Genomic DNA, 54063 nt, shown 5'->3' on the forward strand with positions numbered 1-54063 from the left:
AAATCTTGGAAAAATCATAATAATAGCCGAACACAGACTTTACTACTTAAAAGATATCTTAGATAAGCTTTATATAATAAAAAATAAAAAAGTTATTGGCTTTGATGCCTTAAAAATTAATGATGATATAATAAAAGAAAACAAACTTAGATCTATTAATCTTATAGAAAAAAATAATTTAAGACATAAAAGTTATGAAGTTAAAAATCTTTTTGATAAGACTTATGACAAAAATAAAAGTCTTAAATTTTTAAACTTTAAATGTAGGTATAAGAAAAGAACTATATTTAACTTTAACCTCTCCCTAGATCAAGGCATATATTTTATTATAGGAGAAAATGGTGTAGGTAAAAGCTCATTTATTAGAAATGTTTGCAATCTTAACAAAAAACAAAAAGGAGATTTCTTTATAAATGATGATAAGATATCTTTTCCTCCAGCTTATATAAGTCTTATTATGCAAGATGTAAATTACCAACTTTTTACAGAATCAGTTCTAAGTGAAATGCAAATTGTAGAAGTCGATGAGAGAAAAATTGATAGAATATTAAAAATGGTTGAACTTTTTGATAAAAAGAATTCCCATCCACAAAGTTTATCAGGGGGAGAAAAGCAAAGACTTGCCTTAGGCTTAGCTTTTGTAAGTTCTAAAAAAATAGTAATAATGGATGAGCCAACAAGTGGACTTTGCTATCCTTCTATGGAAAAACTTGTAAAAATCATAAAAAAAATGAAAAAAGATGGCAAAACTGTAATAATAGTAAGCCACGACTACGAATTTATCTCTATGGCAAATGAAAATATATTGGAGTTTGTAAATGACATATAATAGGCTAAAATCTTGGGGATTTAGGGAAGTTAAAACTGATAATCCTAAGATAATTAATTATGAAGGGCTAGAAAATAAAGAAAATAAAATGACAAGCTATGAAATCTTTCCTGGTGTCTTTATAATGTATATCAATCTTAATAAAAAATATCAGGCAAAAGCATCGAACTCTCCAGGAAATACTGGTTTTAGGATAGGATTTTGTGCTGAAGGAAACTACTTTACTTATATTAATTATGCCAAAATCCTAATTACCACAAACGAAATTTTTTTAGGAAAGGCAATTCCAAAATCTAAGATGTCCTATACATCAAGTCACAATACTAGGGCCTTTAATATAATCATAGTAGATAAAAAAATAGAAAAGAAAGATTTTTCCTATCCATTTATAAAATCATTCTTAGATAGCATTAAAAATATTAAGGATATAGGAAGGGTAATTGATGATAAGACATTAGTATCCTTAGCAAAAGAGCTTGTACAAGTATTAGAGTCTTGTGATTTTAATCTTATTAGTTTAAAGAGCCTAGAGTTAATTTATAGGATATCACTCCTTAATTCAAATTCTTTTAAGGATACATATTACCAATCTGATTCCTTTTTCTATATAGAAAAAATTGAAGCCTATATGAGAGAAAATTTAGAAAAAAATATAAGTCTTGACTATATTTGTGAGAAATTCAAAATATCAAAATCAAGCCTAACCCATAAGTTTATGGGAAAATATCAATATACACCTATGAAATACCTATCTAAGCTTAGGCTAATAAGAGCAGAGGATTTGCTTATAAATACAGATAAGTCAATCACAGAGATTTCTCTTGAAGTATCTTTTACTAATGCTTCAAATTTTACTAGAGCTTTTAAAGCTTTCACAGGACGGAGTCCTAGTGAATATAGGAAAAAGAATAAAATATAATAAATAAAAATAAGCTGTTGCAATAACACTTTATTTCAACAGCTATTTTGCATTACAAATGTCTTAAATTATTATAGACCAAAAATCTCCTTACCAAGTTTGGTTTCTTTTGGGTCTAGCTTGTCAAAGACGATTTTTTTGACATCCATCTGATATTTGGTGTCTTTCCACAAAATTGCACCCACAAAGTCACCATCTTTTTTAAATAACTTGTAGATATTTTCTCCATTTTCTTTTTTAACCTCTTCTATTCCTTCACCCTTATTAAAGCCTGCTGAAAATACTTTAATATTTCCTATCATAAGTTGAGAAAATGGCTTTGGAGTTTCATATGTTTTGCTATCGCCTGCCATATTAGCTCCTGCTATTTGTCCCATCTCCATAGAAGCAGTCCAAAGACCAATTGTTGTATCCGCTAATTGAACACAATCTCCTGCTGCATATACATTCTCATTACTTGTTTTAAGAGTTGCATCTACCTTTATCCCACGTTCAACTTCAAGGCCGCTTTCTTTTGCAAGATCAAGATTATTTCTAACGCCTGCTTGTATTATTACAGTATTTGCTTTTATTTCTTCTCCATCATCAAGTTTAATTCCACAAAGTTTTCCATTATCTTCTAAGATTTCAATAGTATTTTTACCGGTTTTTGTAGCGATTCCAGCCTTATTAAGTTCTACTTCGAGTTTTTCGGATAATTCATTATCAAGCTGCTTTGCAAGTATATGGTCAAAGCTTTCTACTACAAGAACTTCACATTCTGCCTTTTTGATAGAGTAAGCTGCTTCAAGACCTAAAAGTCCACCACCTATAACTACGACTCTTTTATTTTTCTCTATATGGTTTCTAAATTTATTAAGATCTTCTATACTTCTTATTGCAAACACTCCATTTATGTCGACATTTTTAATGGCTGGAATAAAGGGATGGCTTCCAGTAGCAATAAGAGCCTTGCCATATCCTAGTTCTTTTCCATCTTCAAGTATGGCCTTCTTATTTTCAAGATCAAGTTTTTCTACCCTTGTATTAAATATTTCTTTTATATGATTTTTATCATACCAATCACATTTTTTAACATATATATCTTCTTCATTAAAATCTTTACAGATAAGTTCAGATAATCTGGTTCTCCAATAAGTATGTTGACTTGCCTCAGAGATTATTACAATTGAGGCTTCATTATCTTTTTTTCTAATTGCCTCAGCTGCTTTTAGTCCCGCTATACCATTTCCTACAATCAAATAATCGTACATAAAATCTCCTTTATAATTACAATAAAATCTTTTGTTATTATTTTACCCAAAATCTTTCTATATATAATTTTATCAGAAGTTGGGTAAATAATAAAACAAGGATATTTTAAGGTTCTCTAAGAATTTCAAAAATATACAATTAATTATAAAGATTTAAAATAGGAGGATTTATGATTTACGACATAACAGTTAAAGACAACAAGGGAAAAGACGTAAAACTTGAAAAATACAAGGGAAAGGTTCTTTTAATAGTAAATACTGCTACAAAATGTGGCTTCACTCCACAATATCAAGGGCTTGAAGATCTTTATGAAGAATATAAGGAACAAGGCTTTGAAATTCTAGATTTCCCATGTAACCAATTTGGCCACCAAGCACCAGAAGATGATGAGGGAATTGATAATTTTTGTAGCTTAAACTTCGGTACAAGCTTTGATAGATTTCAAAAAATTGATGTAAATGGAGAAAATGAATCTCCACTTTATACTTTTCTTAAAAAAGAAGAAGGTGGAATTTTATCTGATAAGATTAAGTGGAATTTTACTAAATTCTTGGTAGACAGGAATGGAAATGTTGTAGATAGGTTTTCTCCAAATACTAAGCCCGAAAAATTAAAAAAAGATATAGAAAGTTTATTGTAATGGATGATTATGTAAAACTTAGTCTTAATGCAATTAAAAATTATCTAGAAAATAAGACCTATTTAAGAGAATTTAATGATTATTTTAAAAATATGTCTAATGGAATTGTAGTTAAAATTGAAAATGGGGGAAGGTTAAAGGGGATATCTGGCTCTATTTTTCCTAGCAAAGAAAATATGGGACTTGATATAGTATACGAATCTATAAATGCAGGTTTTTTTGACCTAAGTTTTAATCCAATAACAAAAAACAATATTAAAAATCTTGATATTACTATATATGAGTTCTATGATGTTGAAAGATTACCCTTTATAGAAGACTTTGATGATTATGATGGGGTAATGATAAATTTCATGGATAAAAATCATTATGTTTTTAGAAAAGATTTTGATTCTGACTTAGATATGCTAAAGGAAGCTATTAAGAAGGCCAATGTAGATAGCTGGGACAATTTTTCTATAGATAAGTTTAAGGTAAATATCCACAAGTAAATATTAAATATTAAGGAACTATTGTAAAATTATGAATTTCTAACGTTTTATCATTACAAGTTACCCATAGACAATTTGAGGATATCCTAGACTCATGGAGGCTAATTGTCGTGGAGGAGCTTTTAATAATCTTGAAATTATTAATTCATTCTACAATAGTTCTTTTTTATCTAAAGATATTGATTATTATTATCGTTTGATTTATAATTATATTGACTAAATACTTAAAAAATAATTTGAATTTAAAATACTAAAAGGAGTCAATATGAACTTAAATCAATTAGAACCTGGAGAAAGTGCAAGAATTCTAGGCTTTTCAGATAATTTTTCTATGAAAAGAAGGTTACAAGATTTGGGATTTGTTAGGGGAATTGATATAAAATGTCTTTTTAAGTCTCCTATGAAAGACCCAAAGGCCTATCTTATTATGAAAACAATTATAGCTATTAGAAATAAAGATGCTATGGGAGTTTTAATAAAAAAAGAGGATAAGCTATGAAAAAAACAATAGCTCTTGCTGGAAATCCTAATGTTGGAAAGTCGACAGTTTTTAATGCCCTAACAGGACTTAAACAACATACGGGGAATTGGCCTGGCAAAACTGTTGAGTGTGCTAAGGGGAGGGTTAAGTTTAAGGATAAGAATAAGGACATTCAATTGGTTGATTTACCAGGTTGCTACTCTCTTTTGGCTCACTCGGAGGAAGAAGAGATTGCAAGGGATTTTATCTGCTTTGAAAATCCAGATGCAGTTGTAGTTGTATGCGATGGTACTGTTTTGAAAAGAAATTTGAATTTACTTCTTCAAATAATAGAAACTGGAAAAAAGGTTATTTTATGTGTAAATCTTTTAGATGAAGCTAAGAAGAAAAATATAGAAGTAAACTTAGAGGTCCTATCAAAAATGCTATCCATACCTGTAATAGGAACAGCAGCAAGAAGTGGGAAAGGTCTTTCCAATATAGAAAAAGCCTTAGATAGTCTTGAATCTAATCCTTATAATCCAATACAAATTACCTATCCTAGACTTATGGAAGATGAGATAAAAAAGATAGCTAAAGTATTGGATAAGTATTATAAGGATAAGATTAATAGCAGATGGTATGCTATAAGGCTACTTGAAGATAATCCTTCCATACTTTCATCTAGCAAGAAGTATTTTGGAGAAAATCCTTTAGATAAAAAAGAAATTAAAGAACAATTATATGAATCAAGAAAAAAACTAGAAGCAAATGATATCGATAAAAAAAGAATTGAAGATATTATTTCTATAAGTTTTGTAGCTAAAAGTCAGTATATATGTTCGAAGGCTGTACTTTATAAAAATCCTAATTATGAAAAAAGAGATAGGATTTTAGATAGGATATTTACAAGTAAGTATACGGGAATGTTAATAATGTTTTTACTCCTTTTGGGAGTATTTTGGATTACTATTGTAGGATCAAATGTACCAAGTGATATGCTAAATGAGCTATTGTTTGGTTTTGAAGATAAAATTTTAGATTTTGTGAAGGCGATAGGAGTATCTGAAGCTATCTACTCACCTTTAATATTTGGTATATATAGGGTTGTTGCATGGGTTATATCAGTAATGTTACCACCTATGGCAATATTTTTCCCATTATTTACTCTTTTAGAAGACTTTGGCTACCTTCCAAGAGTTGCCTTTAATTTGGATAAGTCTTTTCAAAAATGTAATGCCTGTGGTAAACAAGCTCTTACAATGTGTATGGGCTTTGGATGTAATGCTGCGGGGGTTACCGGATGTAAGATAATAGATTCACCAAGAGAAAGGTTAATAGCTATTATTACAAATAACTTTGTACCATGTAATGGTAGATTCCCTACTATTATATCAACTATATCAATGTTTCTTGTAATTGGAGTAGGAAATAAGTTTACAAGAAGCTTTTTATCGGCTGCGATTCTTGCCTTTGTTATTACTTTGGGAGTGTTTATGACCTTTGTGTCATCTAAACTTTTATCTAAAACTGTCTTAAAGGGAGTTCCCTCATCCTTTACCCTTGAACTTCCACCATATAGGATGCCACAAATAGGAACTGTAATAGTAAGATCAATCTTTGATAGGACGCTTTTTGTCTTGGGAAGAGCTATAATTATTGCAGCACCTGCAGGAATAATAATTTGGGTTTTTGCAAATATTTCCATATTTGGAGATAGTATTTTAAATCATTTTGTAGGATTTTTAAATCCTTTGGGATTTTTGATGGGACTTGATGGAGTTATCCTTGCAGCCTTTATTCTAGGATTTCCTGCAAATGAAATAGTTGTACCAATTATGATAATGACCTATATGGCAAAGGGGGCTCTTCTTGACATATCAGATCCTGAGATACTAAGGGGACTATTAATTGATAATGGATGGACTCTTATTACTGCTATTAATATGATTATTTTTTGTCTTATGCACTGGCCATGTGGCACAACAGTTTTGACAATTTACAAAGAAACAAAATCAATTAAATGGACAGTCCTATCTTTTATTTTGCCAACAGTATTTGGGATTTTAATCTGTATAGGATTTACGAGCTTAGCAAGAATTCTTGTGTTTTTATTTTAGTTTTAGAAGCTCCACTTTTAGTGGGCTTCTTTTTGGACTTTAATCAATATAAACTTTATAATTGATATATAAGTAGAAAGGGGATAATATGTATATAATTTTAGCTATAATGTCGGCAGTTTTTGCAGCTCTTACATCAATTCTTGCAAAAATTGGTATAGATGGAGTAAATTCAAACCTTGCAACTGCCATTAGGACTTTTGTAGTCTTATTAATGAGTTGGGGTATGGTTTTTATAACAAATTCATTTTCAGGAATACACAATATAGGAAGAAAATCTTGGATATTTTTAATACTTTCAGGTCTTGCAACAGGAGCAAGTTGGCTTTGCTATTATGCAGCCCTAAAATATGGGGATGCATCAAAAGTTGTTCCTATAGATAAGATGAGTGTGGTTTTGACCTTAATCCTTGCCTTCGTATTTTTGGGAGAGGACTTTACTATAAAATCTCTTATAGGGTGTATACTTATAGGTGCAGGAACTTTGATTATGGTTATATAGATTTATATTATTATAAGTCATAGAAATATCCAATTAAAAAGTCAAATAAAATTTTTGGTTTAAATACTAATAAATTTTACAATAAATTCTAAATATAGAAAAAATATAAGCTTAAAGATTCGTTTGACAAAATCTCTAAAATCTAGTAAATTAATCAATAGATAATAAGGCTATTAAAAGAAGAGTAGTAGAATAGGATAACTTACAGAGAAGACCAGCAAGGTGAGAGTGGTCAGTTTAGTTTTCTATGAAGATCATCTTTTATGCCTAATAGATGAAAAAAGTAGTTTATTACGTAAGATAGGCGTTAGCTTCATGCTCAATTTTTGGGTGGACCGTCCCTTTTGGGGGCGTTTTTTTATTATTTTATAGAAGGAGTAATATGACAAGTTTTAAATCACTAGATACAAAAAATATAAAACAAAGAGAACTAGATTTATCTAAGTATTGGTCTGATATAGACTTATTAGATAAGACTTTTACAACAAGAGAAGATGCTGATGAATATATAATATATGATGGACCTCCAACAGCCAATGGCAAGCCAGGTATCCATCATGTTATAGCTAGGACCTTGAAGGATATGACTTCAAGATATAAAAACATGCAAGGCTATAAGGTACTTAAAAAAGCAGGATGGGATACACATGGACTTCCTGTAGAAATAGAAGTGGAAAAAGAATTGGGCTTTACAGAAAAAGATCAAATAGAAGAATATGGGGTTGAGAAATTTAATCAAAAATGTAAGGACTCCGTATTTAAATATTCTGATATGTGGAGAGATATGTCAGATAGGATGGCTTTCTTATATGACATGGATAACCCATATATAACTTTAGACAATGACTATATAGAAACTGAATGGTGGCTATTAAATCAAGCTTTCAAAAAAGGACTTATCTATGAGGGGGCTAAGGTTATGCCATACTGTCCAAGATGTGGTACTGGTCTTGCAAGTCACGAAGTTGCCCAAGGCTACCAAATGGATAAGGCAATAACACTTATCTGTAAGTTTAAGAGAAAAGATAGGGAGAATGAATATTTCCTAGCATGGACAACAACACCATGGACACTTCCATCAAATGTTGCCCTCACTGTTCATCCAGAACTTGACTATGTAAAAGTAGATGATAAGACAGATGGTGCTTACTATTATCTTGCAAAATCTCTAGTTGAAAAAGTTATGGGAGATCATGAGTATGAAATAGTAGAACATATGAAAGGAAAGGATTTAGAATATGTAGAATATGAACAATTACTTCCATATGTAAAGGTTGAAGGTAAGGCATTTTACTTAACTTGTGCTAACTATGTATCAGCAGAAGATGGTACAGGAATAGTTCATACAGCACCAGCCTTTGGTGAAGATGACTACCAATTAGGCAGAAAGTATAAGCTACCATTTGTCCAACCAGTAGATCTTGAGGGATGTTTTACTGAAACTCCTTGGAAAGGAAGATTTATCTTCGATACAAATGAAGAAATATTTTTACACCTTAGAGATGAAGGAAAAGTATTCAAAAAACAAATAATTGAACACAACTACCCTCACTGCTGGAGATGTAAAACACCACTTGTTTATTATGCTAAGCCATCTTGGTATATAGAAATGAGTAAACTTTCTGAAAAAATGGTAGAAAATAATAATGGTGTAAATTGGTTTCCACAAACTATAGGTGATAAGAGATTTGGAAACTGGTTAGAAAATGTAAAAGACTGGGCAATTTCAAGGTCAAGATATTGGGGAACTCCACTTAACCTTTGGAGATGCGATGATTGTAGTCACATAGAATCAATAGGTTCAAGAAAAGAATTAGTTGAGAAGGCAAATGAAAATATAAGTGAGGATATAGAACTTCACAGACCATATGTTGATGATGTAACTCTTACTTGTCCTAAATGTGGAAAAACAATGCACAGGGTTCCAGACGTTATAGATGTTTGGTTTGACTCTGGAGCCATGCCATTTGCTCAAGTACACTTTCCATTTGAAAACAAGGATAACTTTGATGAACTTTATCCTGCAGACTTTATTTGTGAAGGAATAGATCAAACAAGGGGTTGGTTCTACTCACTTATGGCTATATCAACAATCATAACAGGAAAGGCACCTTATAAAAATGTACTTGTTAATGACCTTGTAGTTGATAAAAATGGTCAAAAGATGTCAAAATCAAAGGGAAATACCTTAAATCCATTTGAACTTTTCGATAAGTATGGGGCAGATGCAGTAAGATTTTATTCTTTATATGTATCACCTGCTTGGGTACCTACTAAATTTGACGAAAAAGGTCTTATAGAGGTTAAAAACAACTTCTTTAGGACGATAGAAAATGTATATAACTTCTTTGTTTTATATGCCAATACTGACCATATAGATCTTGATGATATAAAGTCATTTGAAAATGTAAAACTTGAAGAGATAGATAAATGGCTATACTCAAGGCTTAATTCCCTTCTTAAAAACTACTATAAGTCAATGGATGAGTTTGACTACAATAAGGTAGTACACTTAGTAAATGACTTTGTTGTAGAAGACTTATCAAATTGGTATATAAGAAGAAACAGAAAGAGATTTTGGAACCAAGATTTAACAGAATCTAAAAAGGCTGTATACAAAACTTGCTATGACGCTCTAATTCTTATAGCTAAAATGACAGCACCTATAGCTCCATTTATAGCTGAAGAAATTTTCAGGAACTTAACAGAAAAGATGTCAGTACACGTTGAAATACTTGATAAGGTCAATGAGTCACTTATAGATGAAAAACTTGAAGAGAAAATGGACCTTGTAAGAAAGATAGTTACTCTAGGTCGTGCCTCAAGAGAAAAAGAGAGCATAAAAGTACGTCAACCACTTGAAAAAATAGTGGTAGATGGATCATATGAAGAAGTAATATCTAATTTAACAGGGCTAATCAAAGAAGAACTTAATATTAAGAAAGTAGAATTTGCCAAAGATTTATCAGAATTTATGGACTTTTACCTAAAGCCAAACTTTAGAAAAGTAGGAAAAATATTTGGTAAAAATGTAGGAGCTTTTGGGAAATACCTTCAAGATGTTGATGCCAAAGATTTTGTAAGGAAAGTTGAAGAAAACCCACAAGAAGTTGAGATAAATGGAGAAAAATATATTGTAGACAAAGAATACCTCGACGTAAGAATCCAAGCAAAGGAGGGATTCGATGTTGAGATGGATGGAAATGTCTTTGTAGTACTTGATACAGAAATTACAGAAAATCTTAAAAAAGAAGGATATGCAAGAGAATTTGTATCTAAAATCCAAAACTTAAGAAAAGATAGTGGCTATGAAGTTACAGATAGGATAGAAATATTCTTTGAGACGGATGAAGACTTAACAAAAGCTCTTAAAGAATATGAAAAAGAAATCAAAAAAGAAACTTTAGCTGATTCAATGCAAGCTAAAGAATTATCAAGCGAAGAATTTGAGTTAAATGATAAAAAGGCAAAGATTGAACTTGAAAGAAAATAATAGATTGGGGGAGCAAGGATTCTTGCTTCCTTTTTATTTTAAGGAGATAATATGAAAATTAGACTCATGAATATGGTGAAAATTTATGATAAAAATACCAAGAAGGTCCTAGTCCTTGATAAAAAGAAAAAGGAAGGCCGGGAAGGTCTTACCTTTCCTGGTGGAAAGGTAGAAAAAAGAGAAAGTTTTGAGGACTCTGTTATAAGAGAGGCCAAAGAGGAGACAAATTTAGATATTAAAAATCCAGAACTTGTTGGAATAATTACTTGGGCTTATACAAATAAAGATGGGGAATTTCAAAAAGATGTGGGACTATTATACGAAACACCTGATTTTTCAGGGAATCTAGTAAAAGAAAATAGGGAGGGACTACTTTCTTGGATAGACTATGAAGACTTTAAGAAGATGGATAATATGAGCGATTCCATGCCTGAGATATTAAAAATTTATGACAGAAAGATAAGAGAGGTCTATTGGGATGTAGACAAAGAAGATATATTGTACTACTAGACTATATTAACAATTATTTTAGAAATATTTTTAAATTTCCAAATATATTTTGTGAAAAAAATTGCAAATATGTTATACTTGTCTTATAAAACAAGGAGGGAATATGAAGATTAAAAATATAGGTAAATCACTTTTACTTGCACTTTCACTTTCTTTACTTGCATCATCATGTTCAAATGATACTGCTGTTAAAGAAAAAGAAGGCTCTGCTACAACTTCAACTAGCGAAGGAGTATTTGAAGCAAGTGAAAAAGGATATGGTGGAGATGTTACAGCAAAGGTTAAAATTACAGATGGAGTAATAGAATCTGTTGATTTTAATGCGGATAAAGAAACAGACACTATTGGTCAAAAAGCAATAGAAAGTTTATCAAAAGAGATAGTAGATCGCCAATCAACTCAAATTGAAACAGTATCTGGTGCTACAATATCATCAACAGCTTTTTTAAAGGCGGTAAACGAAGCCCTTAAAAAGGGAGGGATTAATCCAGAAGATTTAAAGGCAAAAGAAGCCAAAAAAGAAAAAATAGATCTTAACCAAAAGGCGGATATAGTTGTAATAGGTGCTGGTGGAGCAGGGCTTACTTCAGCAATCTCAGCTGCCCAAGAGGGAAAATCTGTCATAGTTGTAGAAAAGGCGGCAAATGCTGGTGGAAATACAAATAGGGCGACAGGCGGAATGAATGCATCTGAGACAAAATTTCAAAAAGAAGCAGGTATCAATGATTCAAACGAAGATTTCTTTGAAGATACAATGAAGGGTGGACATAACATCAATAATCCTGACCTTGTTAGAGTATTAGTTGATAACTCTTCAGATTCAATTAATTGGTTAGATGAGCTTGGAGCAAGATTATCTGATGTAGGAGTTGCAGGCGGAGCCAAAAATCCACGTCAACATAGACCAGTAGATGAAAATGGCAAGATACTTTCAGTTGGACCATACATAGTAGAAAAATTACTAAAAAAATGTGAAGAACTTAATGTACCAGTAATTTATAACGCAAGAGTAGAAAAAATAAAGCAAGAAGATGGTAAAATTGCAGGTGTAACTGCAAGCACTGACCAAGGAGAACTAAATGTAGATTCAAAAGCGGTTATAGTTGCAAGTGGTGGTTTTGGTGGTTCAAACGATATGGTTAAAAAATATAGGCCAGACTTAGATGGTTATGTATCAACAAATGCTCCAACAATTGAAGGAGATGCTATAAAGTTTTTAGAAAAACTAAATGCAGGATTTGTAGACATGGATCAAATCCAAACTCACCCAACAGTAGTTCAAAAAGATGGCTCTTTAATCTCAGAATCCCTAAGAGGAGATGGTGCTATTCTTCTAAACAAAGAAGGGACTAGATTTACTGATGAGATGGGAACAAGAGATGCTGTATCAAGTGCTATAAATGAGCAAACTGACAAAACTGCGTGGCTTGTAGTAGACCAAAAAATGTACGATGAATCAAATGTAATAAAAGGCTATGCTGATAGAAATTTACTTACAAAAGTTGAAGATGTGAAAGCTTTAGCTGACTTTATTGGAACTGATGAAAAAAATGTAAAAGAAAGTCTTGAAAAATGGTCAAATTCTGTGGATAATAAGGAAGATGGAGAATTTAATAGAAAAAACCTAGATAAAATAAAATCAAACCTTAAAGAAGGCCCATACTATGTAGGACCAATAGGACCTGGAATCCACCACACAATGGGAGGAGTAATGATAGACACAAAGGCCCAAGTTCTAGATAAAGACAATCAAGTTATAGAAGGTCTATACGCTGCAGGAGAAGTGACAGGAGGAGTACACGGAGGAAATAGACTCGGTGGAAACGCAGTATCAGATATTATAACATTTGGAAGAATAGCAGGAAAAGAAGCGGCAGGATTTGTTGGAAAGTAAAAAAGAAGGCGGACTATGATTTTATATCATGTCCGTCTTTATTTTTGGCTTGATTTTCGTATTATAAGTTTAGTAGGGACAGAAATTTCAATTGGAAAATCTCTGCCATTGTTTCTTGACTCTATTAATAAGAATATAGATTCTGCCATAGATTTTATATTTAAATCAAGACTTGTTAATGAGATTGAAGAGTATGTAGCAAGATTTGAATTATCAAATGATATAATCTTTACATCATCTGGAACTTTTATATTATAATCAACCAATGCCTTTACTACACCCATAGCTAAAAAGTCGTTAGCAACAATATAAGCCTTTGCTAAATTGCTAGTTTTAATTTGATTTTCCATCATTTCATAACCACTAGCCATAACATATTCACCATTCATAACATATCTCTTATCAAATAAATCAGCCTCTTGAGCCTTTGATTTAAATAATATTAGTCTTTCATTAGGAATAATCTTTCCATAGCTTTCATTATTTGATGATATTTTTACATCTGCCCCTATAAAGCCTAAACTATCGAGATTAAGTGTAAAAATGTGTTCAAATATCTTATTCATACCATCTTGAAAATTAGGTCTTATAGAGTCATATTCAACAGGTGGTGGCGATGAACCTATAAAAATAACCTTATTAGTATAGTCCAATATATCTTTTATTTGCTTGTTATTAATATGCCCCATTACTAAAAAATAGTCGAATGAATTTTTAATTTTACTAATATCTACAAAATTTAAATGACAATATTCTACAAAATATCCTCTCTTAGTACAGGATGATTGAACTTCATTCCATAGTTCAATAAAATATGGATTTGAAAACTGGTTTTTATTTGAGACACCAGTAATGAGAGCAACTTTTTTATTTGAATTCTTAATTATATTACTATCTTTTTTGTTTTTTACCTTGTAGTTATTTTCTTTAGCTATTTTAAAAATTAAATCTCTAGTTTCATTCTTTACCTTAAATTTATCATCATTAGATAAAACTCTTGAAACTGTAGCTATTGAAACATTAGCCAACTTAGCTATATCTTTTAACCTAGCCATAATTACCTACTTTCATACTAATAATAGTATTTTACCATTAATTAAGAAATAATAATAGTAATATATTTTTACTAAAAATCTAACTATTAACTTTTAATAAAGTATTAGATTAAATAATGATATTATAGAGATATTCATATAGGACATATAAAAAGAACTATTTACCGTAATAAGAAAACGATTGACACAGATAAAATAATTTAGTAAAATTAAGACGAAATATAATAAATTTACTAAAAATATACTAGCATTTTACTTGAACTTAATAAAATAGTTCTACACTAGAATAGAAAATTAGTAAAAACAAAAAAAGGAGAAGAAAATGAAACTAAAAAAAATTGTTGGCATGGGAATTTTAGTCCTATCACTTGTATTTGTTGGATGTTCATCAAATAATGATACAGCAAATAAAGCTAGTAATACCAAAAATGAAGATAGTCAAAATTTGAAAAATGTTGGCAAAGATACAATAATTGTATATTCAAATGCAGTAAGTGATGGTCGAGGAGATTATTTTAAAGAAAAAGCAAAAGAAGCAGGATTTGATGTTGAAATGGTAGATTTGGGAGGAACAGATCTAGTCAATCGTTTGTTAGCAGAAAAAAATGCGCCAGTAGCAGATATTGTGTTTGGTCTTAACGAGATGAATTTTAAAAAATTAGCTAAGGAAGATATGTTTGAACCATATAAACCGAATTGGTTAGATCAAGTTATGGACGGCATAAATATTAATGAGGAAGGCCTATATTCACCAATGGATATGGCAAGGGTATTTCCAATTTATAATAAAGAGTTTGTAAAAGAAGAGGATATACCTAATGATTGGTCAGATTTTTACAATAATGAAAAATATAAGGGCCTTTATAAGGTTCAAAATGGACTTGGTGGTGCTACAGATACTGCAGCCATGTATATTCATTTAATAAATTATAAGGATGAGTCTAAAGATATGGGTGTCAAAGAAGAAGCTTGGGATAAGCTATCAAAATGGTTTAAGAATGGATATCAAACACCTGAAGGTGAAGATTGGATTCAAAATTTTGTAGATGGAAAAGTTCCCTATGCTTATACATATATGGCAAAGCCAAGTGAAATAGAAAAAGAATATGGAGTAAAAATAGGAATCATTAACCCTAAGTCTGGTGTTATTCAAACTGTTGAACAAATAGGAATAATAAAAGATGGAGAAGATAATAAAAAAGAGAAGGAATTTGTAGATTGGATAGGTTCAACAGATGTTATGGCTGGATTTGCAGAAGGATATAATCAAATGCCGGTAAATAAGAAAGCTCAAGAAAGTGCTCCAGAAGGACTCAAAAGAGTTATGGAAGAAACTACACCAGCTGAAATAGATTTTGATTTTGTTGGTAAATATATAGACCAATGGGTTGAGTATGTAGAGTTAAATATACTATAGTTATCAATAATATCTAAAATAAGAGCTTATCTACAAGTAGGAGGATTTATGATTAATGTAGAAAATGTCCAAATTAAATATGGAGATTTTATAGCTATGGATGAAATAAACTTTGAAGTAAAAGAAGGTGAATTTTTCACCTTCTTGGGTCCTTCTGGTTCAGGTAAATCTACTATGCTAAGGGCGATAGCGGGATTCTTAAAGCCATCTAAAGGAGATATAAAAATTCATGATAAAGTTATAAATGATTTAGAAATTGAGGATAGAGGAATAGGAATGGTATTTCAATCATATGCACTTTTTCCATCTATGAGTGTATATGATAATATTGCTTTTGGCCTAAAAGTCGAAAAAAAAGATAAAGAATTTATTGATAAAAGGGTTAGAGAACTTGCAAAAGTTGTAGATTTAACAGATGATCAATTAGAAAAAAATATATCTGATTTATCAGGTGGTCAACAACAAAGAGTTGCTATAACTCGTGCTATGGCAAAAAAACCAGAAATTTTGGCTATGGATGAGCCTTTAAGTAATCTTGATGCAAAACTTAGAAAATCGTTAAGGGGAGAGCTAAAAAAGATTCAAAGAGAATTAAATGTAACAACTCTATACGTAACCCATGATCAGGAAGAAGCCTTAACTTTATCAAATAGGATAGCGGTATTTTCAAATGGACATTTAGAACAAGTTGGAACACCAAAAGAAATATATGAGAATCCGCTTACAGAATTTGTATGTACTTTTATAGGAGATAGTAATAAGCTTAGTAAATCATTAGTTTCAAAAATTGCACCTAATAAAAATATAAGTGAATATGATAGCTTTTATATAAGACCAGAACATATAAGTACTAGTGTTAATGATGGTATCCTTAATGAAAATGAAATGATATTTGAATTTGAAAGTGAAGATTATTATGGAACTCATTATATTTATCATTTAATAGATAAAGAGAGCAAGATAAAAATTTCTACAAAAGAATATAGGTCAGAAAATAATCGATTTAAAAAGGGAGAAGAAGTAAAAGTTAGGTTTGATATAGAAAAAATTCATTTGTTTAAGGGGTGTTAGATATGGAGTTAAATAAAAATAAGTCTAATAGAAAAATATTTAATCTAATTGTTCTTATAGGGGTCGTAACAATACTTTATTTCTTGATTTCCTTTGTATTTCTTCCAAATATAGCAGTTTTAAAAACTTCTTTTGTAAAGGATGGAAAATTAACTTTTACAGCAATTAATAAAATATTTAAGTCTACAAGGGCATTAGACGCCTTGAAAAATTCATTTTTAATGGCTGTTACTCTACCTATAACAGTATCTATCGTAGGTATAATACAGGTACTGTTGATAGATTATTTTGATATTAAGGGAAGTAAGTTTTTAACTCTAACTTATCTTATACCATTAGTGTTTGGAGGATTGTTAATAAATAATGGATATATTTTTGCGTATGGACCAAATGGTATATTTACAAATTTAGTAGCAAATATTAATCCGGGTATTGATAGGTATTGGTTTTTAGGTTACCGTGCAGCACTTATTGCTATGACTTTCGGTTGTACAACAAATTATATGTTGTTTTTTAGAAATTCACTCTCAGGTATTGATTATCATACTGTGGAAGCTGCTAAAAATCTTGGAGCAAGTCAATGGACAATATTGAGTAAAGTAGTTTTTCCTCAAGTTAGACCAATGATTATTACTTGTGTAGTTCTTTTATTCCAACAAGGTTTAACAGCTTTTGCAGCACCGCTTATATTGGGTGGAAGAGATTATCAGACAATTATGCCTTTGATACTAACGCTTGCAAACAGGCCGGCTTCAAGAGATATAGCAGCAATACTTGCTTTACTTCAAGGAGTATTTCAGATAGGGGTATTATTTGTAGTTCAAAGAATGGAAAAAGGTAAAAACTACATGTCTATATCAAAGACTAAGGCAAATCTTAAAAAACAAAAGATTAAAAAGCCTATGGTCAATGCTTTATTTCATATAGTAGCTTATTTACTTGCCCTTTTAAACCTAATACCTTTTGTTTGTGTATTAGTTTTTTCATTTACAGATTATCAAACAATTGGTAGTGGAAGAATAAGCCTTTCATCATTTACTTTAGAAAATTATAAAACAGTTTTGACTGACCCATCAGCATATGAACCTTTTGTAACATCAGTAGTATATGCCTTACTTGCAGCCCTAGTAGTAGCTATAATTTGCATAGGAGTAGGCAGACTTTCACAAAAAAGAGATAATATTTTTACAAAAATATTGGAGCTTTTAATTTATACACCTTGGATTCTACCAGGTATATTATTTGCTTTAGGTTTAATCATCTTATATGGAACCCCACAATTTTGGGTTGGAAACAATGTCTTAACAGGAACTTTGGTGATTATGCTTATAGCTTATATAGTAGTATTATTACCAAATACTTATAGGTTTGTAAGAGCATCATATTTTGGAGTTAATGAAGAATTAGAAGAAGCAGCTAAAAATTTAGGTGCAAGTAAATTTTATACATTCTTTAAAATAGTACTTCCAGTTATAATGCCAACAGTTTTAGCGATGTTTGCCTTGAATTTCAATGGAAAACTCAGTGAATATGAAATATCTGCTTTTTTATTTCATCCACTAAGGCCAACTTTGGGAATAGTTATAAGGTCTAATGCAGATGCTACAGCAGCTATTGATGCTAAAGCTATAAACTTAGTTTATTCAACTATATTAATAGCAATATCCATGCTTGTAGTTTGGATAGTATATTATGATGGATTAAACACAATTAAAAGCAAATTTATAAAAAAGAAATCTTAATTTAATAAAATGAGGGAATATGAATATATCAAAAGAAATTTATAAAGAAAACAATGAGGTTTTGATAAAAAAAATAAAAGAAAAGGGATTTTTAATTGCAGCTCACAGGGGAGTGTGGGGTGGAAATATAGCACAAAATACTCTAAATTCTACAAATCTTGCTTACAAATTTGGGACGGATATTGTAGAAATAGATGTAGGAAAAAGTCTCGATAATAAATTCTTTGCCTTTCACACCAATAAAGAAAAGACAATTATAGGTGTTTATAAGGATTTTGAAAAGATGAAAAGCGATGAAATTAATAAATATAAAATATTAAATCAATTATTTGAAGAGTCTAATTCAAATGTAGAAGAATTTATAGAAATAATTAGAAATGCTAATAAGGATATTATATTTCAAGTTGATAGAGCGGAAAGATATTTTCCAGAGATTTTGGACTTATTATGTGATGAGCTTAGTACAGATTATTTAAAGAGAATTATGATAAAATGTTCAATCAATGATAGAAACCTAGATATATTTGAAAAATATCAATATAAATTTATGATAATGCCTATACTTAGAAAAGTAGACGAAATTAAGATTTTAGAGAAATATTCAAATATAAATCTTATAGGTATAGAGGTTATAGCAGAAGATAAAGAAAGTGAAACCTTTGGTAGAGAATTCATTGAAAAGCTAAAGGAAAAATTCAATGTTCTTATTCAAATAAATGCTATCAAACTTGACAAAAATACTGACCTTTATGCTGGAATTGATGATGACATTTCTCTAACAAATCATCCGGATAAGGGATGGGGGAAATTATTAGATTGGGGTTGTGATATAATCCAAACTGATTGGGCATTTGCTTTAGACAAGTATAGGGAAAATAGATAAACAAGAGGTATTTGATGTTTTATTACTCAATTACAACATATTTAGATTTTTTTGCAAGAATCATTATATCTTGTATTTGTGGATTTATAATTGGGTCAGAAAGAGAAACTAAGAGGAAATTTGCTGGAGTGAGAACTCATACAATAGTTGCCTTAGGATCATGTGTGGCCATGATTGTATCGAAATATGGTTTTTATGATTCTCAAAATTTTGATGCTGCAAGAATTGCAGCCCAAATTGTATCAGGTATAGGCTTTTTAGGAGCAGGAGTAATATTTGTAAAAAATAATGGGGTAACAGGACTTACTACAGCGGCAGGCATATGGACCACATCAATTATAGGAATGTCTTTTGGTTCAGGACTATACCCAATAGGGATAACTGCTACATTTTTAATCATTATTTTCCAGCTATTTATATAAAATTAAGAGATTTTAACTCAGGGCTTTTCGCAAATATATAAAGTTGGCTTTAAAAGTCTTATTTCAGAAATTTAGAAAAACTAAAATTTATTTAAAAGATATAGGTGATTCTAATATTAAATAATATTTAATAAAAAGAGAATAATTTAAATTTTAAGGGAAATTAATAAGTATATATCAGTTTATTTTCTGATAAAAGAAAATAACTAATACATAATATATATAGATTAATATTATAAGATTTTTTCTTCCTTAAAAGGTTTGTGTATCAGCCTAAATTCTGACATGATATGTACCCTTATTACTGGACAGACCAGTAAGGATGGCACATATCAATAAAAGGGTAATGGTTGATACATTTTTTATATATCAGTTGTTATCATTTCTATATAAATAGAGCTTGTTTTACTCTCATATGAATTAATAAACTTTCAAAGTTTCATAAAAATTTATAGATATTTTATATATGATTCTAATTTTCCTTTAATAATATTAATAAATGAGATAATATATGCTCCTATCCTTTAATCTTATATCTCCATTGCTTGATGCATCTACCATAGCAAAGTATAGGATTTTTTGGACAATGGGAATTTGGAAAAATTGTTTTGTTTTTTTGTTAAATCATTGTAGGAATTAAGGTATTTAAATTACCTTTTATTTTTACAAATTTATATGGATTCTGTCTTATATTACATTATTAATTAAATATTAAATTAGAATTATTCGAACTATTTTTTGACATAAATAAAAAAGCTTGACAAATGTAAAAATTATAATTATAATTATAAAAAATGAAGCAGAGAAAATGATTAAATTAAAGGAGGTAATTTATGAATTAATTAAGCTCATATAGGAAATTTATTGTTAAAAATTAGGAAAACGTTAATTAGGAGGGGTTATGGATTTTTTAACTAAATTAGCAGAAGGGTTTATTGGTATTTTTAAAGCAGGTGGAGAATCTTTCATGGGTTTTGTTACAGGAATAATACCTTTAATAATATGTTTAATGACATTTGTTACTGCATTAATAAAAATAGCTGGTGAAGAAAAAGTAGATAAATTTATGCAAAAAATAACTAGTAATTTAGTACTTAGATATACAGTATTTCCTGTAATAGCTGTATTCGTATTAGCAAATCCAATGTGTTATACATTTATTAGATTTGTAAAAGAAAAGTATAAGCCAGCAGTTTATGATGCTATGGTGTCTTTTGTTCATCCGATTACGGGACTATTTCCTCATGCAAATGGAGGTGAATTATTTGTATATTTAGGTATAGCGGAAGGATTTAGGCAACTTAATATATCTCAAGCCAGTCTAGCGGTTAGATATTTTATTGCTGGAATAATCGTTATTTTAATTAGAGGTATTGTAACTCAAAAGCTTACAGAAATAATGGCTAATAAACAAAATGTTGATTTAGATGCATTAGATGAGGTGAAATAAATGAGTGAATTTAAAACAATTAAAATTATAAAGGGAAAAGGTGGATTTGGTGGTCCTTTAGAATTAACTCCAACAGAAGAAAAAAAATATGTAATTTCCGTAACAGGTGGAGGAATAGACCCTGTGGCTCAGAAAATTGCGGATTTGTCAGGAGCTATTGCGGTAGATCAATTTAAGAACCCAGTAGATAAATCGGAAACATTTGTGGCTGTAATTGATTGTGGAGGAAATTCAAGAGTTGGAACTTATCCAAGGTTAGGAATACCAACTGTAGATATAAAAATGCAGGGTCCAGCTGGTCCATTGGCTAAATTTATAACAGAAGATATATTTGTTTCTGGAGTAACAGTAGATGATATATATATTTCAGATGGATCAAACTCTGAGAATGATGATAACTTAATTCATAATGAAAAAGATGAAGATTTTGATACAAAATATAAAAAAATAAAAGATGATCAAAAAAATAAGGAAGAATCTAAAGGTTTCATAGATAAGATTGCAAGAGGGGCAAGTAAGTTTACAACTATTTTTTATCAATCAGGTAGAGAAACAATTGAAAATGTAGTGACTAATATATTACCATTTATGGCTTTCATAGCAACAATTATTGGGATAATCAATTATACAGGAATAGGAAATATTATAGCTAAAGCATTGGTACCTTTATCTGGTAATTTAATAGGATTAATTCTTGTAGGAGTTATAGTAGGCTTACCATTTTTATCTCCACTGTTAGCACCAGGTGCAGTTATGGCAGCAATTGTTGGTACTCTTATAGGCCAACAAATCGGAACAGGTGCAATTCCTCCATCATATGCTTTACCAGCATTATTTGCTATAAATGGTCAGGTTGGATGTGATTTTATACCAGTTGGATTAACCTTGGGTGATGCAGATCCTAAGACTATTTCTGTTGCTACACCAGCAGTATTATTTTCAAGAGTTATAACTTCTCCACTAGGGGTATTAATAGGATTTTTATTATCTCTTGGAATGTAATTTGTTACATTTATGATATTTATAAATTAGACAGGAGTATATAAAGATGAAATTTAATTTTTATGCATTAACAAAAAAAAATAAAATAGAATTATTTTCTAGAGATATGAGTGCTATAGAAGATGATGAGATTTTAGTTAAACAGATGGCTTGTAATATCTGTACAACTGATTATCAACAATGGCAAGGAAAAAGAGAACATCAAGGATACCCTATGGCTGGAGGTCATGAGTGTGCAGGTATAGTGGTAGCTAAAGGGAAAAATGTTGGAGATTCTTTTGGAATAGGAGATCATGTAGCAATTGTATATGATTATTGCGGGGTGTGTGAATCTTGTAAAAAAGGTTATATTACAAATTGTGAAAATATAGATCAATTTGGAAAAAATTATTCAAGCGAATTTTATGGTATCTTTGGTTTTGCAGACTATTTTAAAAGAAAAGCTAAATCTTTTGTAAAGCTATCCAAAAAATTAGATTTTTCTGAAGGAGCTTTTGTAGAACCTCTTTCTTCAGTAATAGCAGGAATAGATAAATTAACGATAAATTCCGAAAGCAATGTAATTGTTATCGGATCAGGAACTATGGGAATACTAAATGCATTATATGCAAAAAGCTTAGGTGCAAATGTAATTATCTTAGGAACAAATGAAAAGAAAAATAAAGTTGCAAATAGATTAAGTCTAGATACTATTAATCCTAAAGATTGCTCATATAAAGATTTGATAAAAGAAAAATTCAACAAAAAATTAGCCGATATAGCAATAGTTGCAGCTGGTTCTAGTTCGGCAAATCAACAATCTTTAGATTTGACTAAGAATTATGATGCACAAATTTTATTTTACGCTGCCGGTTACCCAAAACCAGAATTAAAAGTTGACTCTAATATGATTCATTATAGAAGATTAAATATGTATGGGGCATATGGATCAAAGCTATATGATTTTAATAGAGCTGCTGATTTATTATCAAATAACTCTATAAATGTAAAACCTTTAATAGAAGCAAAATATAAGTTCAGTGATATTGATGATGCATTCAAAAAAGCCGCAACAAAAGATAGTTTCAGAGTATCATTAATTCTAAATGAGGAGAAATAAATGAAAAAATGTTTAATATTTGCTGATTTATTTATCAATGAGCAAATGATGAGAGATGGATTTAAACCTTTAGAGGATATTGGATATCAAATTGATATTAGAAACTGGTATCATGATAGCTTAGAAGCACTACAAGATGATAATATTTTGCTCGAACATGAAGGAAGCGAAGCTATTGAGTTGCCAGAATCTTTCAAAAAAAATTTAGAAGATTATGAAATAATAATTACTCAGTTTGCACCAATAGGAAAAGATATCATTAATAAAGCTAAAAATTTAAAAATACTAGGAGTATTAAGAGGAGGAACTGAAAACATATGTAAAGAATACGCTGAATCTAAGGGTATCACAGTATTTAATACTATGGGTAGGTCTAATATTTCAGTATCAGAATTTACAGTAGGTTTAATGATATCAGAATCAAGAAATATAGCTAGATCAAATTACAGTTTAAAAAATGGGGAATGGAGGAAAAAATTTCCTAATGGAACATTACCTTTATCAATTAAATCTTCAACTATTGGTTTAATAGGTTATGGGTCAATAGGGAAAGAAGTGGCAAAACTGTTGTCATCATTTGGACCTAAGATAATAGTTAATGATGACTATATTGAAAATGTAGAGAAATTTGAAAAAGTAAGCAAAGATGAGTTGTTAAAAAGGTCGGATATAATTTCTATACATACTAGATTGACAAAAGAAACAAAAAATATGATAGATTATGAAGATTTCGATAAAATGAAAAATTCTGCAATTATAATAAATACAGCTAGAAGTGGATTGATCAGAGAAAAGGCACTCTTAGATGCCTTGATTAATAAAAAAATAGCATCTGCCTCAATAGATGTATTTGATATAGAACCATTGCCTAAAGATCATCCATTTACAAAATTGGATAATATAACAATTACTAGTCATATTGCAGGTTCAACTTTAGATAATTTTAAAAATTCTCCAAATATATTGGTAAGGAGTATCTTAAATAAATTGAATGAATAAAATAATAATTGCTTTAATAATTATATCAATACTACAAACTTTTGCTAGATACAAATATTTGAAATATTATAATACAAAAATCAAAACATTATATAAAAAATATAATTCAGGATATTTCGGAATAGGAATAGATAAAAGAAAATTTTTCAATAAAACAATATTTGTATTAATAATTGATAAATATGAAAATATTTTAGAAGCTCAAGTTTTAAAAGGTATTAGCATATTTTCAAAATTTAAAGAATTAGATAGTATTAAAGGTTGTAATCTTTCTGATATTAAATCAAAAAAAGAATATGAAAAATATAAAATTGCAATTGACAGTGCATATGATCAAATAAGAGATATAAAATAAAATTATAATTTGCTTTTGTAAATAAAGTTGACAAATGTAAAAAAAGCTTTTATACTATATATAGAAAAGTTACAATATGATAATTTTATTTAAAGGAGTAAAAAATGACATTATATGATCAACTAAAAAAAAGAGAAGAAGAAAAAAATCCTATTAAAGTAGGAGTAATTGGTGCAGGACAAATGGGAAGAGGTATGATTGCACAAATCTCCACAATTCCAGGAATGATTGTCACTGGTATTTCAGATTTAAACTTGGAAGCGGCAAATAAAGCTAGAGATGCTTTTAATAAAAATCTTGATAATAAAGTAGACATACTAACCTCAACTGATTACAGAGATGTTATTAATAATGATGAAGTAGAAGTTGTTGTAGAAGCAACAGGTGTCACTGAAGTCGGCGCAAAGGTTTGTTTAGAATCACTTTTAGCTAAAAAAAATCTTGTTCTTTTAAATGTAGAGATAGATATTACTATTGGATCTATAATGAAAAAATTATTTGATTCTGCTGGATTAGTATATACAGGATCAAACGGTGATGAACCTGCAGAAGTTGTCAAACTTTATGAATTTGCTAAGGCAATGGGTATGGAAGTATTAGTTGCAGGGAAAGGTAAAAATAATAAATTAAAAGTTCATGCAAATCCGGATACATCAAGAGAAGAAGCAGATAGAAAGAATATGAATCCACATATGTTAACCGCTTTTCAAGATGGTACAAAAACTATGGCTGAAATGAATCTTCTTTCTAACGCTATAGGATTTAAACCTGATATAGTAGGAATGCATGGTATATCTGGTGATTTAGATGGAACTGTTGACCAATTAAAATTAAAATCTGAAGGAGGAGTACTTGATAACTATGGTGTTGTAGAATATGTAGATGGTTTAGCCCCAGGAGTATTTGTTATTGTAAAAGGCCAAAATGATGGAGTAAAAGAAGAGTTAAATTATTTAATGAAAAAAGGTGAGAAAGATAGACATATATTATATAGACCTTTCCATTTGGCATCATTAGAAACACCAATATCTATAGCTAAAGCTGTTTTAAATAATGACCATTCTATAGTACCTTTAGGAATTCCTGTTTCTGATACAGTTGCATATACCAAAAAAGATATTAAAAAAGGTGAAATAATCGATGGTATTGGTGGTTATTGTGTAAGAGGAGTTATCGAGAAACATGAAGATTGTATGAACAACAAACATATTCCAATTGGTTTAATAACCGGAGATACTATAGCAAAAGAAGATATACCAGCTGATTCTTATCTAACTTTCGAAAATACAGAAATCGATACAAACACATCAGTGTATAAATTAAGAAAACTTCAAGATGAGTTTATAGGATAATTATTAATAGGAGTTATACTTTAGCTCCTATTAATTTATAAGATAATTAGAAAGGAGACTAATATGTTAATAAATTCAAGAGAAATTCTTAACAAATGTAGAGATTTAAAGATTGCAATTCCATCAGCCAACTTTATAGATTTGAATAGTATAAGAGCTTATATTAGAGCTGCAGAAGATTATAAATTGCCATTAATAGTTGCATATGCACAATCACATAAGAATTTAATTTCATTAGAAGAAGCTGCAATTATAGGTAAATTCTACGCTGAAAAATCAAAAGTACCAATTGTTTTGCATTTAGATCATGGTGAAGATATAGAGACTGTTTTTAAAGCTATAGATTTAGGATTTACATCAGTAATGATAGATGCATCAAATAAAGCATTTAGAGAGAATATATTAATAACAAAAAAAGTTGTTGATTATGCTCATAAATACAATGTTACTGTCGAATCTGAATTGGGGCATGTTGGAGCAAATGATACAAGCGAATCTAATGAAATTAATGAATCTATTTATACAGAGGTTGAAGATGTTATTGAATTTGTGTCTAGTACAAAAGTTGATTCATTAGCTGTATCTATAGGTACAGCACATGGGTTATATAAAGGTATTCCTAAATTAAATTTCGAAAGACTAAAAGAGATAAGTAATAGCGTGGATATTCCATTAGTTCTTCATGGTGGCTCATCGACTGGTGATAAGAATTTAAATAAATGTGTAAAAAATGGTATAAGTAAAATAAATATTTATACCGACTTTATAACTGCTGCACACAAAGATATTTTAAATAGTAAAACCAATAATTATGCAGAAATGAATCAAGTCGCAGAGTCTAGTTTTATTAATGTATTAAAGCATTATTATCATGTATTTGACACAATTATGTTTAAATAAGGAGATATTTATGATAAAAAAGAAACCTTTTTTTATATTTAATCCGAAATCTTATCTTTTAAGAAAAGAAACACTTGAATTATCAAAAGTTGCTAATGATCTTGCTAATAAATATAAAGATATAATAGATATTTATGTAACAAGTCCTAATATATATCTTAAAGAATTAGTAGATTGTTTTAAATATATTAAAGTTTCAGCTCAACACATTGATCAAATAGAGCTAGGTCGAGGAATGGGTAGAGTAGTACCTGAGACTTTAAAAGATATTGGTGTAGAGGCTACTTTTTTAAATCATGCAGAGCATCAACAATCTATATCAGATTTATCCAGATCAGTTAAAAGAGCAAAGCAATTAGGGATTATTACTATAGTCTGTGCTGATAGTATTGATGAGGCTAGATCCATTGCAACATTTAATCCGGATATTATTTTATGTGAACCAACAGAATTAATAGGAACTGGAAAAGTAAGCGATGAGTCATACATTAATAAAACAAATTCTATTATTAGAAAAGCCAATAAAGATGTATTGATTATGCAGGCTGCAGGTATAAGTTCAGCTAAAGATGTATATAGAACAATACTCATGGGAGCAGATGGAACAGGATGTACCAGTGGAATTGTAAAAGCTGATAATCCTAAAAAAATGTTAAAAGATATGGTTGAATCTCTTGTTAAAGCAGTTAAAGATAGGAATTAGATATGGTTAAGATAAAAACAATCGAATTAAATTTGAAAGGGAAAAGGGTTAAATTTGCAGACATTACTAATATGGTAAAAGATGCAATTAAAGAAAGCAAGATAAAAGATGGAATATGTGTTGTAATAAGTCCTCATACTACGTGTTCTGTTTATTTTGAAGAATATTCACATGATAAATTTGAAGATGGTACGGAATATTTACAGTATGATTTAAATTCTTCTTTAAAAAAAATAGTACCAGATCATGATGATTCAGAGCGATATAATTATCCTGGAAAAGCTCATTATGAAGCAGTTGAGTCATGGCCAAATGCATCAGAATACTTGCCTAATGGTGATAAGACTGCTTTATGGAATGGTGATGCTCATATTAAATCGACCATTATAGGATCATCTGAAACATTCGCTGTTGAAAATAATGAACTTTCAATCGGGAAAACGGGATATATATATTTTGTTGATTTTGATAAAACAAGATCGAGAATTAGAAAGTGCAAAATTGTAATAATAGGCGATTAATATATTATAGTTTAGTTGTTAAATATAAATACTATTTAGATGAAATCAATATAATTGTGTAAAATAAAGGTCAATTGAAGCCTTGATTGATAAATATTTTTAATAAATAGCATGTGTATAAAATTATCAATTATATTTTATAATTAATAATAAAATTTTATTAAATTTAATTAATGATTCTGTTTATAATAAGGTTATTAAAAACTACTTTGTTCTGAGTTTTTAAAGAAATTATGGAGGAAGAGGAGTAATTATATCTAAAAAATACTGCTTACAAATTGATAGAAAAGCATAGAAAATGAATGCTAAAAATATAATTATATAACAAAAAACAGATACTATGATATATAAAAAACAGGAATATAGTTTAGAAAAAATAATTAAATGAAAAAGCACTCTTTAATACAATGTTAGAATTTATATCTAAAAATTTTAAACTATAAAAGTTTCAAAAGTAATAAAAACACAGTATTATCAAAAGTTTTATATAGTAATGGGAATAATATAGAAGTAAAAAGAGAATAATAGATTTATGAAATAGCAAAATCTTAAACGTTTAAAAATAAGGATGAGGCTTATTTCAAACTTAGAATAACAAATAACATTAAAAATAAATGATGAAATAGAAGATATGATAAAATAATAAGAATACTTTCAAGCAAATATTCGATTACTAGATTAATAGGGCTACTCCTCATTAGAAGCAATGAGGAGAGGTTTGGATTTTCTGTAATATATATTTATTTAATAAAGAAATATTAATAGAATGAATAAATTTATAATAAATTTTTTGCTATGTCATAATCAATTATAAATGTGTCAGCAACATCATTCATAATTAATGCTTTTATAGCGTCTAGCTTTTCTATTCCGCTGGCTAAAACAACAACCTCAGGAATTTCTTTTAAATCATTTATATTTAGTCCTATAAAATTATCAGTTAAAGGTGTTTTTATTGGTTTTGTATTAGAATCGAAAAATGTAGTTACTATATCTCCAACTGCTGAATTTTTATTGAGTATATTGAGATCTTTCTTTTTAATATAATCTAGTTTCAAGTAAGTTGAACTTTTTAAAGGATTTCCAACACCCACTATTGCTATGTCAACACTTTTGGCATTATCAATTGCTTTGTTTACAAATTTTGAATCCATTAACATTTGTTTTTGAGATTGATTTTCAGCTTTTACTGGAGCATAAAAGAAACTTCTTTTACACCTATATTTTTGAGATAAAGTAAAACATAACAAATTTGAATGTAATGCTTCGTTTTCTAATTCAACTCCGCCCATAATAGGTACAATGCTTTTAAAGTTAGTTTTAATATAGTTTGCACTTTTTATAAAGCTATTTACAGTTGTACCAAAGCCTATACCAATTTTTAAGTTTTCATTACTTCTATTTTCTATATATTCTGCACACAGAATGCCTACATCTAATTTAGGATTCATAGAATTACTGCTAGATACTATAACTTCTTTTACATTATATTTAAGTTTTATTTCTTCTTGAATCTTAACTGAATTGGTATTTTGATTTACAATAGATATTCTAACAATTCCTTGTTTTTTTGCTTCTTGTAAAAGTGCAGCAACTGTTGGTCTGGAAATCTTTAACTTTTTTGATATTTCTGTTTGAGTTATATCATTCTCGTAAAACATTGATGCTACATCTACTAGCAAATCTAATCTTTGTTTCATAATTACTCCTCTTTTGAATATATTCGGTAATATTATAACATATTTTACATTTGAAAATCTAGTTATTAATTGTATGATATAATAAAATAAATTTAACAAAATTAAGTAGGTTTGTAATTATATATGAAGTGATTTGTTTATAAATGTGATTAAAAAAGGAGAGTTTTATAATGAAAATTAAAATAATTGAAGTTGGGCAATTAGTTAATGAATTCAAAGACGATAAGATATTTATTCTTTTTGGTGTAGAAGCTCCACCTGAATTAAAAGATTTTAGTGTAATAATTGATTTTAAAAGAGATGAAATTAAAGAATATTTTAAGGTTGGTGGTATGCTTATTATAAATAATATTGAATATGAGATTGAAAAAGTTGGGGAAGTTGCAAATGATAATTTCAATAAATTAGGACATGTTGCAGTTCATATTGGATCGAATGAAAGTGTACTACCAGGCTCTATTCATGTTAAAGATAATAGCTTCCCTACATTTAAAGAAAACGATATTATAGAGATTATCGCTTAATATTCCATAAAATGTTTTATTTTAACTTATATTTAATAAAGGTATTAAGTAAAATATTATTAGAAAAATAAAAGGAGTAAAAAATGAAATTTTTTCTAGACACAGCAAATGTCGAACAAATAAAACGAATAAATGACCTAGGTCTATGTGATGGAGTAACAACCAATCCCTCACTAATAAACAAAGAAGGAAGAGACTTCAAAGAAGTAGTAACAGAAATAGCATCAATAGTAGATGGCCCAATATCAGCAGAAGTTACAAGCTACACATATGATGAGATGGTAAAACAAGCAAGAGAAATAGCAAAATGGGCAGAAAATATAGTAGTAAAGATACCAATGACAGAAGAAGGTCTAAAAGCAATAAACACCCTTTCAAAAGAAGGGATAAAGACAAACTGTACCCTAATATTCTCAGTAAGCCAAGGACTAATGGCAGCAAAAGCAGGAGCAAGCTATATATCACCATTTATAGGAAGAATAGACGATATGGGAGAAGATGGAGTAGAACTAATCTATAAATTAAAACAAGTTCTAGAAAACTATGGACTTGAAAGTGAAATAATAGCAGCATCAATAAGAACAAACAAACATCTAGAAGAAGCAGCCTTAGCAGGAAGTGATATAGCAACAATACCAGGAACATTATTTGAGAAAATGTGGACCCACCCACTAACAAGTCAAGGAATAGAAAATTTCAAAAAAGACTGGGATAACTTTGTTAAAAGAGAAAAGTAGGAGAAAGATATGTTTGATAAAAACGATGCTTTAGCTGTCTCTGCAGTAAGAAGCCTATCAATAGCACAAATAGAAAAAGCCAATAGTGGTCATCCAGGCATAGTAATGGGAGCAGGACCAATGGCCTATGTTCTATGGAACAAAATCTTAAATGTAAACCCAAAAAACTCTTCATGGTTTAATAGAGATAGATTTGTTTTATCAGCAGGCCATGGCTCTGCCTTGCTATATTCACTACTTCACCTTTCAGGATATGACTTAAGCATAGACGACTTAAAAAATTTTAGACAAATAGGATCAAAAACTCCAGGTCATCCAGAAAGGATGCATACAGATGGAGTAGAAGTCACAACTGGTCCTCTAGGACAAGGAATTGCTAATGCTGTAGGAATGGCAATTGCTGAAAAACATATGGCTTCCTTATATAATAAGCCAGAATTTCCAATAATTGATCACTATACTTACGCTTTATGTGGAGATGGTGACTTGATGGAAGGAATATCCTATGAATCTATGAGCCTTGCAGGGCATTTAAAACTTGATAAGCTGATAGTATTATATGATTCTAATAATATATGCCTAGATGGAAATCTATCAACATCTTTCTCAGAAGACATAGAAAAAAGAATGGAATCTATTAACTGGAATTACATCAAAGTTGAAGATGGAGAAAATCTAGAGGATATATACAAGGCAATAGAAGATGCTAAAAAAGAAAATAAGCCAAGCCTAATAGAGATAAAAACAATAATTGGCTATGGTTCTCAAAATCAAGGTACAAATAAAGTTCATGGGGCACCTATAGGAAAAGAAGACTTTGACTTTGCAAAAAAATCTTATAAGTGGGAATATGAAGACTTCAAAATACCAGAAGAAGTATATAAAAAGTTTGAAGAAGAAATAATAAAAAGGGGAAAAGAAAAAAACAAAAAATGGAATGAACTTTTAAGCCAATATGAAATTTACTTTCCAGACAACTACAAATCACTAATAAATGGAATTGAAAGAAAAATTGATGAAAATCTATTTAGAAATGTAAAGAAATATGACTCAAAAATGGATGCTCTAGCAAGTAGGGCATCAAGTGGACAAATAATTCAGGATATAGCCAAAAATGAAATAAACTTTTGGGGTGGAAGTGCCGATCTATTTTCATCTAATAAAACAGATATAAAGAAATCAAAATCTTTTAAAGATGATCCAAAAGGTAGAAATATTTGGTATGGGGTAAGAGAATTTGCAATGGCAGCGATTGGTAATGGAATAATAGCTCATGGGGGTAGCTTCCATCATGTATCTACATTTTTTGTATTTGCAGATTATCTAAAAGCTGCAATCAGATTGTCAGCCCTTTCAAAACTACCACTAACATATGTATTTACCCATGATTCTATAGCAGTTGGAGAAGATGGTCCTACGCATGAAGCAGTAGAGCAATTAGCTATGTTAAGATCTATTCCAAACATTATAGTATTAAGGCCTGCAGATGCGAATGAAGTAAGGCTATCATGGAAAATAGCTCTAGAGAGCAAAGAAAGTCCAGTAGTGATAGTTCTATCACGCCAAAATTTAAAGAATCTAAAAGAAACAGAGGAAATTGAAACAATCGAAAAGGGAGCCTATATAATAAAAGACAGTGAAAAAGTTGATGGAATACTTATAGCAACGGGTTCAGAAGTAGATCTTGCTCTAAAAGCACAAGAAAAATTAAAAGAAAAAGGCAAATATGTAAGAGTAGCAAGTATGCCTTCAATGGAATTATTTAGAAAACAAGATAAAGAATATAAGGAAAAAATCTTGCCATCAAATATTAAAAATAGGATAAGTATAGAAATGGCTTCATCATTTGGTTGGAGTGAATTTACAGGTGACAAAGGAATAAATGTTTCTATAAATGACTTTGGAATTTCAGGCAAAGGTGAGGAAGTTACTAAAGAGTTAGGATTTAATATAGACAATATAGTAAATCTATTTATTGAAAAATTTGATAATTAGTTAAACAAGCTAAAAATTGTAAAATAGTTTATAGATAAAAAATGGGACTGTTGTAAAATTGTGAATTTCTAACACTCTATCATTACAAGTAAGCCATAGATAATTTGAAAATAGGCTGAGTTCATTGAGAAAATTTTCGTTGTAATGATTTTAGAACAATTAATTCATTCTGCAATAGCCCCATTTTAATATTCCAAAAAAGCAGAAGCAAAACAATATTTTCAAATAATTATATCCTAGAAAAAAGTAGAAAGTATATAAAATATCTGCAAATTTTCATAAATTTTGACGGCTTATTAGCTTAAGTAAAATTAAGTTAAGTTCTATTTCATGGGAATGGATAAATATTGATACATAAAAATGTATCAACCCTTACCTTCTTATAAGGATTTAGGTTGATACACCAAACTTTTCATATACTCTCACTATTTTGTTGTTTATTCTTTGTTAATTTCATTTAATTTTTTATTAATCTTTTGAACCTCCATTTTCTCCGTCCTATAGATTATATACCATATAAGTGCATATATAAGAGTGAAGCTTACTAATGGTATTATAAGACTTGATATTGAAGCAAACCATTTTAGATATAAGCCTGTTATAGAAAAGTAAATAACCATTCCTAGAAAATGAATTATGGTATTTTTACTTAAATTTTCATAGGTGATTTTTCCTCCGAGAAAATTTGCCACTATTCCAAAACCACCATATAGGATTGTTTCAATTATTTTTGCATTAAGAAGTGAACTTTGACTATTTACAAATTCTGGTACACCTACCATAAGCTTTCCTAGTAGCATTGATATAAATAGTTCAATCAAATTACCTATACCAACTCCGATTACAAAAGAAATAATATATTTAAAAAATTTTTTCATAATATCCTCCTAAAATCCTAACATTTTTTTAAATTCTTTCAAATACCTTCTAGACACATATGAAACTTCTCCATTTTTAAATTCTATTGCTATAGTTCCTTTAAAGGATAGGTCTAGTCTTTTTACATATTCTATATTTATAATTTCATACCTAGATATCTTTAAAAAATACTTATTATCTACCCTCTCTGCTATTTCATAAAGTCTAAGCCTTGTCATAAATCTATTATCTAAAGTTTCTATATATATTTTCTTATCATTTGTAGTAAATCTTACTATGTCCTTATAATCAAGTATATAGACCTCACCATCTTTAAAACCCACTAGGACATTTTTATTTAAATTTTCAAGTGACTTTTGAATACTTTCTATATCTTTGGAATAGGAAGGTGTATATATTTTTACCAAGGTATCATCTAGTGACTTATCTATGATTATCTCAACTTTCAAACTAACCTCCTTAAAATATTTGATATATATATCTTGATATTATTATAAGACCTATAATTTAATTTTCATCATATTTTGGACAAGTGGCAAAAATATTAGGATAAGTGGTCAAATAAAAAAAGGAAATGTTGCAAAATTATGAATTTCTAACGTTTAATAATTACAAGTTACTCATAGACAATTTGAGAATAGCCTGCCGGCTCATGGAGTCCAAATTGTTGTGGAGAAATTTGTAATAATTTTTAAACAATTAATTTATTCTGCAAAAGTCCCTGTTTTGTTTCTATTTAAATAGGTCTTTAAATTTTTCTATAAAGTTTTTATCTTCTTTCTTTTCTTTAATACTTTCAGTTTTTTCTTCTTCTTTTTCGATTTTTTCTGTTTGGATTACAAATTGTAAACTTTTTATTTCACCATTTTTGTCTGATGAGAATGATTTGGTTGGAGTGTTTTTATCTCCTAAGGATTTTTTTATCTCATCAATTTTTTTATTTAGATCTTTGTCCATACCAGAAGTTTCATTATAGAATTCATTTATTCCATTATTAAGCTTACCAACACCATCGGTATACTGGTTTATACCTTCATTTAGCTTATTTGTACCATCTTTTAAGTCATTAGATCCTTTAACAAGTTTTGAATTTGCAGTAGATAGGTCTTCAACTCCTTTTAAGATTTGCATATTTCCTCTTTCTATCTTAGCAAGGGAAGATGTGTAGGATATGATTCCTTGATTTAAGAGCTTATAGTTAGCATTAAGCTTTCTTATAGCATCACTTAATCTTTGACTTTGGATTTTAAGTTCAGTTAATCTTGATGAAATATTTTGGATTTCTTTATCAAATTTTTCATAGTTTGTATTTAATATGTTTGCTCCATTTTTTATTTGAGAAAATGAATCGTTTACTCCTTTAAGATAGACATTTGTACCATCTATATTGGCGTTATTTGCTTGTAGAAGTTTTTTAGTATTTTCAAGCATATATATTTGTTGCCTTATCATATCAGCATTTTGATTTGAAGTTTTAATAGCAGTTATGGCCTTGGTTTTTATATTTTCACTTTCTTTATTATCATCATTACTTTTTATATTGTCATCATTTTCGCCTGGTGTTTTTTCCTTTTCTTTATCTGTATCTTTATTTTCATCTTTTTGAGGACTTTGTTCTTTATTATTACCTGAATTAGGATTTTCACTTGGAATATTTTTGGTGTTATTTTCCTTATTTTGATTATTTTCCTTGTTTTGATTATTCTCTTTGTTTTCAGAAGTATTATTAAGTTCAGCTAAGGCTAATTGTTGTTTTAATAATTTTATAGTTTCATCTATCTCTCCAATTGCTTGATCGTTTGAAGCCCTTAGTTTTTCTTGGTCAAGTCCCTTACTTTTTAAAGTGTTTTGATAGCTTTTAGGATTTGTTGCATCAATTGCCAATGATAGAGATTCATCAAGTGTTTTTATTCCATCCCTTATATCGCTTGAGGCTTTTGATAATTCCCCTGTCCTATCTGAGTCTGTTGGTATATTATTTAAAGACTTTTCGATTTCATTTAGGGCATTTTGAACTTCATTTGATCCATTTACTAAAGATTCAGACTTATTATTAAGGCTTGTTAGCCCATTTTGAACCGTACTTATAGATTTATATAGTGTATCTACTCCTTTTGAAAAGTCGGAATTTCCCCTAGAAAGATTTTCCATACCATCGTTTAGGGCTGATGAAGCTGATTTTAAGTCGTCTGATTTGTTATCTAAGTCATTAGATCCATCATTTAGCTGTTTTGTAGCATCAATTAGTTCGTTGATTTTACTATCTATATCACCCTTATCTATATCTACATCAAGTGAAAGTTTAACAGCATTTATTGAAAAACCAGGATAGGAAAAATCTTTAGCATCAAATGTAATCTCCTTATCAAGCCCCTTACCAGCAAGAGCAGTATATGTTATTAATTTATTCGAGCCTTCATTTGCAAGTGTTGCTCCTTCTGCATTTATATTTTCTATTTTTTCTGTATCAAGCTTTGTATTTACTTGAAGGGCGTAATTATCAAAATAGTCATTTTTTACACTTGTATTTTTACTGATTTTTATTCTGATTTTAATTTTACCATTTTTACCTTTTATATCTTTTGCATCTATTTCTTTATCATTTAAATAGTATTTTATAACTATATCCCAAGGAGATTGATTGTTTTTAAGTTCACCTTGGTAGTAGGTTCTTTCTTTATCAGCTTCGAACTTTATCTCTCCTTTATTATTTTCTATTTTTTTGTTGGAATTTAGAAGTTTAACCTCATCATAATCTCCATAATCGACTACATTTCCTTTAGAAAATATATTTACAACATTCATTTTATCTACATCTCCATTCTCTTTAGTGTTAATGTAGACAACTTCTTCTTTTTTGTTTTCCTCACTTGCAATAGCTGGACTTATGCTTGTGCCTACTATGGCGATAGCTAGAACAAGGGATGTTAATTTTTTATTCATACGACCTCCTTAAAGTCTAAATCTTTTGATGTTTTTTGTATTATTTTATCAAATATGGATAAAAGTCCTGGTAAGACAAATAAAACTATTATTAGAGAAATTGAAGTACCAAAACCTAGAAAATATCCTAATTGGGATAAAATTCCATGACTTGATAACTTTCCAAGTAAGAAGCCTACAACTGTAAGGGTTGATGCTGATGTAAGAATTGATACTGTGGAAGATTTAATAGTTTCTATTATAGCTTCTTTTTTATTATAAATTTTTCTAGTTTCACAATATCTTTCAGTAAACAATATAGCATAGTCAACAGTCGCCCCAAGTTGTATTGTAGATATTATAAGATAAGAGATATAAAACACTGTAGATGACATGAAATATGGGATAGATAGGTTTATAAATATAGCTGTTTCTATAGCAAGAACCAATATAACTGGTATAGATATACTTTTTTCTGTCAAAAGTAGGACTATAAATACTGCCACTATTGCTATTATATTAACCACTTTCATATCTTCTGTTATAGTTTTTCTCAAATCATCAGTAGAGATTCCTTCTCCAACTAGGTGGTAGTCATTTTTGTAATATTTACTTATTTTACTTTGGATCTTTTCTATGAGTTTTGTTGTTTTTTCACCTTCAAAGTCTGCCTTAACAGATATAATCATTCTTGTGTAGTCTTTAGAGTTGAATTTCTCTTCTATATCCTTATCTAAAAACTCAGATGGGATGGTTTCTCCAACTGTATCAACATAAGAAAGAATCGTATCAACTTCACTTATTTTTTTTAATTCCTTGCTAAGTTCTTTTTCTTTTTCAAGCTCTCCTTTAGGAAGTAGCAAAACATAATTATCATTTTTTCCAAAGACATCATCTATTTCTTTAGTATCTTGTCCAAGTTTTGTTTCTTCATTAAAAATCCTACTTGAGCCATAAAAATACGAGTTGGAATTTGATGCAAGATAGGATGGAATTACAAGGATGACAAAAATCGCAACAAATACATACATATGTCTGGTTACAAGTTTTCCAAACCTTTCAAATGAAGGAACAAATGATCTGTGCTCGGTTTTTTCTATTAGTTTATCCATATAAAGGATTAAAACTGGCGTTAGGGTAAAAACTGTTACAAGGGAGATTGTAATACCCTTCGCAAGGGCAAGTCCTAGGTCACGTCCTATACCAAAACGCATGAAACATAAGGCAAAAAATCCTATTATAGTAGTCGATGCTGATGAAATTATAGAAGAAAAAGAGTTGTTTAAGGCCTCATCCATCGCCTTTAAATGTTGCTTGTATTTTTTCTTCTCTTCCTTGTATCTGTGTAGGATAAATACCGAATAATCAAGAGATACTGCAAGTTGGAGTACATTTCCTGCAGCATTAGTTACAAAAGATATTTCTCCAAAAATAATATTAGTTCCTGCATTTATAATAACTGCAGAAAAAAGTCCTATTACTACAATAAGAGGTTCTATAAAAGATTCTGTAGTAAGTATTAAGGCAAATATCATAAACATAACTCCAACAATAGTAATAATTCTTATTTCACTTACTGTAGATTCGGTAGCTACTGCGGTATTAACAGCAGAACCTGTCATATTATTATTTTCGCCGATGATTTTTCTAATCTCTTTTGTAGCAGAGATTGTTTTTTCTTCATCTATACTTACATTTATAAGGGCGTTTTTATTTTTATAGTAGTTATCAATTAAGTTTTTATCATAAGTATCTAAAGGCTTTTTAAGATCAACTATATCATCAAGCCAATTTATACTATCTACCCCTTTTATATTTTCTATTTTATCTATATAGGCTAAAGCCTCATTAATGCTAACATTTTTAATCATAATCCTAGCATTAGGAATTGGCTCATCATATTCACTATTCATCTTATCAAGGGCAAGAGTTGAGTCACTATCTTCTGGCAGGTAATCATTAATATTGTAGTTTACCGAAATCCTGGGGTAAAAAAAGACAGATATGCCTATCATGAGAAAAAAAGATAGGATAACAGCCCTTGGATGTTTTATAATTTCTTTAAATATTTTTTTCATTAAATTAAACTACTCCTTTTCTATTTATACATTTGTATTATAGGATTTTAAATCTAATTTAAAATGGTCAATTTATATACAAGTGAGTGATATAGGACAAGATTATAAAAATTGACCATAAATTATTTTAGAAAAGATTTGGGATAATTGTATAATAAATAAAGGTGATAATATGAAAAATGAAGAAATATCTTATAATACAAAAAAGAAATTTGCTAAGGGACTTAAAAAACTTATGAAAGAAAAAAGTCTAAGTAAGATATCTATATCAGAGATAGTAAGAGTTTGTGATGTAAATAGAAAAACTTTTTATTACCATTTTGAAAGTATAGAAGACTTATTTAAGTGGATGTTGGAAGATGAGGCAGTACATGTAGTTAAGGAGTTTGACTTAAGTAAGGATTACAAGAAAGCCATATTTTTTGTAATGGATTATCTTGAAAATAATCAAGTTATCTTAAATTGTGCCTATGATTCTATTGGAAGTGAGGGTCTTAAGAAGTTTTTCTATGATGATTTTTTTGAAGTAACTTCTATATTGATAGAAAATATCGAAAAAAAGTTAGGTTATAATTGTCCAGATGATTATAAAAATTTTCTTTCTAAAATGTATGCTGGAGCTATAGCAAGTATAATTATTGACTATTTCTCCAATGATGAGATTTTAAGCAAAAATAAGCTTTCAAGCTACCTGTCCTCAATCCTATATTCATCTATTAGTGCATCTTTAGGAAATTTCAAAAGCATATAAGCTATTATTTAACTTTTATAAGATTATTTATATATTTTTAATAAAAGATGTTTATGTGTAATATATTCGATTTATTTATGGTATACTTTTTATTATGAAAAAAGGGGTGATTATATGAGTGAAAATTTTGATAAGTACTCAGTTGTGCTTAAGGGAGTTTCAAAGTTTTATGATGATGATGAAATCCTTAAGTCTATTGATTTGGAGTTGGAAAAGGGAAAATTTTATACCCTTTTAGGACCTTCAGGATGTGGTAAGACCACTATCCTTAACTTGATAGCAGGTTTCTTGGAACCTAATAAGGGAGAAGTTTATATTAATGGGAAAAATGTAGGTAATGTTCCTGCCAATAAGAGAACTGTAAATACTGTTTTTCAAAATTATTCTCTATTTCCCCATATGAATGTATATGACAATGTGGCATTTGGTCTTGAGGTAAAAAAGACCGACAAAAAAATCATAAGAGAAGAGGTAAAAAAAGCTCTAGATATGGTAAACCTATCCGGTTTTGAAAAGCGTGAGGTATCCCAGATGTCGGGAGGACAAATGCAAAGAGTTGCTATAGCTCGTGCTATAGTAAATAAGCCTGATGTGCTTCTTCTAGATGAACCACTTTCAGCACTGGATATGAAACTTAGAAAGTCAATGCAAGTTCTACTTCGTGACCTTCAATGGGAGCTTGGAATAACTTTTGTTTTTGTAACTCATGACCAAGAAGAAGCTCTTGCTATGAGTGATTGGATTTTTGTAATGGATAAGGGAAAGATTGTCCAACAAGGCCCTCCTACAGATATCTATGATGAGCCAATAAATCGCTATGTAGCAGAGTTTATTGGAGAAAGTAATATCCTAAAAGCTAGGATGGTTGATGATTACAAGGTAGAATTTTCTGGAAAAGTTTTTGACTGTTCTGACGCAGGTATTGCAAAAGATGAAAGAGTAGAGGTTGTTATAAGACCTGAAGATATAAAAATAGTTTCTGTAAATGATGCTGACATAGTTGTAAATATTGATAATATCTTATTTCGTGGCGTTTTTAATGAGCTTATTTGTTTTGATTCATCTGATTTTAGGTGGAAGATTCATACAACTGAGGTTTTTGAAGAAGGTGATGATATAGGAATTTCTATAGAGGCAGATAATATACATGTTATGCGTTATAACGAAAGTGAAGATGACTTTGACAAGAGAATTGAGAAGTATGCACAAGGAGAAAGTGATGGCTAAAAAATACCAAAGATTATCGTTTATTTATTATATATGGATTTTGATATTTATAGTAGCACCGATACTTCTTCTTCTATACCAATCATTTTATGATATATATGGAAATTTAACTCTTGATAATTATAGGGCATATTTTTCAAACAAAAACTATATAATTATGACCCTCAATTCATTTTTGACAGCCTTTTTGATTACGGCTTTTACGCTTTTATGGGCCTATCCTTTTTCATATTTTTTGACAAAGGCCAAGCACAAAGATTTGATTCTACTTTTGGTAATACTTCCTACTTGGATAAATCTTGTTTTAAAGGCTTATGCCTTTATAGGACTTTTTAATAAAAATGGTAGCATAGCAGGTTTTTTGGGTCTTGCTAGTGAAGGAATCTTGTTTACAAATCCTGCCTTTATATTGGTTGCATCATATGTTGAACTTCCATTTATGATTCTTCCTATCTTTAGGTCTATTGATTCTATACCTAATGAATATATTATAGCTAGCGAAGACTTAGGCGCAAATAAGATTCAAACCTTTAGGAAAGTAATCTTGCCACTTTCTATGGATGGGATAGTCGCAGGAGTTCAGGCGGTTTTTATTCCGTCTTTATCGCTTTTTCTTATCACAAGAATAATCGGAGGAAATAAGATTATAACCTTGGGAACAGCAGTAGAACAACACTATCTTGTAACCCAAAATTGGGGCATGGGTTCAACCATAGGGCTTGTCTTAATATTTATGATGTTTGTAGTGATTTCTATCTTAAATAGGAGAGGGGTGGAAAATGAGAAATAAAAAAACTAAGTTTTCAAATATATATCTTGTATTTGTCTTTATAATAATGTATCTTCCCTTAGTCTATCTGATTTTCTACTCCTTTAATAGTGGTGGAAATATGACAAGCTTTGAAGGTTTTACCTTTGACCATTATATAAGTGTATTTGAAGATAAAAGACTTATAAATATAGTTTTTAATACTGCAATTCTCGCTCTTTTATCCTCTCTTATAGCAACTATTATAGGTACTCTTGGGGCGATTTCCATATATTATATGAGAAGCAACAAATTGAGAAAGAAAGTCTTGAGCTTAAATAGTGTCCTTATGGTTCTTCCTGATGTAATGATGGGGGCATCATTTCTAATATTATTTAGCTTTCTTTTAAAGATTCCTATGGGGTTTTTCTCTGTACTACTATCACATATTGCTTTTTCAATACCTATAGTCGTACTTATGGTTCTTCCAAGATTATATGCCCTAAATCGTGATATGATGAAAGCTGCTGAGGACTTAGGGGCAAGTGATATGACAATTTTAAATAGGATAATTTTGCCTAACATAGCAAGTGGAATTTTTTCGGGTTTTTTTATGGCCCTAACATATTCTCTTGATGATTTTGCAGTAACATTTTTCGTTACAGGATCAGGTTTTTCAACTCTTTCAGTTGAAATTTATTCAAGAGTAAGAACAGGTATTTCTCTTGAGATAAATGCTTTATCATCCTTGATATTCCTTATATCCCTACTTATGGTTATTGGATATTATTTAATACAAAGAAAAGAAAAGAGGCTAAGCTATGAATAAGGTATATAAATTTATTATTGGAATCATCCTTTTACTTAGCCTACTTATTCTTGGACAAAATAGATTAAATGCAAATAATGATGGGATAAGTTCGAAAAATATCTACTTTTATAATTGGGGAGATTATATCGACCCTGAGATTTTAAGGGATTTTGAGAAGGAAACAGGATATCATATAATATATGAAACTTTTGATTCAAATGAGGCCATGATGGCAAAGATTGAACAGGGTAAAACCTCTTATGATCTTGCCTTCCCATCAGAATATACAGTTGAGATGATGAGAGATAAGGGTATGCTCAAAAAACTTGATCATTCTAAAATTAAGGGTCTTTCAAACATAGACCAAAGATTTTTAAATCTTTCTTATGACCCTAACAATAAGTATTCTATTCCATATTTTTGGGGTTCTTTTGGTGTAATTTACAACAACAAAAAATATGATGAAAGTGACTTTGACTCATGGAAAAAGCTATGGGATAAAAAATATGAGGGAGAAATTTTATCCTTTGACGGGGCAAGAGAAACCCTTGGAATTGGACTTTTGGCAAAGGGGAGAAGTTTAAATGAAAAAGATGAAAAGATATTAAGAGAGACTAAAAATGACCTAGTACCCTTTATGAAAAATGTAAAAGCCCTACTTGCAGATGAGATAAGGATGTATATGGCTCAAGAAGAGGCGGATATAGGAATAACATTCTCAGGTGAGGCTGCTATGGCACAGGAAATAAATGAAAACTTATCCTATACCATACCTAAGGAGGGGTCAAATATTTGGTTTGACAATATAGTTATTCCAAAAACAAGTAAAAATACTAAGGGAGCCTATGAGCTAATAAATTATCTTTTAAGACCTGATGTTGCAGCTAAAAATGCTGATTATGTTTGGTATTCTACTCCAAACAAAAAGGCAATGGAACTAATAAGTCCTGAGGCTCGTGAGAATAAGACTCTTTATCCAGATGATGATATTATAAATAAGCTTGAAGTCTTTAAAGACTTGGGGAAAGAGACCACAATTTTATATAACGATTTATTTTTAGATCTTAAAATATCGCCTCAAGCAGAATAATCTTTATAAAGATAGACTCTTTTGTAAGCTTTGTTAGTTTCTTTGTAAAGGATTTTGAGAAAAAGTATCTTATAAAATTTTCTAATATAAAAATAAGTAAAGCTTTTGCAAGTTTCAATTAAGCCTGCAAAAGCTTTTTATTTATAATATTTTATATACTAAAATGAGAAAATCAGTTTGAAATTTCATTATCTTCTATATTTATTTCTTTAGATAAATTAATTATAGTTTCTATAGTTGAAGTCCAATTTCTAACAAGGGCCTTTTTAGACTTCTCTAGCTTACCCTCTTCTAAGGATTCTATTATTTTAAGATGTTCTATATAAGTTGTGAAGTTACTTTCAGAGTTTTCAAAAAAGTAAAGCTCCATTCTTTCTACCCTTCTTTTTAACTTTTGTAAAATGGGACCAATTTCTTCATTACCTGATAAGTTTGTTATGTAGTTATGAAACTCATTGTCTTTCTTTATTATCCCTAATTGGTCACTTTTGTCATGTAAGTACTTTATTCTATCATTTATTTCCCTTAGTTTACTAATTTCTTTTGGGCCAATTTTATCAAAAGCTTCTTCTAAGGCTAGCTCTTCTAGGCTGTATATTATAGGATATATATTTAAAGCTTCTTTTGGATTGATTGGTGCGACAATTGTCCACCTATTGGCCTTAGTCAAAACAAGCCCCTCACTTTCAAGTTGAAGTAGAGCCTCTCTTACAGGAGTCCTTGAAATACCAAGTTCATCTGAAAGTTCCTTTACCCTAAGTCTTTGACAAGGTCTTAAATCTCCCCTAATAATTTTTTGGGAAAGAAGATTATAAGCCTCATCCTTTATAAAAGTCCTATTTATTTTTCCGATTTTTGATTCTGTCTTAATTTTATTCATAATCCCCTCTTCTTTACATCTTTAATATATATAATAACATAATATGATAAATTAAGTTAAGAAAAACGTTTTATTGAAACGGAAAATGTAATATGTTATACTTTACTTATGAAAGGGGGATTTATGAATGTTGTTGTAGGTTTTGATACTACAAGTGAAGCTATTTTAACAGAAGAATTTTTCAAGGAGAAGGATTTAAAAGGAGAACTTATACCCATCCCTGATGAACTTGGAGCAGGGTGTGGTCTTTGTTATAAGTTCTTCACTGATAATGAAGAAGAAATAAGAAAAATTATGGAAGAAAATGAACTCTCTTTTAGTATTATAAAAGTTATGGAGGTTTAGTACTTGTACTACGTAGGTATAGATATAGGCTCAACAGCTGCCAAGGTTTGTGTAAAAGGAGATGAAAATTTTATATTTTCTTTACCAACAGGCTGGTCTAGCAAGGAGACTAGTGAGCTTATATATAAAAATTTATTAAAAAAAAATATTGACTTAAAAAGTAAGGATACAAGGGTCCTTGCTACAGGTTATGGAAGAGTTGCAGTTGATTATGCTGACTTTACTGTAACGGAGATAAGCTGTCATGCTAGAGGTGGGAAATTTCTTTCTAAACAAGATGATATAGGTCTTATAGATGTTGGAGGCCAAGATACAAAAATAATAATTATAGAAAAAGGTATGGTTAAAGATTTTTTGATGAATGATAAGTGTTCTGCTGGTACTGGAAAATTTATAGAAATTATGGCAAATAGGCTTGGCCTATCTATAGATGAATTATTTAACTTATCTAAAAATGGAAAAATCTTACCAATCTCATCCTTATGTACAGTATTTGCTGAATCAGAGATTATAAATTACATAGGAGAAGGTCGAAAAAAAGAAGACATAGCGGCTGGAGTTGTAGATTCGGTTGCAGATAAGGTTAGCAAGATGTGCCTAAAAATGGAGCTTCCAAAAGATATTATTCTTACAGGTGGCTTATCAAAGATTGATTATTTTATAGAAATTCTTTCAAAAAAGACTGAAAAAAATGTTTATGGTCATGAAGATGGAATTTATGCAGGAGCTATTGGAGCAAGTTTACTTGCAAAGGAGAAGAAAAAAAGATGAAATTAGTAAAAGATTTACCAGAAGTATTTGAAGAGTTTGCAGAACAGAGGAAAAATTCTTTCCTAGCTGTTAAGAAAGTAAAAGACAACGGAAAGCCAGTTGTGGGAATGTATTGTACATATTTTCCAAGAGAAATCGCCCAAGCCGCAGGTGCTGCTACAGTAAGCTTGTGTTCAACCTCAGATGAAACAACAGCAGAAGCCGAAAAAGAACTACCTAAAAACTTATGTCCACTTATAAAATCATCATATGGTTTTGCTATAACAGATAAATGTCCCTTCTTTCACTTTTCAGATTTAGTAATAGGAGAGACAACCTGTGATGGCAAGAAAAAGATGTATGAATTGATGGCTAGGTTTAAAGCAGTTCATGTTATGCAGCTTCCACATAATCAATCAGAAGATTCTCTTGACTTGTGGGAAAAAGAAGTTATCAGAGTAAAAGATATTGTAGAAGAAAAGTTTGAAACTAATATTACAGAAGAAAGATTAGAAGAACAAATAAAACTTGAAAACAGGATAAGAAAGGCTTTCAAAAAGCTTGCATCTACAATGGCATATGACCCAACACCTATGTCAGGTTATGATTATTTTAAGGTTTTATTTGGCTCAACATTTAGATTTGATAGGGAAAACCTACCAGAAGAGCTAGAGAGTTTGGCTGATAAAGTTATGGAAGAATATGATGAAACTCGTGAGAAAAAGCCAAGAATTCTTATTACAGGTTGTCCAATAGGTGGAGCAACTGAAAAAGTTATAAAAGCAGTTGAAGACAATGGTGGAGTTGTTGTAAGCTATGAAAATTGTTCTGGTGAGAAAAATTATGACAGGTTTGTGGAAGAAAATACAGGAAATCCATTAAAGGCAATTGCCAAAAGATATATTAATATAGGATGTTCTGTAATGAGCCCTAATGAAAATAGATACAAGCTTTTGGGTGAACTAATAGATAAGTACAAGGTTGACGGAGTTCTTGATATGGAACTTCAATCATGCCATACCTATGCAATAGAAACAACAAGCATTAGAAAATATATTACAGAAGAAAAAAATATCCCATATATATCCTTAGAAACAGACTTTTCACAAGCTGATATAGGTCAAATAAATACAAGAGTCCAAGCATTTTTAGAAATGCTTTAAAACTAAGCAATAATAATTTAACAATATCTCAAAAGTAGATAGTCTAACAAATTAAAATTAGCTAAATACTTGGAGGTGATTTTTTAGAAAAAAGAGCCTAGGCATGTGAAAGTTGCAAATCTTTGTTTAGGATAAGCTAATTAAGTCATAAGAGATATGTTAATAGATGGTATAATATATATAGAAATACAAGCTAAAGGAAATATTGATACCGTAGGATATATAAAAATCATATAAGTACAAAAGGCTTAAAAAAATCAAATTTCATAAATAATAATATATAAACTAAGAGAAGTAGAAAGTAAAAACTAAAAAATATTAACTAAGATATAATCTCTTTTCAATAAATTCAGCACAAAGAGAAGATGTTTTTAGGATTTCTATATTAATTATAATATATATATAAAAATCTATTTGTAATAATAGATTTGTTAAAGTGTCTAATAATTAAGATAGAAGCAATAATTCTAATATCAAGTATAGTTTGGATAGGAGTATAAATATTAGAATTTCAATTGATTTTGCTAGTAATGTTAAAAAATACCCTATCAAACATGTAATTATATGTGAAATTATTTATTTGGTTTTGGGTATTGTTATGTGATGGGTAGGGGTTATAAATGAAAAATATAAGAATATCAGATATAGCAAAAAAATTAAATGTCAGTACAGCAACAGTATCCAGAGCTTTAAATAATAAAGAAGGTGTAGGAGAAAAAACAAGAAGAGGGGTAATTGCTTTAGCAAATGAACTTGATTATAAAGTAAATTTTAATGCTAAAGCCATTAGAAAAGAATTTAATGTATTAGTTATTTTTCCAATTAAAGATAAAAACTCAAAATATTATACAGATTTATTGTGGGAAGGATATCAACAGGGCAAGAGTGAATTTGACGATGCTAAAATAAATTTTCATGAGTTATATTATAGTGGCTCTTCATTTGAGGAAGTTGATAGAAAATACATTAAAAAACTAAATGAGTTAAAGCTAAAAGATGTAAAAATAGACGCTGCTATAATCTATATTGTAGGTTCGAATAAAAAAATATCTTCATATATTAATAATCTATTTGATTTGAATATCCCTATTATTGCTTTACATAAGTTAAAGTATGATATTAAAGCAAATATAATTGTTACAGATCAGGCAGAAAAAATTGGAAGACTTGCAGTTGAAATGATGACTTATTTCAATAAAAATATAAGTAATATATTGCTGATTGAAAATAAGAATGAAACTTTTTTTGGGGAAGATAAAACCAGTAAAGGATTTGTTGATTATATAAGTTCATATAAGAAAAATATCAATTTATATAGATTTGACCAGTTCGAGAAAAAGCTAGGAAAGAAAATAAGAAATATATTTAAAACAGTGAATATAGATGCTTGTTTTGCAACCACTGCTAGATCGAGTATTTACTTAGCAAATATTATTAAGTTTCTAAATTATCAAGATAAGGTATTTTTCATCTGTGCTGGAAGAAATAAAGCTTCTGAAAGTTTTCTTAAAGATGGGGTTTGTAAATGTATTATTGATAATAACCCAATACTAGAAGGTAAAGAAGCTGTGAGAGTAGCAATAAACTCATTGATTAATAATAGCATTTATCAAAAAAATGAAGAAAAATTTCAAATGGTTAAAAAAGAAATAGAATGCCGAATAATTTTTAAGTCAAATATGTGATAAATATTTGACTTATTTTTTTATATATAGTATAAATTAATTAACGTAATCGTTTACGTAATAATTTCAAGGAGAACGTATGCAAGAGAAAAATATTAGTAAAGACAAAGAATATATTGATTATGTCGAGAGCGCCTCAAGTTTTTCTATAAGAGATAAACTTGGATATATGTTTGGTGATTTAGGTGGAAATACTTTACAAGTAATAGTTAATACATATTTGTTATTATTTATGACATCGATTGTAGGGATAAGAGCAGGTCACTTTGCAGTAATAGTAGCAGTCTGTAAGGCATTAGATTCACTTAATGATCCTTTTATAGGTAGGTTTACAGATAAAGCTGCTGGAACAAAATATGGGAAATATAATAATATAATAAGAAAAGTATCTGTGCCAATGGCAATAATGACAGTAATGTTATTTATAGACGTTTCAGGATTTCCTTATGGACTCAAAGTGGCTTGGTGCTTGATAATTTATTTTTTGTGGGGAGTTATATCCTCGTTTTGGAATATTCCTTATGGAACTATGCTAAATTCTATATCTCAAAATCAAGAGCAAAGAGCAGAATTATCTAACTTTAGATCTATAGGGTCGCTTGGTGCAAATGTTATTGTTCAAACAGTAGCCCCTTTATTAATTTTTAACAACTTGAATGAAGCTACTGCACAAGGATTCTTAATATTATCAATAATAGGTGGTGTTTTTTCTATAATATGCTTATTTTTCACAACAAGATGGGCGAGAGAAAGAATTGTTATAACAACATCTAGTGAGAAAAAGCAAGCTGTTAACTATAAAAAATTATTCTTGTCATTTTTAAAAAATAGACCAATGATATCAATAATTTTAGCTTATATTATAGTAAAATTTTTCATACAAACTACAGGAATTACAAATCAATATGTGTTTCAAGTTTATTTTGGTGAAACTAAAACCTTAGCTTATGCAGGAATTGCTCAAATGATTCCTATGATAATGTGTATGCCCTTACTAAAACCTTTACTTAAAAAATTCGGTAAAAAGAATTTAATAACATGGCCGATGATAATTGGGGCTGTTTTATATGGTCTTCTCGCATTTGTGAAAGTAAGTCCTATGGCTTGGGTTATTATACAAGGAATAGCTTCATTTTTTACTGGGTTTTATTCATTGCTAATTTGGTCACTTATAGCAGATGGTGTAGACTATCACGTATGGCTAACAGGTGAAAGAAATGATGGAATGGTTTATTCAATTGTAACATTTGTAGTATTTTTAGTGGCTAGTTTATCTACTACATTTATTACACTGCTTTTATCATCAGTAGGATTTCAGCCTCTTTTACAGGCTATGCAAGCACCAGGTGTTGCAGAAAATATTAGACATCTTTCAGCTATTTTACCAGCAATTGGATGTGTACTTATATTTTTAATATTTACACTAATTTATAATTTAAGTGATAAAGATATGGAAAAAATAAGTATAGAAGTAGGACACAAGGCAAAAATTAGAGAAGAAGAACTTGAAGAGGAGTTAGAAGATAAATAAAATGACTCAATTAAAGAAAGAGATAATTAAGTTAGCAGACAATGAATACTGTATCAGGGATTATAACTTAGACAATTATTATTTGATTGTTGGAGATAAAAAATCAGCTTTAATTGATACAGGCTCAGGAATTGGTGATCCTAGATTAGAGATTAGAGAGATAACTGACAAAGATATATTAGTGCTATTAACCCATGGTCACCTAGATCATGCAGGAAACGCCTATTACTTTGATGATATTTACATGAATGAAAGGGATGATGAACTCTTAGATGAACATTTTGGTAATCCAGATATGATCAAATGGTTTATTGAAACAAGAGGGCCTGTAAGATTTCCCAAAGGAGATATCGAAGAATTAAAATCTTATGTTAATGAGAATATGCCTGATAAATTAAAATATAAAAATGTGAGTGAAGGTGATAAGTTTGAATTAGGGACAACAGTACTAACTACAATTGAAATACCAGGTCATACTAAAGGCTCTGTTGGATATTTAAGTAGCTCTACAAAGTATCTTTATGCAGGAGATGCCCTTAATCAAGGGATAATAATACCTTGTAAATCAAAAGAGCAAGGATCAACTAAAAAAGAAATCGAAACTATGAGAAGCTCATTAGAAAATCTTATGAATTACTATGATGATATTGATAAAATCTGTATGGGACATGATGGCCCATTTAAAGATAAATCTATAATTAAGGATTATTTGTCCTTATGTAAAGACTTACTTTCAGGTAAAATAAAAGGTCAATATGAATCTCAAGAGATAAGAGAAGGATATGTTGTAAGACGCGGACTTGCTGAATTTTGGTATGAAGCTTATAGATAAAATTTAATATGAGAATGAAGTATAATACCTCCAAAGTAGATAGTCTAAAATTAGCTAACTAAGTGGAGGTGTTTTTTTGAAAAAAAGAGCCTAACTATATAAAAAATGTAAATACTTTGTTTAGGATAAGGACATTAAATTATTTGAAAATATTGCAAAAATTAGGGTTGTATTCCATAACAATTTGTAGTTACTACCTAAAATTGGGATGATTATTTTTATCTTAAAGCATAAGATAAGAATACCTTCTTAATAAACATGAGCAAGTAAAGCCATAAGATATATGCTAATAGGTAATATAATATAAAATACAAGCTAAAGAAAATATTGATACCATTGAATATATAAAAAGCACATAAGTACAAAAATTTTTAAAAAGAAAAGCTTAACAATAAATACACAAACCAAGAGAAGTAGAAAGTTGTAAAACTAGGAAGAAAATAAGATTAACTAAAATGTAACAGAATTTAGTGTATAGTATGAATCTAAAAAACTAAAACAATCTTTTATAGCAGTAGATGTTTTCAATATATAAGTAATATTAAGATAAAAGATTGAAGGTCAAGGCATTATTTTAATCTAATTTAGATTAATGCATCTTGGTGGAAAAACTTTAATTTAATTATTTATCTACTTTAGAAGGATTGGTTTGTAATGTCTATTTTATTTTGTGAAAATGTTTTTTTAATTTTTAAAAAAATGTTATACTTGGTATAGTAATATATTATATACAAAAGAAAGTAGTGATTAATTGTTAGATAAGTTTAATAGGAGAATAGATTATCTTAGGATATCTGTTACTGATAGATGTAACCTAAGGTGTGCTTATTGTATGCCTGATGGAATAAATAAAAAAGACCACAGCGATATTTTATCTTTTGAGGATATAAGAAATATAGTGGAAGTGTTTGTAGAGAAGGGGATAAGAAAGGTAAGGCTTACAGGTGGAGAACCACTAGTTCGTAAAAATATAGAAACTTTGGTAAAGTACCTTTCTTCATTTGAAGAAATTAAAGACTTATCAATGACCAGTAATGGCTTTTTTTTAGAAGAAAAGGTTCAAGTTTTAAAGGATAATGGATTAGATAGGTTTAATATATCTCTTGATAGTCTTGAATTTGAAAAGTATAAAAAGATTAGCAAAAATGGAGACTTAAAAAAAGTTCTCAGAGGAATATATAAAGCTAAGTCACTTGGTATGGGAGTTAAGATAAATTGCGTTCTTATAAAGGGAATAAATGAGGATGAAGTTTTAGATTTTATAGAGTTTTCTAAGAAAAATGACTTAGGATTAAGATTTATAGAACTTATGCCTATAGGCAAAACTCAAGATTTTGCTAGGGATAATTTTCTATCAAGTGATGATATAGTAAAAAAATATGAATTAAAAAGGATTGAAAATCCTGATAAAAACTCTCCAACAAGCTTGTATAAAATGAAGGACTCTGACTTTAAGATAGGCTTTATAGATCCGCTTTCTCATAGGTTCTGTTCAACATGTAACAGGTTAAGAATAACGTCAGATGGATTTATAAGACCATGTCTTCATTCAGATGTGAAAATAGATTTAAAAGAAGGTCTAGATGATAGGGAGAAATTGAGTGAGCTTATTGATATAAGCTTATACAAAAAGCCTTTAAGACATTACTTGGAAGAAGGAAGTATAAGTGAATCAATGAATAGGATAGGAGGATAGATGTTTACACACCTAGATAAGTCTGGAAGAGGTCAAATGGTTGATATTTCACAAAAAGAAATCAGCCAAAGGGAAGCTCTTGCCAAAGGTTCAATAAAATTAAAATATGAGACTATAAAGGCTATAAAGGATGAAAAGATAAAAAAGGGAGATGTTCTTGCTATTGCCCAAGTAGCAGCAATCCAAGCTGTAAAAAATACTTCTTCAATAATACCTATGGCTCATCCACTGTTATTAAATGGGATAAATGTAGACTTTTACTTTGAAGGTGAGAATTTATTCTGTGAAGTTTTAGTTAAATGTCAGGGTAAAACTGGTGTTGAGATGGAAGCTTTAACAGGGGTTTCTGCTGGACTTTTGACAGTATATGATATGTGTAAGGCACTTGATAAGTCAATGGTTATTGAGGATATATATTTAGTTTCAAAAAAGGGAGGAAAGTCTGGTGACTACAAAAGAGAAGGTTTATAAGTATGCTTTTATTGTTCTATCCGACTCAAGAAGTGGTGGAGAAAAAAAGGATAAGTGCAAAGATGCTCTTCTTGATTCAATGGATAAGGATTATAAAATGGAGTACTTTAATATTATTCCTGATGATAAAGAAAAAATATTAGATGAATTAAAAAAATTAGTAGACAAAAATATTCCCCTAATTCTTACATCAGGAGGAACTGGTTTTTCAAAAAGAGATAATACACCAGAGGCCACAAAAGAGTTGATAGAGAAAAATACTCCGGGAATTTCTGAAGCTATAAGGTTTTATTCTAAGGAAATTACACCAATGTGGGCTCTTTCAAGGGCGGTTTCTGGAATAGCTAAGAATTCTTTAATTATTAATCTTCCAGGCTCTCCGAAGGCTGTGAGTGAAGCCATTGATGCCATAAGACCATTTTTAGGTCACGGACTTGATATTTTGAAAGGAGATTTTACAGATCATGACTGATGGAAAGATTATATCGATAAATATATCAAAGACTAAGGGAGTTAAAAAAATCCCCCAAGATAAAGGAGTTTTTATAGAAAATTTTGGACTTAAAGATGATGCTCATGCTGGAAATTGGCACAGGCAGGTCTCTCTTTTAGCTATAGAGTCAATAAATAAGATGGAAAATGAAAATATTAAGTTTAAGCCTGGAGATTTTGCAGAAAATTTAACGACAGAAGGAATTAAACTTTATGATTTTCCATTAGGAACAAAATTTGAAATCGGAGAGTGTCTACTTGAGATTACCCAAATAGGTAAAAAATGCCATGATGGCTGTGAAATTAAGAAGATGACAGGATACTGTATAATGCCGAAGGAGGGGATATTTGCCAAGGTTTTGAGGGGAGGTTTAATAAAAAGTGATGATTTCATTAAAGTGCTAGTCTAAGTTAATGAAAAATAATAAAAAAGACTAACCATTAAAAGTCAAGAGTAAAAATGAAAAAAATTAGAAAAAGATATTGAATAAAAATAACATAATAAAAACTAAAAATAGGCATGAGAAACAAACCTAAAGACTCAGGCTAAAAATAAGTATTGAAATTAAGCTTGAACTTGATAATCTTCGTTTTTAGTTAAAACAGCGTAAATAGTATGACAAAGTTTTCTAGCAACAGCATTTGTAGCAACTAGATGATGTTTACCTTCACT

At 29.6% G+C, this 54063-nt stretch carries 49 protein-coding genes and 1 pseudogene (1 of these 50 cut by a window edge); 42 read left to right on the forward strand and 8 right to left on the reverse strand.

Annotation, left to right across the window (positions count from 1 at the left end):
* Nucleotides 1-829 carry the 3' portion of an ATP-binding cassette domain-containing protein gene (locus tag HV819_RS06175; protein WP_154540142.1) on the forward strand. It extends 572 nt beyond the left edge of the window, so the window shows 829 of its 1401 coding nt (coding positions 573-1401); its start codon lies beyond the left edge, outside the window; its stop codon occupies nt 827-829.
* Complete coding sequence (locus HV819_RS06180) at nt 819-1748, forward strand: helix-turn-helix domain-containing protein (protein ID WP_176269751.1); 930 nt, start codon at nt 819-821, stop codon at nt 1746-1748. The genes HV819_RS06175 and HV819_RS06180 overlap by 11 nt, the downstream gene beginning before the upstream one ends.
* A 71-nt stretch (nt 1749-1819) precedes the next feature.
* On the opposite strand, the gene HV819_RS06185 is transcribed toward HV819_RS06180, so the two are convergent.
* The gene (locus tag HV819_RS06185) at nt 1820-3001 is read right to left on the reverse strand and encodes an NAD(P)/FAD-dependent oxidoreductase (protein ID WP_176269752.1); all 1182 of its coding nucleotides are present in this window, start codon (nt 2999-3001) and stop codon (nt 1820-1822) included.
* Between the two features lie 170 nt (nt 3002-3171).
* Between HV819_RS06185 and HV819_RS06190 the strand changes: the two genes are divergently transcribed.
* The 8 genes from HV819_RS06190 to HV819_RS06225 all read left to right on the forward strand — a co-directional run bounded on the left by HV819_RS06190 (nt 3172) and on the right by HV819_RS06225 (nt 13112).
* Nucleotides 3172-3642: a glutathione peroxidase gene (locus HV819_RS06190; RefSeq protein ID WP_154540150.1), complete on the forward strand. Its 471-nt coding sequence runs from the start codon at nt 3172-3174 to the stop codon at nt 3640-3642.
* Nucleotides 3642-4133: an AMMECR1 domain-containing protein gene (locus HV819_RS06195; protein ID WP_176269753.1), complete on the forward strand. Its 492-nt coding sequence runs from the start codon at nt 3642-3644 to the stop codon at nt 4131-4133. Before HV819_RS06190 ends, HV819_RS06195 begins: the two co-directional genes overlap by 1 nt.
* Nucleotides 4134-4398: 265 nt before the next feature.
* Entirely contained in the window at nt 4399-4632 is a 234-nt protein-coding gene (locus HV819_RS06200) for a FeoA family protein (protein WP_176269754.1), read from the forward strand.
* Nucleotides 4629-6713: a ferrous iron transport protein B gene (gene feoB / locus HV819_RS06205; protein ID WP_176269755.1), complete on the forward strand. Its 2085-nt coding sequence runs from the start codon at nt 4629-4631 to the stop codon at nt 6711-6713. The genes HV819_RS06200 and feoB overlap by 4 nt, the downstream gene beginning before the upstream one ends.
* An 88-nt stretch (nt 6714-6801) precedes the next feature.
* Nucleotides 6802-7215 (forward strand): EamA family transporter, encoded by a 414-nt coding sequence (locus tag HV819_RS06210; RefSeq protein ID WP_154540158.1) that lies wholly within the window; start codon nt 6802-6804, stop codon nt 7213-7215.
* 382 nt (nt 7216-7597) lie between these two features.
* Nucleotides 7598-10708 (forward strand): isoleucine--tRNA ligase, encoded by a 3111-nt coding sequence (ileS, locus tag HV819_RS06215; protein ID WP_154540160.1) that lies wholly within the window; start codon nt 7598-7600, stop codon nt 10706-10708.
* Nucleotides 10709-10759: 51 nt separating this feature from the next.
* Nucleotides 10760-11218, forward strand: coding sequence for an NUDIX domain-containing protein (locus HV819_RS06220; RefSeq protein ID WP_154540162.1), 459 nt, complete (start codon nt 10760-10762; stop codon nt 11216-11218).
* A gap of 103 nt (nt 11219-11321) precedes the next feature.
* Nucleotides 11322-13112: a flavocytochrome c gene (locus tag HV819_RS06225; protein ID WP_176269756.1), complete on the forward strand. Its 1791-nt coding sequence runs from the start codon at nt 11322-11324 to the stop codon at nt 13110-13112.
* 38 nt (nt 13113-13150) lie between these two features.
* Here HV819_RS06225 and HV819_RS06230 read toward each other — a convergent pair whose 3' ends face one another.
* Entirely contained in the window at nt 13151-14167 is a 1017-nt protein-coding gene (locus HV819_RS06230) for a LacI family DNA-binding transcriptional regulator (RefSeq protein ID WP_154540166.1), read from the reverse strand.
* Nucleotides 14168-14489: 322 nt separating this feature from the next.
* On the opposite strand from HV819_RS06230, the gene HV819_RS06235 reads away from it, so the two are divergent.
* From HV819_RS06235 to HV819_RS06300, 14 genes and pseudogenes are all read left to right on the forward strand, one after another.
* Nucleotides 14490-15584 (forward strand): extracellular solute-binding protein, encoded by a 1095-nt coding sequence (locus HV819_RS06235; protein WP_154540168.1) that lies wholly within the window; start codon nt 14490-14492, stop codon nt 15582-15584.
* Between the two features lie 48 nt (nt 15585-15632).
* Nucleotides 15633-16655 (forward strand): ABC transporter ATP-binding protein, encoded by a 1023-nt coding sequence (locus HV819_RS06240; protein WP_154540170.1) that lies wholly within the window; start codon nt 15633-15635, stop codon nt 16653-16655.
* 2 nt (nt 16656-16657) lie between these two features.
* Nucleotides 16658-18397 (forward strand): ABC transporter permease, encoded by a 1740-nt coding sequence (locus HV819_RS06245; RefSeq protein ID WP_176269757.1) that lies wholly within the window; start codon nt 16658-16660, stop codon nt 18395-18397.
* 19 nt (nt 18398-18416) lie between these two features.
* Nucleotides 18417-19280, forward strand: coding sequence for a glycerophosphodiester phosphodiesterase family protein (locus tag HV819_RS06250; RefSeq protein ID WP_154540174.1), 864 nt, complete (start codon nt 18417-18419; stop codon nt 19278-19280).
* 14 nt (nt 19281-19294) lie between these two features.
* Nucleotides 19295-19699: pseudogene (locus HV819_RS06255) on the forward strand (MgtC/SapB family protein); the annotation flags it as partial.
* Nucleotides 19700-20603: 904 nt separating this feature from the next.
* Nucleotides 20604-21152 (forward strand): PTS glucitol/sorbitol transporter subunit IIC, encoded by a 549-nt coding sequence (srlA, locus tag HV819_RS06260; RefSeq protein ID WP_154540178.1) that lies wholly within the window; start codon nt 20604-20606, stop codon nt 21150-21152.
* Nucleotides 21153-22154 carry a PTS glucitol/sorbitol transporter subunit IIB gene (gene srlE, locus HV819_RS06265; RefSeq protein WP_154540180.1) on the forward strand — a complete coding sequence of 334 codons (1002 nt, stop codon included), beginning with the start codon at nt 21153-21155 and terminating at the stop codon, nt 22152-22154. It begins immediately after the preceding gene.
* A 46-nt stretch (nt 22155-22200) separates the two neighbouring features.
* On the forward strand, nt 22201-23253 hold the full coding sequence (locus HV819_RS06270; RefSeq protein ID WP_154540182.1) for an alcohol dehydrogenase catalytic domain-containing protein: 1053 nt from the start codon (nt 22201-22203) through the stop codon (nt 23251-23253).
* A complete protein-coding gene (locus HV819_RS06275; RefSeq protein WP_154540184.1) occupies nt 23254-24252 on the forward strand; it encodes a 2-hydroxyacid dehydrogenase in 999 nt (332 codons plus the stop codon). It abuts the gene before it with no gap.
* The gene (locus tag HV819_RS06280) at nt 24245-24607 is read left to right on the forward strand and encodes a transcriptional regulator GutM (RefSeq protein ID WP_154540186.1); all 363 of its coding nucleotides are present in this window, start codon (nt 24245-24247) and stop codon (nt 24605-24607) included. Before HV819_RS06275 ends, HV819_RS06280 begins: the two co-directional genes overlap by 8 nt.
* A 104-nt stretch (nt 24608-24711) precedes the next feature.
* Nucleotides 24712-25959 carry an NAD(P)H-dependent oxidoreductase gene (locus tag HV819_RS06285; RefSeq protein WP_154540188.1) on the forward strand — a complete coding sequence of 416 codons (1248 nt, stop codon included), beginning with the start codon at nt 24712-24714 and terminating at the stop codon, nt 25957-25959.
* Nucleotides 25960-26022: 63 nt separating this feature from the next.
* Nucleotides 26023-26859, forward strand: a complete 837-nt coding sequence (locus HV819_RS06290) for a class II fructose-bisphosphate aldolase (RefSeq protein ID WP_154540190.1) — start codon at nt 26023-26025, stop codon at nt 26857-26859.
* A gap of 10 nt (nt 26860-26869) precedes the next feature.
* Nucleotides 26870-27562, forward strand: a complete 693-nt coding sequence (locus tag HV819_RS06295; protein WP_154540192.1) for a triose-phosphate isomerase — start codon at nt 26870-26872, stop codon at nt 27560-27562.
* Between the two features lie 71 nt (nt 27563-27633).
* Nucleotides 27634-28083, forward strand: coding sequence for a YjbQ family protein (locus HV819_RS06300; protein ID WP_216629217.1), 450 nt, complete (start codon nt 27634-27636; stop codon nt 28081-28083).
* 776 nt (nt 28084-28859) lie between these two features.
* On the opposite strand, the gene HV819_RS06305 is transcribed toward HV819_RS06300, so the two are convergent.
* Nucleotides 28860-29783: a sugar-binding transcriptional regulator gene (locus tag HV819_RS06305; protein ID WP_154540196.1), complete on the reverse strand. Its 924-nt coding sequence runs from the start codon at nt 29781-29783 to the stop codon at nt 28860-28862.
* 170 nt (nt 29784-29953) lie between these two features.
* Between HV819_RS06305 and HV819_RS06310 the strand changes: the two genes are divergently transcribed.
* The 3 genes from HV819_RS06310 to tkt all read left to right on the forward strand — a co-directional run bounded on the left by HV819_RS06310 (nt 29954) and on the right by tkt (nt 33039).
* Nucleotides 29954-30307 (forward strand): PTS glucitol/sorbitol transporter subunit IIA, encoded by a 354-nt coding sequence (locus HV819_RS06310; protein WP_154540198.1) that lies wholly within the window; start codon nt 29954-29956, stop codon nt 30305-30307.
* Between the two features lie 83 nt (nt 30308-30390).
* Entirely contained in the window at nt 30391-31044 is a 654-nt protein-coding gene (fsa, locus tag HV819_RS06315) for a fructose-6-phosphate aldolase (RefSeq protein WP_154540200.1), read from the forward strand.
* Nucleotides 31045-31053: 9 nt separating this feature from the next.
* Complete coding sequence (tkt, locus tag HV819_RS06320) at nt 31054-33039, forward strand: transketolase (RefSeq protein WP_176269758.1); 1986 nt, start codon at nt 31054-31056, stop codon at nt 33037-33039.
* 437 nt (nt 33040-33476) lie between these two features.
* On the opposite strand, the gene HV819_RS06325 is transcribed toward tkt, so the two are convergent.
* The 4 genes from HV819_RS06325 to HV819_RS06340 form a co-directional block, all read right to left on the reverse strand.
* On the reverse strand, nt 33477-33917 hold the full coding sequence (locus HV819_RS06325; protein ID WP_154540204.1) for a DUF3021 domain-containing protein: 441 nt from the start codon (nt 33915-33917) through the stop codon (nt 33477-33479).
* A gap of 9 nt (nt 33918-33926) precedes the next feature.
* On the reverse strand, nt 33927-34367 hold the full coding sequence (locus HV819_RS06330; protein WP_154540206.1) for a LytTR family DNA-binding domain-containing protein: 441 nt from the start codon (nt 34365-34367) through the stop codon (nt 33927-33929).
* 283 nt (nt 34368-34650) lie between these two features.
* On the reverse strand, nt 34651-36861 hold the full coding sequence (locus tag HV819_RS06335; RefSeq protein ID WP_154540207.1) for a YhgE/Pip domain-containing protein: 2211 nt from the start codon (nt 36859-36861) through the stop codon (nt 34651-34653).
* Entirely contained in the window at nt 36858-38918 is a 2061-nt protein-coding gene (locus HV819_RS06340; protein WP_176269759.1) for an efflux RND transporter permease subunit, read from the reverse strand. Before HV819_RS06340 ends, HV819_RS06335 begins: the two co-directional genes overlap by 4 nt.
* A gap of 172 nt (nt 38919-39090) precedes the next feature.
* On the opposite strand from HV819_RS06340, the gene HV819_RS06345 reads away from it, so the two are divergent.
* From HV819_RS06345 to HV819_RS06365, 5 genes are all read left to right on the forward strand, one after another.
* Entirely contained in the window at nt 39091-39669 is a 579-nt protein-coding gene (locus tag HV819_RS06345; RefSeq protein WP_154540211.1) for a TetR/AcrR family transcriptional regulator C-terminal domain-containing protein, read from the forward strand.
* 114 nt (nt 39670-39783) lie between these two features.
* Nucleotides 39784-40896: an ABC transporter ATP-binding protein gene (locus tag HV819_RS06350; protein WP_154540213.1), complete on the forward strand. Its 1113-nt coding sequence runs from the start codon at nt 39784-39786 to the stop codon at nt 40894-40896.
* Complete coding sequence (locus HV819_RS06355; RefSeq protein WP_154540215.1) at nt 40889-41686, forward strand: ABC transporter permease; 798 nt, start codon at nt 40889-40891, stop codon at nt 41684-41686. Before HV819_RS06350 ends, HV819_RS06355 begins: the two co-directional genes overlap by 8 nt.
* Nucleotides 41676-42473, forward strand: a complete 798-nt coding sequence (locus tag HV819_RS06360) for an ABC transporter permease (protein ID WP_176269760.1) — start codon at nt 41676-41678, stop codon at nt 42471-42473. Before HV819_RS06355 ends, HV819_RS06360 begins: the two co-directional genes overlap by 11 nt.
* Nucleotides 42466-43545, forward strand: a complete 1080-nt coding sequence (locus HV819_RS06365; protein WP_154540219.1) for an ABC transporter substrate-binding protein — start codon at nt 42466-42468, stop codon at nt 43543-43545. The genes HV819_RS06360 and HV819_RS06365 overlap by 8 nt, the downstream gene beginning before the upstream one ends.
* A gap of 172 nt (nt 43546-43717) precedes the next feature.
* Here HV819_RS06365 and HV819_RS06370 read toward each other — a convergent pair whose 3' ends face one another.
* On the reverse strand, nt 43718-44425 hold the full coding sequence (locus HV819_RS06370) for a GntR family transcriptional regulator (RefSeq protein WP_154540221.1): 708 nt from the start codon (nt 44423-44425) through the stop codon (nt 43718-43720).
* Between the two features lie 123 nt (nt 44426-44548).
* Here HV819_RS06370 and HV819_RS06375 point away from each other — a divergent pair, with 123 nt between their 5' ends.
* From HV819_RS06375 to HV819_RS06420, 10 genes are all read left to right on the forward strand, one after another.
* Nucleotides 44549-44770: a DUF3343 domain-containing protein gene (locus HV819_RS06375; RefSeq protein ID WP_176269761.1), complete on the forward strand. Its 222-nt coding sequence runs from the start codon at nt 44549-44551 to the stop codon at nt 44768-44770.
* A gap of 3 nt (nt 44771-44773) precedes the next feature.
* Complete coding sequence (locus HV819_RS06380) at nt 44774-45541, forward strand: acyl-CoA dehydratase activase (RefSeq protein WP_154540225.1); 768 nt, start codon at nt 44774-44776, stop codon at nt 45539-45541.
* Nucleotides 45538-46683 carry a double-cubane-cluster-containing anaerobic reductase gene (locus HV819_RS06385; protein ID WP_154540227.1) on the forward strand — a complete coding sequence of 382 codons (1146 nt, stop codon included), beginning with the start codon at nt 45538-45540 and terminating at the stop codon, nt 46681-46683. The genes HV819_RS06380 and HV819_RS06385 overlap by 4 nt, the downstream gene beginning before the upstream one ends.
* A gap of 620 nt (nt 46684-47303) precedes the next feature.
* Nucleotides 47304-48368 (forward strand): LacI family DNA-binding transcriptional regulator, encoded by a 1065-nt coding sequence (locus tag HV819_RS06390; RefSeq protein ID WP_176269762.1) that lies wholly within the window; start codon nt 47304-47306, stop codon nt 48366-48368.
* 79 nt (nt 48369-48447) lie between these two features.
* Complete coding sequence (locus HV819_RS06395; RefSeq protein ID WP_154540231.1) at nt 48448-49899, forward strand: MFS transporter; 1452 nt, start codon at nt 48448-48450, stop codon at nt 49897-49899.
* Nucleotide 49900: 1 nt separating this feature from the next.
* A complete protein-coding gene (locus HV819_RS06400) occupies nt 49901-50731 on the forward strand; it encodes an MBL fold metallo-hydrolase (RefSeq protein WP_154540233.1) in 831 nt (276 codons plus the stop codon).
* Between the two features lie 751 nt (nt 50732-51482).
* Nucleotides 51483-52427 (forward strand): GTP 3',8-cyclase MoaA, encoded by a 945-nt coding sequence (moaA, locus tag HV819_RS06405; RefSeq protein WP_154540235.1) that lies wholly within the window; start codon nt 51483-51485, stop codon nt 52425-52427.
* Entirely contained in the window at nt 52428-52898 is a 471-nt protein-coding gene (gene moaC / locus HV819_RS06410; protein ID WP_154540237.1) for a cyclic pyranopterin monophosphate synthase MoaC, read from the forward strand.
* Nucleotides 52873-53370 (forward strand): MogA/MoaB family molybdenum cofactor biosynthesis protein, encoded by a 498-nt coding sequence (locus tag HV819_RS06415; protein WP_176269763.1) that lies wholly within the window; start codon nt 52873-52875, stop codon nt 53368-53370. Before moaC ends, HV819_RS06415 begins: the two co-directional genes overlap by 26 nt.
* Nucleotides 53363-53800 carry an MOSC domain-containing protein gene (locus HV819_RS06420; RefSeq protein ID WP_154540241.1) on the forward strand — a complete coding sequence of 146 codons (438 nt, stop codon included), beginning with the start codon at nt 53363-53365 and terminating at the stop codon, nt 53798-53800. Before HV819_RS06415 ends, HV819_RS06420 begins: the two co-directional genes overlap by 8 nt.
* Nucleotides 53801-54063 lie beyond the last annotated feature (263 nt).

Origin of the sequence: Anaerococcus faecalis (assembly GCF_013371425.1) — a bacterium.
In the GTDB taxonomy this organism is placed as follows: domain Bacteria; phylum Bacillota; class Clostridia; order Tissierellales; family Peptoniphilaceae; genus Anaerococcus; species Anaerococcus porci.

What these genes read in the sequence shown, in the direction of transcription:
- HV819_RS06335 (WP_154540207.1), bottom strand. Translation starts at nt 36,861, where the DNA reads ATGAATAAAAAATTAACATCCCTTGTTCTAGCTATCGCCATAGTAGGC.
- HV819_RS06420 (WP_154540241.1), top strand. Translation starts at nt 53,363, where the DNA reads ATGACTGATGGAAAGATTATATCGATAAATATATCAAAGACTAAGGGA.
- moaC (WP_154540237.1), top strand. Translation starts at nt 52,428, where the DNA reads ATGTTTACACACCTAGATAAGTCTGGAAGAGGTCAAATGGTTGATATT.
- HV819_RS06310 (WP_154540198.1), top strand. Translation starts at nt 29,954, where the DNA reads ATGAAAATTAAAATAATTGAAGTTGGGCAATTAGTTAATGAATTCAAA.
- tkt (WP_176269758.1), top strand. Translation starts at nt 31,054, where the DNA reads ATGTTTGATAAAAACGATGCTTTAGCTGTCTCTGCAGTAAGAAGCCTA.
- HV819_RS06200 (WP_176269754.1), top strand. Translation starts at nt 4,399, where the DNA reads ATGAACTTAAATCAATTAGAACCTGGAGAAAGTGCAAGAATTCTAGGC.
- HV819_RS06280 (WP_154540186.1), top strand. Translation starts at nt 24,245, where the DNA reads ATGAATAAAATAATAATTGCTTTAATAATTATATCAATACTACAAACT.
- HV819_RS06300 (WP_216629217.1), top strand. Translation starts at nt 27,634, where the DNA reads ATGGTAAAAGATGCAATTAAAGAAAGCAAGATAAAAGATGGAATATGT.
- HV819_RS06295 (WP_154540192.1), top strand. Translation starts at nt 26,870, where the DNA reads ATGATAAAAAAGAAACCTTTTTTTATATTTAATCCGAAATCTTATCTT.
- HV819_RS06290 (WP_154540190.1), top strand. Translation starts at nt 26,023, where the DNA reads ATGTTAATAAATTCAAGAGAAATTCTTAACAAATGTAGAGATTTAAAG.
- HV819_RS06285 (WP_154540188.1), top strand. Translation starts at nt 24,712, where the DNA reads ATGACATTATATGATCAACTAAAAAAAAGAGAAGAAGAAAAAAATCCT.
- HV819_RS06240 (WP_154540170.1), top strand. Translation starts at nt 15,633, where the DNA reads ATGATTAATGTAGAAAATGTCCAAATTAAATATGGAGATTTTATAGCT.
- HV819_RS06270 (WP_154540182.1), top strand. Translation starts at nt 22,201, where the DNA reads ATGAAATTTAATTTTTATGCATTAACAAAAAAAAATAAAATAGAATTA.
- HV819_RS06245 (WP_176269757.1), top strand. Translation starts at nt 16,658, where the DNA reads ATGGAGTTAAATAAAAATAAGTCTAATAGAAAAATATTTAATCTAATT.
- HV819_RS06400 (WP_154540233.1), top strand. Translation starts at nt 49,901, where the DNA reads ATGACTCAATTAAAGAAAGAGATAATTAAGTTAGCAGACAATGAATAC.
- HV819_RS06275 (WP_154540184.1), top strand. Translation starts at nt 23,254, where the DNA reads ATGAAAAAATGTTTAATATTTGCTGATTTATTTATCAATGAGCAAATG.
- HV819_RS06365 (WP_154540219.1), top strand. Translation starts at nt 42,466, where the DNA reads ATGAATAAGGTATATAAATTTATTATTGGAATCATCCTTTTACTTAGC.
- srlA (WP_154540178.1), top strand. Translation starts at nt 20,604, where the DNA reads ATGGATTTTTTAACTAAATTAGCAGAAGGGTTTATTGGTATTTTTAAA.
- fsa (WP_154540200.1), top strand. Translation starts at nt 30,391, where the DNA reads ATGAAATTTTTTCTAGACACAGCAAATGTCGAACAAATAAAACGAATA.
- HV819_RS06375 (WP_176269761.1), top strand. Translation starts at nt 44,549, where the DNA reads ATGAATGTTGTTGTAGGTTTTGATACTACAAGTGAAGCTATTTTAACA.
- HV819_RS06190 (WP_154540150.1), top strand. Translation starts at nt 3,172, where the DNA reads ATGATTTACGACATAACAGTTAAAGACAACAAGGGAAAAGACGTAAAA.
- HV819_RS06360 (WP_176269760.1), top strand. Translation starts at nt 41,676, where the DNA reads ATGAGAAATAAAAAAACTAAGTTTTCAAATATATATCTTGTATTTGTC.
- HV819_RS06350 (WP_154540213.1), top strand. Translation starts at nt 39,784, where the DNA reads ATGAGTGAAAATTTTGATAAGTACTCAGTTGTGCTTAAGGGAGTTTCA.
- HV819_RS06180 (WP_176269751.1), top strand. Translation starts at nt 819, where the DNA reads ATGACATATAATAGGCTAAAATCTTGGGGATTTAGGGAAGTTAAAACT.
- HV819_RS06345 (WP_154540211.1), top strand. Translation starts at nt 39,091, where the DNA reads ATGAAAAATGAAGAAATATCTTATAATACAAAAAAGAAATTTGCTAAG.
- HV819_RS06185 (WP_176269752.1), bottom strand. Translation starts at nt 3,001, where the DNA reads ATGTACGATTATTTGATTGTAGGAAATGGTATAGCGGGACTAAAAGCA.
- srlE (WP_154540180.1), top strand. Translation starts at nt 21,153, where the DNA reads ATGAGTGAATTTAAAACAATTAAAATTATAAAGGGAAAAGGTGGATTT.
- feoB (WP_176269755.1), top strand. Translation starts at nt 4,629, where the DNA reads ATGAAAAAAACAATAGCTCTTGCTGGAAATCCTAATGTTGGAAAGTCG.
- HV819_RS06355 (WP_154540215.1), top strand. Translation starts at nt 40,889, where the DNA reads ATGGCTAAAAAATACCAAAGATTATCGTTTATTTATTATATATGGATT.
- HV819_RS06390 (WP_176269762.1), top strand. Translation starts at nt 47,304, where the DNA reads ATGAAAAATATAAGAATATCAGATATAGCAAAAAAATTAAATGTCAGT.
- HV819_RS06250 (WP_154540174.1), top strand. Translation starts at nt 18,417, where the DNA reads ATGAATATATCAAAAGAAATTTATAAAGAAAACAATGAGGTTTTGATA.
- ileS (WP_154540160.1), top strand. Translation starts at nt 7,598, where the DNA reads ATGACAAGTTTTAAATCACTAGATACAAAAAATATAAAACAAAGAGAA.
- HV819_RS06325 (WP_154540204.1), bottom strand. Translation starts at nt 33,917, where the DNA reads ATGAAAAAATTTTTTAAATATATTATTTCTTTTGTAATCGGAGTTGGT.
- HV819_RS06195 (WP_176269753.1), top strand. Translation starts at nt 3,642, where the DNA reads ATGGATGATTATGTAAAACTTAGTCTTAATGCAATTAAAAATTATCTA.
- HV819_RS06230 (WP_154540166.1), bottom strand. Translation starts at nt 14,167, where the DNA reads ATGGCTAGGTTAAAAGATATAGCTAAGTTGGCTAATGTTTCAATAGCT.
- HV819_RS06395 (WP_154540231.1), top strand. Translation starts at nt 48,448, where the DNA reads ATGCAAGAGAAAAATATTAGTAAAGACAAAGAATATATTGATTATGTC.
- HV819_RS06225 (WP_176269756.1), top strand. Translation starts at nt 11,322, where the DNA reads ATGAAGATTAAAAATATAGGTAAATCACTTTTACTTGCACTTTCACTT.
- HV819_RS06370 (WP_154540221.1), bottom strand. Translation starts at nt 44,425, where the DNA reads ATGAATAAAATTAAGACAGAATCAAAAATCGGAAAAATAAATAGGACT.
- HV819_RS06235 (WP_154540168.1), top strand. Translation starts at nt 14,490, where the DNA reads ATGAAACTAAAAAAAATTGTTGGCATGGGAATTTTAGTCCTATCACTT.
- HV819_RS06210 (WP_154540158.1), top strand. Translation starts at nt 6,802, where the DNA reads ATGTATATAATTTTAGCTATAATGTCGGCAGTTTTTGCAGCTCTTACA.
- HV819_RS06340 (WP_176269759.1), bottom strand. Translation starts at nt 38,918, where the DNA reads ATGAAAAAAATATTTAAAGAAATTATAAAACATCCAAGGGCTGTTATC.
- HV819_RS06220 (WP_154540162.1), top strand. Translation starts at nt 10,760, where the DNA reads ATGAAAATTAGACTCATGAATATGGTGAAAATTTATGATAAAAATACC.
- HV819_RS06305 (WP_154540196.1), bottom strand. Translation starts at nt 29,783, where the DNA reads ATGAAACAAAGATTAGATTTGCTAGTAGATGTAGCATCAATGTTTTAC.
- HV819_RS06385 (WP_154540227.1), top strand. Translation starts at nt 45,538, where the DNA reads ATGAAATTAGTAAAAGATTTACCAGAAGTATTTGAAGAGTTTGCAGAA.